Below are 54,677 nucleotides of genomic sequence, written 5' to 3'. Positions count from 1 at the left end.
ACCCACCCCACCCTGGAGACCAAGGCCGACACGCGCGGGGCGGCCGACGCCTTCGGCGAGTTCATCGAAGCCTTCGAGAGCTTCCGCGAGGCCAATGACGAGCGCATGGCGCAGATCGAGAAGCGCATGGGCGCCGACCCCGTGACCGACGACAAGGTGGAGCGCCTTTCCCAGGCGCTGGAGGAGCACGAGAAGCGCCTGGAGCGGCTGGCTCTGAAACAGGCGCGGCCGGCGCTGGGCGGCCTCGAGACCGGCGAGGCGCGGCCGAGCGAACACCGGCAGGCCTTCGAGGCCTATGTGCGCGGCGGCGACGAGAACCGCCTGCGGCGGCTGGAAGAGAAGGCGATGAGCGGCCTGACCGGCGCCGATGGCGGCTTCCTCGTGCCGCCGGAGACGGAAAGCGAGATCGGCCGGCGGCTGGCGAGCGTTTCGCCCATCCGCTCCATCGCCAGCGTGCGGCAGGTTTCCAGCGCCGTGTTGAAGAAGCCCTTCGCCGTTTCCGGCGCGCAGACCGGCTGGGTGGGCGAGGCCGATGCGCGGCCGAAAACCGAAGCGCCGCAACTGGCCGAGCTGGCCTTCCCCACCATGGAGCTCTACGCCATGCCGGCGGCGACCGCCGCGCTTCTCGACGACGCGGCGGTGGATATCGACCGCTGGATCGGCGAGGAGGTGGAGCAGGCCTTCGCCACGCAGGAGGGCGCGGCCTTCGTGACGGGCGACGGCATCGCCAAGCCGCGCGGCTTCATGACCTACCCGACCGTTTCGGAAGCGGACTGGAGCTGGGGCAGCGTGGGTACCGTCTCGACGGGGGCGGATGGTGCGTTCATGCCCGGCATGGCGGCCGACGCGCTGATCGACCTCGTCTATGCGCTGAAGGGCGGCTACCGGCAGAACGCCAGCTTCGTGATGAACCGGCGCACGCAGAGCGCTGTGCGCAAGCTGAAGGACGCGGACGGCAATTATCTGTGGGCGCCGCCGGCCAGCGCCGGCGCCCGCGCGACGCTGATGGGCTTTCCCGTGGTGGAGGCCGAGGCGATGCCCGACATCGCGCCCGGCGCCAACGCCATCGCCTTCGGCGACTTCGCGCGCTTCTACCTCGTCGTCGACCGGCAGGGCGTGCGCGTGCTGCGCGACCCGTATTCCGCCAAGCCCTACGTCCTCTTCTACACCACCAAGCGCGTGGGCGGCGGCATCCAGGACTTCGACGCGGCGAAGCTGCTGACCTTTGCCGCCTGACGGAAGGGACGCGAAGGGCGGGCCGGGCGGCGACGCCCGGCCTTTTTCGAAAGGACGCAAGGGGGCGCACGGATGACGCTGATCGACCTGCGGGACGGCGGGGCCGAGCCGGTGACGGTGGCCGAGGCCAAGGACTGGTGCCGGATCGAGCGCGGCGACGAGGACGCGCTGGTGGGCGCCCTGATCCGTGGCGCGCGCGAGACGGTGGAGAACGAGACCGGCCTCGCGCTCGGGGCGCGCAGCTTCCGGCTCTGCGCCGACGTGCCGCGGGACGGGCGGATTGCGCCGCGCCGGGGGCCGGTGCGCGAGGTGACGAAAGTGACGGCCTACGGGCCCAGAGGGGAGGCGCGGGAGCTGGAGCCGGCAACTGTCGCGGTGGTGAAGCTGGGCGCGCGCGAATGGCTGGTGCCGGAGCCTGCCGCTCGGCGCGCGGCGGCGAACGGGCTGGAGGTGGAGTTCCGCGCCGGACTTTCGGCCGCCGAGGTGCCGGACGCGTTGCGCCAGGCGCTGCTGCGCATCGTCGCGGCTTCCTATGAGACGCGCGGAATCGTGCCGCAGGCGATGCAGCCGGCCATCGTGCCGGCCTTCGCCAGGGCGCTGATCGCGCCCTTCCGCCAGGTGCGGCTGTGACGTTCCTCGACGCGGGGATGCTGGACCGGCGCGCGGCGCTGGAGGTGAACGAGACGGTGCGCGACGCGCTGGGCGGGGCGCGCGACGACTGGCGGGAGGTGGCGGAGATTTCCGTGCGGCTGGAGCCGCTGGGTCCGGCGGTGGCCGAGCGCTTCGACCAGCGGATCGGTACGCTGACGCATCGGGTGATCCTGCGGCACCGGGAGGATGTGGCGCGTGGCATGGCCTTCCGCCTGCGCGGCCGACGGATGCTGATCCGCTCCGTTCACGACCCGGACGAGACGCGGCGCTTCCTGGTGTGCCGCTGCGAGGAGGAGGCGTGAAGGCGGCGGTGCGCGTGGTGTTTGCTCCGGAAGACCTCGCCCGGCGCGTCCGCGAGGCGGCGCTGCGGCAGGCCGAGGCGGCGCGGGAGGCGGAAAGGGAGTGGCCTCAGGCCTTCCGCCGGCCGTTGCCGGCGAGCGAGATCGAAGAAACGTGATCCAACGGCTGGACATGAGCCGTCGTTCACGCCACATTTCAATATCATTAAGGTCGTGATGACCAACGCGAAAGGACAGCAGATGAGCCATCCAAGCGCGGAATTGCAGGCCACGATCGTCAGCACGCTGTCGAGCGACCCGGCCGTGACCGGCCTTCTGGGAGGGCCGAAGATCTTCGACCACGTGCCGGAACGGGCGCGTTTTCCGTATCTGACGCTCGGCCGCACGGCGGTGATGGACTGGTCCACAGGCACGGAGGACGGGCACGAGCACCTCCTGACGCTGCATGTCTGGGCGCGCGGCGGCTCCAAGGGCGAGACCTACGAGATCATGGACAAGGTCTCGACCAAGCTGCACGACGCATCGCTGCCGCTGGACGGGCACCGGCTGGTGAACCTCCAGCTCCAGTTCGCCGAGGCGCGGCAGGAGCCGGAATCGCCCACCTATCACGGCATATTGAGATTCCGGGCGGTGACGGAGCCGATTGCCTGACAGGCTTCCAGATAGTCCAAATGAGCGAAAGGGCGGCCCGGTGGCCGCCCTTTTCTTTTGAGCCATGAAAGGAGCGGCCATGGGGGCGCAAAGGGGCAAGGACCTTCTGTTGAGGGTCGATCCGGACGGCGGGGCGAGCTTTGCGACGGTGGCGGGGCTGCGCTCGCGGCGCATCGCCTTCAACGCCGAGACGGTGGATGTGACGGACGCCGAAAGCGCCGGGCGCTGGCGCGAGCTTCTGGGCGGGGCGGGCGTGCAGCGAGCCTCGCTCTCGGGCTCGGGCATCTTCAAGGACGCGGAGTCCGACGCGGCGGTGCGCCGGCTGTTCTTCGAGGGCCGGATCGCGCCCTTCCAGGCGGTGATCCCGGATTTCGGGCGCGTGACGGGGCCGTTCCAGGTGACGGCGCTGGAATATTCGGGCGAGCACAATGGCGAGGTCGCCTTCGAGCTGACGCTGGAATCGGCCGGCGCGCTCTCCTTCGAGGCGCTTTAGGCCGTGGCGGCGAACCGCAGGCGCGGCGAGGTGGCCGCGATCATCGACGGGCGGCAGGAGGTGCTTTGCCTGACGCTCGGCGCGCTGGCCGAGCTGGAGGATGCCTTCGCCGCCGAGAGCATCACGGCGCTGGCGGCGCGGTTCGGCTCCGGGCGCCTTTCGGCGCGGGACCTGATGCGCATCCTGGGCGCCGGGTTGCGCGGCGCGGGCAGGAGCGTGGAGGACGAGGCGGTGGCGGCGCTGCGCTTCGAGGGTGGCGCGGCGGGCGCGGCGCGCGTGGCGGCCGAGCTTCTGGAGGCCGCCTTCGGGGGCGCGGAGCCGGCGCCAAACCCTTGAGCGCCGCCGCGCCGGTGGAGACCGGGGCGGCGGCGTTTCCCTGGGACGAGGCGATGGCGCTGGGGCTGGGACGCCTGCGCCTTGCCCCCCGCGATTTCTGGACCATGACCCCGCGCGAGCTGGCCCGCGCCATGGCGCCCTTCACGGGCCCCGTTGCCGCGCCGCCGACGCGCGAGGCGCTGCACGCGCTGATGCGCCGATTTCCCGACGAGAGGAGATGAGCCGTGGAGGCCGACGAAACCATGCGCGTGGCGGTGGAGGCGGACATCTCCGCCTTCGAGCGCTCGCTCTCAGACCTCACGAACCGGGCCAACGCCTTCGGCTCGGCCATGACGGGCGCGCTGAAGGCGGCCGCGCTCGGGGGCAAGGGCTTCGACGACGTGCTGCGCCAGCTCGCCCAGCGCCTCTCCTTCATCGCGCTGGACGCGGCGCTGAAGCCGTTGGGCAACTTCGCCGGCGGCCTGGCGGGGCAGCTCCTCTCCGGGCTCGGCGGGGGCGGGCAGGGCGCGCAGGCGACGGGCGTGGTGCCCTTCGCCAAGGGCGGCGTGGTGCGCAGCCCCACCTTCTTTCCCGCCGGGCGGCAGATGGGGCTGATGGGCGAGGCGGGGGCGGAGGCGATCCTGCCGCTGAAGAGGGGCGCGGACGGCACGCTGGGCGTGGCGGCGCCGGGCGGGGGCCGGGGCGGCGGGCCCTCCATCGTGTTCAACGTGACGAGCCCGGACGCGGCGAGCTTCCGCCGGTCCGAAGTGCAGATTCAGGCGATGCTGGCGCGGGCTGCCGCGCGCGGCCAAAGGGGGCTCTAGATGACGCTGCCGAGCTTTTGCGAGGAGCGCTTTCCGCTGCGCGTTGCCTTCGGCACCAGCGGCGGGCCGGAGCGCGTGACCGAGATCGTGCGCCTTTCCACCGGCTTCGAGACGCGCAACCAGCGCCATCGCCACTCGGCCCGGCGCTACGACGCGGGCTCCGGGCTCCGCAGCCTGGAAGACCTTGCGGCCGTGCTCGCCTTCTTCGAGGCGCGGCGGGGCCGGCTGATCGGCTTCCGCTTCCGCGACCCGCTGGACTGGTGCTCCGGCGCGCCGGGGCGGGCGGTCTCGGCGCTGGACCAGGCGATCGGGATCGGGGACGGGCAGGCGCGCGCCTTTGCGCTGCTGAAGCGCTATGGCACTGGCGAGGACGCCTATCTGCGGCCGGTGCAAAAACCCGTGGCGGGCACGGTGCGCGTGGCGGCAGGGGGCGTGGAGGTGCCGTTCGCGCTGGACACGGCGACGGGCGTGGTGACCCTGGACGAGGCGCCGGCGGAGGGCGTGGGCGTGACGGCGGGCTTCGAGTTCGACGTGCCTGTGCGCTTCGATATCGACCATCTCGCGGTGAATATCGCGGCCTTCGAGGCCGGGGACATTCCATCCATCCCGCTCGTGGAGGTGCGCCCGTGAGGGAGATACCCGATGCCCTGAAGGGCCGGCTCGCCGCGCCCGTGACGACGATGGCGCGCGCCTGGCGGCTGACGCGTGTGGACGGGCGCTCCTTCGGCTTCACCGACCATGACGAGGCCCTGACCTTCGCCGGCACGACATTCGAGGCGGCGAGCGGGCTTTCGGCCGGCGAGGCGGAGGCGGCGCTGGGACTTTCCGCCGGCACGCAGGAGGTGGAAGGCGCGCTCTCCTCGGCCGCCATCTCCGAGGAGGACATCGAAGCCGGGCTCTATGACGGCGCGCGGGTGGAATGCTTCGCGGTGGACTGGAGCGCGCCGCAGGCGCACATGCTGCTGGAAGTGGCGACGCTCGGCGAGCTGCGCCGGCGCGACGGCGCCTTCACGGCGGAGCTGCGCGGGCCCGAGGCGGCGCTCGACAGCCCGCGCGGGCGGCTCTACCGCCGCCGCTGCGACGCGGTTCTGGGCGATGCGCGCTGCAAGGTGGACCTCGGCGGCGAAGGGCGCACGCGTCGGGGCGTGGTGTCCGGCGCGGGGGCCGCGCGGTTCGAGGCAAGCGGGCTCGGCGCCATCGCCTTCGACGACTTCGCCCATGGCCTGCTCAGGATGACGAGCGGGCGTGCGGCGGGGTTCGCGCGCGAGGTGGCGGGGCTGGGAGAGGCGCCGGGCGAGGGCGAGGTGGCGATCTCGCTGGTCGAGCCGCTGCCCTTCGCCGCCGAGGCGGGCGACGCGTTCACCCTGAGCGTGGGGTGCGACAAGAGCTTCTCCACCTGCCGGACGCGCTTTGCCAACCATCTCAATTTCCGCGGCTTTCCGCATCTGCCGGGGCTCGATACCGCCCTCGGCATCGCCAAGCGCGACGGGCTGCACGATGGCGGGCCGGTGGTGCTATGAGCGGGCGGCGGATGCAGGCGCTGGCGGCGGCGCGCTTGTGGATCGGCACGCCCTATCGCCACCAGGGCAGCCGCCGGGGCGTGGGCGCGGACTGCGTCGGCCTCGTGCGCGGCGTGTGGCGCGAACTCTACGGCAGCGAGCCCGAGCGCCTGCCGGCCTATTCCCCGGACTGGGCGGAAGCGGGCGGCGAGGACCGCCTCTACGAGGCGAGCCTGCGCCATTTCTCGCCGCTGGGCGGGCGCGACGGCGAGGCGGGCGACCTCGTGCTCTTCCGCTGGCGCGAGGGGCGGCCGGCCAAGCACTGCGGCATTCTCGACGAGGGCGGCCGGCTGATCCACGCTTATGAGGGCGCCTGCGTCCTCTCCTCGCCGCTGACGCCGGGCTGGAAAAGCCGGATCTGCGGCACCTTCCGTTTTCCCGACTAGAGGCTGTCATGGCGACGATTCTACTACAGGCGGCGGGCGGGGCGCTCGGCGGGCTGATCGGCGGGCCGCTGGGGGCGATGGTGGGGCGCGCGGCCGGCGGGCTGGCCGGCGCGGCCGTGGACCAGCGGCTGTTCTCGCGGCGGCAATCTGTGGAGGGCGCGCGGCTGGCCGCCTCGCGCGTGATGGAGGCGGACGAGGGCACGGGCATCGCCCGCCTCTACGGCACGGCGCGCCTGACGGGGCAGGTGATCTGGACGACGCGCTTCGAGGAAACGCGCACCTCCGAGCGGCAGGGCGGCAAGGGAGGCGGCCGTTCGGGCGGCACGGAGGTAATCAGCTACTCCTATTTCGGCAATGTGGCGATCGGCCTGTGCGAGGGGCCTGTCGCGCATGTGCGGCGCATCTGGGCCGATGGCGAGGAGATGGACCTGGCGGGCGTGACCGTGCGCCTCCACAAGGGCGGCGAGGAGCAGATGCCCGACCCGCTGATCGAGGCGAAGCAGGGGCAGGGCCGTGCGCCGGCCTATCGGGGCCTTGCCTATCTCGTCTTCGAGCGCCTGCCGCTGGAGCGCTGGGGCAACCGCATCCCGCAGATCGCCTGCGAGGTGGTGCGGCCCATCGGCGAGCTGGAAGAGAGCATCCGCGCCGTCACGATCATTCCCGGCGCGAGCGAGCACGGGCTCGACACGCTGACGGTGCGCGAGACGCTGCGACCGGGCGAGGACCGGCTGGCCAACCGCAATATCCTGTTTGCCGGCAACGATTTCTCGGCCTCGCTGGAGGAACTGACGGCGCTGTGCCCGAGGATAGAACGGGCGGCCCTGATCGTCTCCTGGTTCGCGGACGATTTGCGGGTGGGCCGCGCGCGGGTGCGGCCGGGCGTGGAGGTGCGGGCGCGAAACGAAACCGTGCCGTGGCGCGTGCAGGGGCTTTCGCGCGCGCAGGCCCATCTCGTAAGCCGGGACGGCGGCGGGCCGGCCTATGGCGGGACGCCATCGGATGCGGGCGTCGTGCGCGCGATCCGCGCCCTGAAGGCGCGCGGGCTGAAGGTGACGCACTACCCCTTCCTGATGATGGACGTGCCGGGCGGCAACGTGCTGCCCGACCCCTATGGCGGGGAGCGGCAGGCGCCCTATCCGTGGCGGGGCCGCATGACGCTGGACATCGCTGAGGGCCGCGCGGGCTCGGCCGACGGCACGGCGGCGGCACGGATGGAGATCGCCGCCTTCACGGGCACGGCGGTGTCGGGCCATTTCTCCACCGCCGGCGGGAGGGTGAGCTATTTCGGCCCGGCCGAATGGTCCTATCGCCGGATGGTGCTGCATCAAGCCTTCCTCGCGCAGATGGCAGGGGGCGTGGACGCTTTCGTCATAGGCTCCGAAATGCGCGGCCTGACGCGGCTGCGCGACGAGGCCGGACGGTTTCCGTTCGTGGAGGCGCTGATCCAGCTCGCGCGCGACGTGAAGGCGATCCTGCCGGGCGCGAAGATCACCTATGCCGCCGACTGGAGCGAGTATTTCGGCTACCAGCCCGCCGATGGATCGGGCGACGTGTTCTTCAACCTCGATCCGCTCTGGGCCGATGCCGCCATCGACATGGTGGGAATCGACAGCTACCTGCCGCTCGCCGACTGGCGCGCCGGGGACTGGGACGAAGGGGGGCCGGACGCGGCGCGCAGCCCCTATGACCGCGACGCGCTGATGCGCGGAATCGAGGGCGGCGAGTATTTCGACTGGTATTACGCCAGCGAGGCGGACCGCCGCGAGCGGCGGCGAACGCCGATCACCGATGGCGCGGGCAAGCCTTGGGTCTACCGCGCCAAGGACCTGCGCGCCTGGTGGGCGAACCCGCATGTGGAGCGGCGCGGCGGCGTGGAGACGGGCGAGGCGAGCGCCTGGGTGCCGTGCTCCAAGCCCATCTGGCTGACGGAGCTGGGGTGCCCGGCCATCGACAAGGGCGCCAACCAGCCGAACGTCTTCGTGGACCCGAAATCCTCCGAGAGCCTGACGCCGCATTTCTCCACCGGGGCGCGGGACGACCACCAGCAGCGCCGCTTCCTGGAAGCGCATCTGCGCCATTGGGAAAGCGAGGCGAACCCTGTTTCGCCGCTCTATGGCGGGCGGATGGTGGAGACGGGCGCGATCCACCTCTGGACCTGGGACGCGCGGCCTTACCCTGCCTTTCCCGAGCGCCGGGACGTGTGGAGCGACGGCAGCAACTGGGAGCGCGGGCACTGGCTGACCGGGCGCCTGGGCAAGGCCCCGCTCGACAGGCTGGTCGCCGCGATCCTGCGCGACCACGGTATCGAGGACGCGGACGTGCGGGCCGTGGACGGCGAGATCGGCGGCTATGTGCTGATGGGAGCCGGCTCCGTGCGCGGCGAACTGGAGGAACTGATGCGGCTGGGCGGGCTGCATGCCGTTTCCCGCGCCGGGAGGCTGAGTTTCGCCGCCGACCGCGATGCGCGGCCGCCGCTGGCGCTGGACGTGCTGGCGCAGGAGGAGGACACGCCGCTGATGGAGCTGCGGCGCACGCAGGAGAGCGAGAGCGCGCAGGAGGTGATCCTCGGCTTCGCCGACCCGGCGCGGGCCTATCAGCGCGGCACGGCCTCGGCGGCGCTGCGCGAGGCGGGGCGCACGCGGCTCCTCCAGATCGACCTGCCGGTGACGCTGCACGAGAGCGAGGCGCGCCGCTTCGCGCGCTCGATGCTGATGGACGGGGCCGGCGGGCGGGAAAGGGCCGCCTTCGCGCTGCCGCCCGGAGAACTGGCGCCGGAGCCGGGCGACGTGGCGACGCTGCCCGGGCGGCCGGGCCGCTGGCGAATCGAGAGGATCGAGGACGGCGCGGTGCGGCGCATCAAGGCGAGGCGACTGCCGGACCCGGCGCTCGAGGCGCGCGACGACAGAGGCGAAGCGCCCCCGCCGGTGACGCCCGGCCCTGTCCTGCCCTCCCGCCCGCTGGTTCACCTCATGGACCTGCCGCTGCTCGGCGCGAATGGCGGGGGCCCGCGCGCGGCGGTCTTCGCGCGGCCCTGGATGCCCTATGCGGTGCTGGCGTCGGCGGCGGGCGACGGCTTCACGCTTCGCGGGCTGGCGCAGGCCCCGGCCATCCTCGGGGAACTGGCCGAGGCGCTGGCTCCGGGGCCGCCGGGGCGCCTCGACCGGGGCAATGCGATCCTCGTCGATCTGGCGGCGGGCGCGGCTTATTCGACGAGCCCCGAGGGCCTGCTCTCGGGGCGCAACGCGGCTGCGATCCTGAGCGCCTCGGGCGCCTGGGAGGTGGTGCAGTTCGAGACCGCGCAGGAGGTGGCGCCGGGCCGCTTTCGCCTGGAGGGCCTCCTGCGGGCGCAGGGCGGGACGGATGATGCCATGGAGGCGGGCGCCCCGGCCGGCAGCACCTTCGTGCTTCTGGACGAGGCTGCGCCGGCGCTGGAGCTGGGGGCTGCGGAATCCGGCGCGGCCATCGACTGGCGCGTGGTGCCGGCCGGGCGCGCGCTGGACGACGAGGCGGCGCTGGCGAGCCGGGCGGCTCTCGGGCAGAGGCGCGAGCGCGCCCTCTCGCCCGTGCATCTGCGCGGCGCCTTCCTTCGGGACGGGGCGCTCCAGCTCGGCTGGGTGCGCCGCTCGCGGATCGACGCGGACCGGTGGGAGGCGCCGGACGTGCCGCTGGGGGAGGAGAGCGAAGCCTATGTCGCGACCCTTTCGAGTGGGGGCATGTTCGTGGAAGTGGAGACCGACGTTCCCCGCCTGACCCTTGGCGCACAGGAGCAGGTCGCCGCCTTTGGCGGGCTGCCGGCGATGCTCGATGTCGAAATCTGCCAGATCGGCGCGGCGGGCAGGGGCGTGGGGCGCCGCGCCGCCTTCCGGCGCGCCGTGTGACGAGCCTTCAACCAAGGAGAGCGAGAATGACGAAGAACTGGTACCGGTCCAAGACGATCTGGGGCGCCGGCATCGCGTTTGCCGGCGCGGTGGCGAGCCTCTTCGGCGTGGAGGCGAGCACGGAGGCCAACGAGGCCCTGTCGCAGGCGCTGACCAACGCCGTTTCGGCCGTGGGGGCGCTGCTGGCGATCTTCGGACGCTTTGCCGCGCACGAGCCGCTGAAGTAGAAGGAGGGTTGCGCCGCGCCGCCTGCTTGTGCGGCGCAACCCATTCATTCGACATTCAGCAGGCGGGCGCTAGAAAGAGAACGTGTTCCCGATCAGGCTGGCCATGACGATCTTCACGCCCCTCGATATCCTGCGCATACCGGTTCTGGCGTCCTGTCTGGCGCTGGCCACGGCCGCCCAGGGCGCGCCGCTGGAGCCGGGGCCGCGGCCCGCCCTGGAAGCGCCGGAGGCGCGAGCCGAGACGCCGCTCCTGTTCGCACAGGCGAACTGCGCAGGCGCGGCGGCCCAGGCGGCGGCGCAGACGGGCGGGCAGGTGCTCTCCGTCAGCGCGCAGCAGCAGAACGGGCGCGTCGTCTGCGTCGTGACCGTGCTCGTGCCCGGGCAGGACGGAGGACGACCGCGCCGCACGACCATCACCATTCCCGGCTGACCGACACGAACCCATGCGCATTCTGATCGTCGAGGACGAACTCAACCTCAACCGCCAACTGGACGAAGCGCTGACCGGCGCGGGCTATGTCGTGGACAAGTCGTTCGACGGCGAGGACGGGCATTTCCTTGGCGACACCGAGCCTTACGACGCGGTGATCCTGGATGTGGGCCTGCCGAAGATGGACGGCATCAGCGTTCTGGAGCGCTGGCGGCGCGACGGGCGCACCATGCCGGTGCTCCTCCTGACCGCGCGCGACCGCTGGAGCGACAAGGTGGCGGGCATCGACGCGGGCGCCGACGATTATGTCGCCAAGCCCTTCCATATCGAGGAGGTGCTGGCGCGCGTGCGCGCGCTCATCCGCCGCGCGGCCGGCCATGCCTCGTCCGAGATCATGTGCGGGCCGCTGAGGCTCGACACGCGCGCATCCCGCGCGAGCCTCGACGGCGCGCCGCTGAAGCTCACCTCGCACGAGTTCCGCCTCCTGTCCTACCTGATGCACCATCAGGGCGAGATCGTTTCGCGCACGGAGCTGATCGAGCACATGTACGACCAGGATTTCGACCGTGATTCCAACACGATCGAGGTCTTCGTCGGTCGGCTGCGGCGCAAGATCGGGAGCGAGCTGATCGAGACGGTGCGCGGCCTCGGCTACCGTATGGGGCCGGGCGCGTGACGGACTGAGCGCGATGGCCCTGCGCAGGGCGGCCGACAGCCTCGCGGTTCGCGTCGTCTTCTTCTCCAGCCTCTGGGTGGTGGCCGCCTTCCTGGTGATTGGCGGGCTCGTTTCCAGCATCTACGAGGCCACCGCCGTCTCCGGCCTTCGCAGTGTCGTGCGGGCGCATCTTTACAGCCTGGTGAACAGCGTGAGCGTGGACGAGGACGGGCGCCTGGCCGGCGCGCCCGACCTCGGCGATCTCGACTACTCCCGGCCGCTGTCGGGTTGGTACTGGGAGGTGATCCCTGTGGGCGAGGGCACCTCCGGGCGGCTCAGCTCCTTCTCGCTGGGGCCGGCGCAGGTGGAGGCCGTCTCGCCCGAGGACGTGCCCTTCGATATCCAGTATCAGCGCAGCTACGCGGCCGAGGGGCTGGATGGCGAGCGGCTGCATGTGGAGGAGGCCGAGATCGTGCTCGACCCGGGCGACCACGTGGCGCGTTTCCGGGTGATGGGCAACGCCAGCCTGGTGGATGCCGACGTGGCGAGCTTCAACCGGCGGCTGGCGCTGTATTTCGGCCTTTTCGGCCTCGGCTCGATCTTCGTCAACGCCATGGCCATTCTCTACGGCCTGCGCCCGCTGAAGCGGGTGCGGCGGGCGCTGGGCGAGGTGCGGGCCGGGCGGGCGGAGCGGCTGGTGGGGCCGTTCCCGACCGAAATCCGGCCGCTTGCCACCGAGATGAACGCGCTGATCGACAACAACAGGCGCGTCGTGGAGCGCGCGCGCACGCAGGTGGGAAACCTCGCCCACTCGCTGAAGACGCCCATCGCGGTCCTGACCAACGAGGCCGGCGCCATCGGCGGCGACAAGGGCAGGCTCGTAGGCGCGGAGGCCGAGCGGATGCGGGTGCAGGTGCAGCATTATCTCGACCGGGCACGGTTGGCCGCGCTCGGCGAGGGCTCCATCGCCCGCACCCCCGTTTCCCCCTCGCTGGAACGGCTGGCCAAGGTGATCGGCCGGCTCAATCCCGGTCTCGATCTCGAGGTGAAGATGGTGGCCGCCGATCTCGTCTTCGCGGGCGAGCGGGAGGATTTCGAGGAACTGGCCGGCAACCTCCTGGACAACGCCGCCAAGTGGGGGCGGGGCCGAATCATGGTAAGTGCCGCGCCGCTGGGCGAGGGCCGCCTGCGCCTGACGGTGGAGGATGACGGGCCCGGATTGTCGCAGGAGCAGATCGCGGAGGCCACCCAGCGCGGACGGCGGCTGGACGAGGCCAAGCCGGGCAGCGGCCTCGGCCTTTCGATCGTAAGCGATACGATCGCGCAATATCGCGGCGAATTTCGGCTGGCACGCTCGGTGCTCGGCGGGCTAAAGGCAGAAGCGGACTTGCCACGGGCGGGGGACGAGAACATCTCGTGAAAGCGCCCTGCCGCTGCCGGATAGACGGACCTGCCATGCGAACGCCATCCACGCTTCTCTTCCTGTGCCTTGCGACGGCCGCTCTCGGCGGTTGCCTCTCGGGTGGTCCGGGACGCTCGCTCGCGCCCGCCTCCACCAGCGTGGCGGCGTTGCAGGGCGGGCTGATCGGCCAGAGCACGGCCCTCTCCCTGCCGGCCGACGCGCAGCGCAAGGCGCTGGAGGCGGAATATCAGGCTCTTCAGTTCGGCCGCGTGGGGATGCCCGTGACCTGGGAGGAGGACGGGCTTCGCGGCGAGGTGGTGCCCACGCAGCTCTACCGCGTCGGCTCGCAGGACTGCCGGGGCTATACGCACACGGTGCAGCGGAACGGGGCCAGCGTGCGGCAGGTGGGCACCGCCTGCCGAAGCGGCGAGCTGTGGACGCCCGTCGCCTGAAACGCTCTCTCGCCTTCTCCGGGGCCGCCCATCGAGGATTTGAATGGGCGCGGCGGCTGACCTTTGATAGGACGGTGCCGGAGCGGGAACACAAGCAGGGAGGTTACGGCCGCGCGCGCGGCCGGCATCCGACGTGACGATCTTCTGGACCATCGCCGCCGTGCTGACGGCGGCCGTGACATTTTCCACGGCCTGGCCGCTCCTGCGCCGGGCCGATCCGGCGCGCGCCCATGCCGGGGAGGGCGCGCACGATGTGGAGGTCTATCGCGCGCAGATGGCCGAGCTGGAGGCCGACCGACGGCGCGGGCTGCTGGCCGAGGGAGAGGCGGCCACCGCGCGCGCCGAAATCGGGCGGCGCCTCCTGAAGGCCGCCGCCGCCGCGCGCTCCACCTCCGCGCCGCCGGCCGCCCGGGGCCTGCCGCTGGCTGGCCTTGCCGTCGTTCTCGCGCTGCCTCTGGGCAGCTTCCTTCTCTACGGGCAGCTTGGAATGCCGCGTCTGCCCGACCTGCCGCTGGCGCAGCGCATGGAGGGGGAGGCGCAGGGCCTTGCCGCCATGATCGAGGCCGCCGAGGCGCGGCTTGCGCAGGACCCGCAGGACGGGCGCGGCTGGGACGTGCTCGCGCCGATCTACCTTCGCATCGGCGAAGCCGGCAGGGCGGCGGAAGCCTTCTCGCGCGCCTCGGCGCTGCTGGGCGAGAGCGCGCCGCGCCTGACCGGCCTCGGCGAAGCGCTGGTGCAGGCCTCGGGCGGGCGCGTGACGCCGCAGGCCCGGCAGGCTTTCGAGGGCGCGCTGCGCCTTGAGCCCGGCGCGCTTTCGCCCCGCTTCTTCCTGGCGCTCGCCCTTTCGCAGGAGGGCCGCCATGCACAGGCCGCGCCGGCCTGGGAGGGCCTGATCGCCGACAGCCCGGATGACGCCCCATGGCGCGCCGTGGCCGAAAGCGCGCTGGCCGAGGCGCGCGCGGTGCCGGCCGGCCCGAGCGCCGCCGAGATCGCGGCCGCGAGCGAGATGGACGAGGAAGCGCGGGGCGACATGATCGAGGGCATGGTCTCGGGCCTCGCCGCGCGGCTGGAGACGGAGCCGCAGGATTTCGAGGGCTGGGCGCGGCTGATCCGGGCCTATCGCGTTCTCGGCCGCGAGGCCGATGGGCGGGCCGCCGCCGAACGGGCGGCGGAGGCGTTCGGCCCCGCCTCCCGCGAGGCCGCCGATCTTCGCGCCCTCGCCGCGAACGGGGAGGGGCGGCCATGACGCGCAAGCAGAAGCGCCTTGCCGGCATCGGGGGCATGGTGACTGTGGTCGCGCTGGCCATGGGCCTCGTGCTGACGGCCTTGTCGGACAGCGTCGCCTTCTTCAATTCGCCCACCGACCTCATGGCCGAGACGGCGACGCCCGGCCAGCGCGTGCGGCTGGGCGGCATCGTGGAAGCGGGCTCGGTGGAGCGCGGGGCGGGCGAGATCGTCCGCTTTCGCGTGACCGATTCGGTCACGAGCGTACCGGTGGTCTATGCCGGGCTGCTGCCGGACCTGTTCCGGGAGGGGCAGGGCGTCGTCACCGAGGGCGCGCTGGGGCAGGATCGCGTCTTTGCCGCCGACACCGTGCTGGCCAAGCATGACGAGACCTACATGCCCCGCGAGGTGGTGGACGATCTGAAGGCCCGCGGCCTGTGGCAGGACGGCGCGCTGGTGGAGGCCAGCGCCCAATGACGGTGGAACTCGGCCATTTCGCCCTCATCCTCGCCTTCTGCCTTTCGCTGGTGCAGTCCACCCTGCCGGTGGTGGGCGCGCGGCGGGGCGACATGCGCCTGATGGAGGCGGGAAGCACCACGGCCGTCGGCACGCTGGCGCTTCTCAGCCTGTCCTTCGCGGTGCTGGCGGCGGCCTATGTGGCGTCCGACTTCTCGGTGCTGAACGTCGTCCAAAATTCGCATTCGGCCAAGCCCCTTCTCTACCGGATCACCGGCGTGTGGGGGAACCATGAGGGGTCGATGCTCCTCTGGGTGCTGATCCTCAGCCTGTTCTCCACGCTCGTCGTCTTCTTCGGCCGCGACCTTCCGCCGAGCCTGCGGGCCAATGTGCTGGGCGTGCAGGCCTGGATCACCAGCGCCTTCCTCGCCTTCATCCTCTTCACCTCCAACCCCTTCGAGCGCATCGTGCCGGCGCCGATCGAGGGGCAGGACCTCAACCCGATCCTCCAGGACATCGGGCTCGCGATCCATCCGCCGCTGCTCTATCTCGGCTATGTCGGATTCTCGATCTCCTTCTCCTTCGCGGTGGCCGCGCTGATCGACGGGCGCATCGACGCGGCCTGGGCGCGCTGGGTGCGGCCCTGGACGCTGGCGGCCTGGGTGTTCCTCACCGCCGGCATCTCCATGGGCTCCTACTGGGCCTATTACGAGCTGGGCTGGGGCGGCTGGTGGTTCTGGGACCCGGTGGAGAATGCCAGCTTCATGCCCTGGCTCTCGGGCACCGCGCTGCTCCATTCGGCGCTGGTGATGGAAAAGCGCGCGGCGCTGAAGATATGGACCGTGCTTCTGGCGATCCTGACCTTCTCGCTCTCGCTGCTCGGCACCTTTCTCGTGCGCTCGGGCGTCTTGACCTCGGTTCATTCCTTCGCGGTCGATCCGGAGCGCGGCGTCTTCATCCTCGCCATTTTGTGCGTCTTCGTGGGTGGCTCGCTGGCGCTGTTCGCCTGGCGTTCGAGCGAGCTGGAGCCGGGCGGGCTCTTCGCGCCCATCTCGCGCGAGGGGGCGCTGGTCCTCAACAACCTCTTCCTCACCACCGCCACCGCGACGATCCTGATCGGAACGCTTTATCCGCTGGTGCTGGAAACGATCACCGGCACCAAGATCTCGGTCGGCCCGCCTTTCTTCAACATGACCTTCGGCCCGCTGATGGTGCCGCTTCTGCTGGCCGTGCCCTTCGGGCCGCTGCTGGCGTGGAAGCGGGGCGATCTGGCGGCGGCGGCGCAGCGGCTCTACTTCGCGGCCGGCCTCGCCATGGCGGCGGGCCTCGTGGCGCTGGCGTTAGTGGAGGGCGTGCGCGTGCTGGCCGCCTTCGGCTTCGGCGTGGCGGTGTGGCTCATGGCGGGCAGCCTCGTGGACCTTCTCGGCCGCGCGAACTTCGCCAAGGCCGGTTTCGCCACGGGCCTGCGGCGGCTCAAGGGCCTGCCTCGCTCGGCTTTCGGCACGGCGCTCGCCCATTTCGGGCTGGGCGTGACGGTGCTCGGCATCGTGGCCGTGAGCGCGCTGGAAACCGAGACGGTGACGGTGATGGAGCCGGGACAGGTCGTGGAAGCGGGCGGCTACGGCCTGCGGTTCGAGGGCGTGGCCCCACGCGAGGGGCCGAACTATACGGAGGAGGCCGGCGGCTTCGTCGTTCTGAAGGACGGCGCCGAGCGAGGGCGGATCGAGAGCGCGCGCCGCTTCTACCCGGCCCGCCAGATGCCGACGACGGAAGCGGGCATCCACACGGAACTCTTTACCCAGGTCTATGTCTCGCTGGGCGATCCGCTCTCCAACGGCGGGCAGACGGTGGTGCGGATCTGGACCAAGCCGCTGGTGACGCTGATCTGGTACGGCACGGTCTTCATGGCCTTCGGGGGCATTGTGTCTCTGGCCGACCGGCGCTTGCGGATCGGCGCGCCCAGCCGGCGCGCGACGCGCGCGGTGCCGCTGGAGGGCGCGGCTTGAGGGCGGGGCTGGCGCTTCTCGCGCTCCTTGCGCTTCTCTGCCTCCCGGTGCCGGCCGCCCTGGCCGTGCAGCCGGACGAGGTGCTGGCGGATCCCGCGCTGGAGGCGCGGGCGCGCCAGCTTTCGGCGGAGTTGCGTTGCATGGTCTGCCAGAACCAGTCCATCGACGATTCCGATGCCCCGCTGGCCCGCGATCTGCGCCTGCTGGTGCGAGAGCGCCTCGTGGCCGGGGACAGCGACGAGGACGTGGTGGACTATCTGGTGGCGCGCTATGGCGAGTTCGTGCTGCTGCGCCCGCGCTTCGGCCCGCAGACGCTGGCGCTCTGGGGCCTTCCGGTGCTGATCCTCATCGGCGGCGGGGCGTATCTTCTCCTGCGCAGCCGCAACGCGCCGCCGCGCCCGCCCGCCGTGCTGACCGCCGAGGAGGAAAGGGCCGTCGATGCGCTGCTTCGCAAGGGGCCGCCCGAGCGCGAGAGTCTTTAGAGCAATTCCTGCCATCAGGTGGCAAAAGCCACCGATATTCACGGTGACGGCGCGGAAGCCGGGTTGCATGTGAAGCTGTAATTTATGGTCATTTCGCAGAATGATCATAACTCATCTGGTCGCACTTGCTGCCTAATGCCGGAAATTCCAGCAAAAGTGCGAACCGGTTTTGCGTTCGGATTTGCGTGAAAACAAAGAGATAGGGCATTGGAGGTGATCGCGGTGTTCACCGGAAATGCTCTATCCCGCGCTGGCGAGCATGTCGCCCGGCTGGGCGGCGAGGGCTTCGCCGAACACGTTTCCGACGCCGATGAGGATGGGGTTGTCGAGGCCGATGGCCTCGACGATGGCGGCAAGGTCGCGCAGCCGGCCGGTGGCCCGCGTCTCGTCATGGCGCGAGAGGTTGGCGGCCACCGCGACGGGGGTGGCGGGGTCCACGCCCACCGCCACGAGGCGCGCGGCGATGGTGCCGGCCATGCGCCCGCCCATGTAGAAGATGGTGGTGGCATGAGGGCCCGCCAGCGCCGCCCAGTCGAGGTCCTGCGGCAGGGAGCCCGTGCGGGAATGGCCGGTGACGAGGCGCAGCTCCTGCGCATGATCACGATGGGTGAGCGAAACGCCGAAGGCGGCCGCCATGGCCGAGGCGGCGGTGATGCCCGGCACGAGCGAGACGGGGATGGCGTGGCGCTTCAGCTCGGCGATCTCCTCCCCGGCGCGGCCGAAGACGGAGACGTCGCCCGATTTCAGCCGCACGACGTTCTTGCCCGCTTTGGCGAGCTTCACCATCATGGCGTTGATGTCCTCCTGCCGGCAGCTTTCCCGGCCGCCGCGCTTGCCCACCAGCATCCGCCTGGCCTCGCGCCGGGCCAGTTCCAGCACCTCGCCCGAGACGAGGTCGTCGAACAGGATGACGTCGGCCGCCTGAAGCGCGCGCACGGCCTTCAGGGTGAGAAGCTCCGCCTCGCCGGGGCCCGCGCCGACGAGGGTGACGCGTCCGCCGGCCGGCGCGTTCGCCTCCACGCCGTTCAGCAGCGCTTCGGCCTCGCCCCCGGCGGGGCGGCGTCCCGAAAGGGCGGCGTCGGAGAAGCGCTCCCAGAAGGCGCGGCGGGGCGCGCCGGGGGCAAGGCGCGCCAGCACGGAAGCGCGAATGCCGGCGGCAAGGCGGGCCCATTCGCTCAGCGAGGGCGGCAGCAGCGTCTCGATGCGCCGGCGCACCGCCTGGCCGAGAATGGGCGCCGCGCCGTCCGTCGCTATGCCGATGACCAGCGGGGACCGGTTGACGAGCGTCCCGAAGCGGAACTGGCAGAAGGCCGGCTTGTCGATGACGTTGAAGGGCACGCCGGCGGCGCGCGCTGCGTGGGCGAAGGCGCTGGCCTCGCCCTCGCTTTCGCAATCGGCCACCGCGAGCGCGGCGCCCGCCAGGGCGCCTTCATCCCATGTCCCGTCGCGATGGGTCAGCGAGCCCACGGCGCGCGGGGCGGCGAGAAGCGCGGCCATCTCGGGGGAAAGGTCGGCCGCCGGAGCGTGGATTTCGACGTGGGCGCCGCTCGCGGCCAGAAGCTCGGCCTTCCACGCCGCCGCCTCCGACCCGCCGGCCAGAACCGCGCGGTGGCCCGACAGGTCGAGGAACACCGGCAGGGTCGATAGGGGCTCGATGCGGGCCTCTCCCCCCTTAACCCCTGCGGTGCGATCTTCCACGGCTTCACTCATACGGCTGCGGCTTTCCCATCGGCCCCTTGCGGCGCCGGTTCGGCGACATCTCTAAAGCGTGGCGGGCAGATCGCAAGGCATGGCGTTGCGCGCCGGGCGGCATGATGGAAACGCGCTTTCGCGCCATGGCGGCCGGCCCGAGCGCGTAATCTTACGAACATTTCATGCGGGGGAAAACGTCCTGTAATTTTGCGCTCCCTATGTTCCGCTCACACGACGCGCCGTTTCGGCCGTCCGGACATTCTCTTCCCAAGAGGCGTGAGATGCGAAACATTCTTCAGACCAAGACCCGGCGGCGCTTCACGGCCGCGGCTCTGGCGGCCGGTGTCGCTGGCCTGGCCTTCAGCGGCGGCGTGATGACCAACATCGCGCCCAGCCTTGCCGAGCCCGTGCGGGTCGAAGCACCCCAGCAGAGCTTCGGCTTTGCCGATGTGGTGGAGCGCGTGTCGCCCGCCGTGGTCTCGGTGCGCGTGCGCGGCGAGGAGGCGACCGCGACCTTCTCGCGCAACGAGCAGTTCTCCAGCCCCTTCGACAACCTTCCGGAAGACCACCCGCTGCGCCGCTTCTTCGACTTCGGCAACCCCGGCGCGCCGGGCGGGCAGGGGGTCATGCCGCGCGGTCCGCGCCGGGGCGAGGGGCCGCGTCCCTCCATGTCGCAGGGCTCGGGCTTCTTCGTCTCCGAGGACGGCTACCTCGTGACCAACAACCACGTGGTGGAAGGCGGCAGCGCCTACACCGTCATCCTGGACGACGGCACGGAGCTTTCGGCCGAGCTGGTGGGCACGGATGCGCGCACCGACCTCGCGGTGCTGAAGGTCGAGGCGGAGAACCGCAGGTTCACTTATGTCGAGTTCGCGGACGACACCTCGGTGCGCGTCGGCGAGTGGGTGGTCGCGGTCGGCAACCCGTTCGGCCTCGGCGGCTCGGTGACGGCGGGCATCGTCTCGGCGCGGGGCCGCGACATCGGCGCCGGCCCCTATGACGACTTCCTCCAGATCGACGCGGCGGTGAATCGGGGCAATTCCGGCGGCCCGGCCTTCAATCTCGAGGGCCAGGTGATCGGCGTCAACACGGCCATCTTCTCGCCCTCGGGCGGCAATGTGGGCATTGCCTTCGCCATTCCGTCCTCCACCGCGCAAAGCGTCGTGCAGTCGCTGCGTGAGGGCGGCACGGTGCAGCGCGGCTGGCTGGGCGTGCAGATCGCGCCCGTGACCGAGGACATCGCGGAGGCCGTGGGCCTCGACACCGACCGGGGCGCCATCGTGACGCTGCCCGAGACCGATACCCCGGCGGCGGCGGCCGGCATCCAGACCGGAGACGTCATCACGCGCGTCAACGGCGTAGATGTCGCCACACCCCGCGAACTCTCGCGCACCATCGCCGGCTTCCGGCCCGGCAGCGAGATCGAGATCGGGCTGTGGCGCGACGGGGCCGAGCAGACCGTGACCGTGACGCTCGGCGACCTCTCCTCGCTCGACGATACGGTGGCCGGTGGCCGCGGCCCCGGCACGAGCGTGCCGACCGACCCGTCCTCGCTCTCGGGCTACGGGCTCACGCTGACGCCCTCCGAGGACGGCGAGGGCGTGGTGGTGACGGATGTGGACCCCGAATCGGAGGCTGCCACGCGCGGCGTCAATCCGGGCGATGTGATCGTGGCGATCAACGGCACGGAGGTCGCTTCGCAGGCCGAGGTGGAGGAGGCGCTGAAGGGCGCGGCCGACACCGGCCGGCGGGCCGCCCTCTTCCAGCTCCGCACGGGCGACCAGAACCGCTTCGTCGCCCTGCCGATCGCCGGTAGCTGAGCCCTTCGCGCCGCGCGCGCGAACGATGGGAGGGGCGGCGGGCCGGAAGGCCGGCCGCCCCTTTTCGCTTTCTCGCACAGGAAAGGCACCGCCATGCCCGGCTGGACCGAAACGGGCTTCGCCCCGCAAGCTTTAAGCGCTACATCCGCGCCCATGAAGATCCTGCTCATCGAGGACGACCGGGAAGCGGCGTCCTACCTCCTGAAGGCGCTGAAGGAAGCGGGCCACGTCGCGGACCACGCGGCGGACGGCGCGAGCGGCTTCCACATGGCCGACAGCCGCGACTACGACGTGCTGGTGGTGGACCGGATGCTGCCGGAACGAGACGGGCTCTCGGTGATCTCGGGCCTGCGGGAAAAGGGCAATGGAACCCCCGTGCTCATCCTCTCCGCCCTCGGGCAGGTGGACGACCGCGTGACGGGCCTGCGGGCGGGCGGTGACGACTATCTCACCAAGCCCTTCGCCTTCTCCGAGCTTCTGGCGCGGGTGGAGGTGCTGGGCCGGCGCCGCGGCGCCAAGGAGGTGGAAACCCATTACCGCGTGGGCGACCTCGAGCTGGACCGCCTCTCGCACGAGGTGCGCCGCGCCGGGCGAGCCATCGTCCTGCAACCGCGCGAGTTCCGCCTGCTCGAATATCTGATGAAGCACGCGGGGCAGGTGGTGACGCGCACCATGCTTCTGGAAAATGTCTGGGACTATCACTTCGACCCGCAGACCAACGTCATCGACGTTCACATCTCGCGCCTGCGCGCCAAGATCGAGCGCGATTTCGGCACGCCGCTGCTCCACACGGTGCGCGGCTCGGGCTACATCATGCGTGCCGGAGAATAGATGAGGCGGCTGCGCGCGCTGATGCGCATGACGGCCGTTCGCCTCTCGGCCGTCTATCTCGCCCTCTTCGCCATCTTCGCGCTGGTGCTGGTGATCTACGTCACCGCGACGGCCTCCAACATTCTCCAGAGCCAGAGCCGCACGGCCATCGCGGAGGAGACGGCCGAGCTCGGCCTGATCTACCAGCGCGCCGGCATCGTCGGTCTCGTGCGCTCCATCGACCGACGCTCGCGCCAGCCGGGCGCCTCGCTCTATCTGATGACGGACCCGGCCGGGCGCATTCTGGCCGGCAACGTGCAGAGCCTCGATATCGGCGTTCTCGACGATCCGGGCTTCACCTCCCGGATATTCGCCTATCAGCGCTACGAGGACGGCGGCGAGCCGGACGTGCATCTGGCCGTGGCGGAGGTGGTGCAGCTTCCGAACGGGATGCGCATCCTGGTGGGGCGCGACCAGACGGACCAGGAACGCTTCCGCCTCATCGTGCGCAACGCGCTGATCGCCGCGCTCGGGCTGATGGGGATCGGGGCGCTGGCGGCGTGGCTCTTCGTCGGGCGCTCCGCGCTCCAGCGCATCGACCGGCTTTCCGCTTCCAGCGCGCGAATCCTGGCCGGCGACCTGAACGAGCGCCTGCCCGTGACAGGCGCGGGCGACGAGTTCGACCGCCTGTCGGAGAATCTCAACACGCTGCTGTCGCGCGTGGCGCTTCTCCAGTCCGGCCTGCGGCAGGTGTCCGACAACATCGCCCACGATTTGAAGACGCCGCTGACGCGCCTTCGCAACCGGGCCGAGGCGGCGATGGCCGACCGCTCGCCCGATGCCGACCCGCGCGCCGCGCTGGAGGCGGCCGTCGCGGAGGCCGACGGCATGATCCGCACCTTCGACGCGCTCTTGATGATCGGGCGGGTGGAGGCGGGCTCCCATCCGGTGGAGAAGGTGGAGACCGACCTTTCGGCCATCGTGGCCGATGTCGCGGAGCTTTACGAGCCGCTGGCGGAAGAGGCCGGGGCGACGATCCGCACCCACACGCCTTCCGCCGCGCCCGCCCTTGTCAGCCGCGAGCTGATCGCGCAGGCGCTATCCAACCTCATCGACAACGCGCTGAAATATGCCGGCGGGCAGGACCGGCCCGTGGAGATCGACGTGCGGCTGGCTATGGAGGGGGAGCGCTGCCGCCTGACGGTGAGCGACAACGGGCCCGGCATTCCGGCGGACCGGCGCGAGCGCGTGCTGGAGCGCTTCTACCGGCTGGACGAGAGCCGCACCAAGCCCGGCTCGGGGCTCGGCCTCTCGCTCGTCCAGGCGATCGCGCTCGTGCATGACGGAGCGATTCTCCTGGAGGATGCGGGCCCGGGCCTCTCCGTCACGCTCGACTTTCCGGCCGGAACGGGAAAACCTTCGGCAAACGCGTGAGAGGAGGCACGGGGATGGCGGCACCGGCATGGAGGATCGGCGGGAGCGCGCGCCTGCGGCCGCTGGACGAGGCGCGCGCCGGCCTGTGGCTGAACGACCTGGCCGAGGCGGCCCGCGCCGCCGAATGCCCGCGCCTTGCCGCCCTGGCGCAGGCCCCTTCGCGGGAGCGCGACAACCTCGCCGCGATCCTCGACCTTTCGCCCTTTCTGGGCGGGGCGATGCTGCGCTGGCCGCAATGGCTGGAACGGCTGTTCGACGTGGACGCCGGCGAGCGCATCCGCGCCATCGTAAGGGCGCTCGACGCGCTTCCGGGGGAGGAGACGGGGGAGGGGCGCATGATGACGCTCCTGCGCGAGGCCAAGGCCGAGGCCGCGCTCCTGATCGCGCTTCGCGACCTTTTCGGCGCGGCGGACGGGCAGAGGACCACGGCCGACCTCTCCGACCTCGCGGAGGGCGCCGTGCGCGCCGCGCTGCGGTTCTGCCTCCTCGACCTCGACCGGCGCGGGCAGCTCGACCTGCCGGACAAGGCGCGGCCGGAAACGGGCTGCGGGCTGTTCGTCCTGGGCATGGGCAAGCTCGGCGGGCGGGAGCTGAACTATTCCAGCGATATCGACCTCATCCTCCTCTTCGACCCGCAGGTGCCCGCGGTTCTCGACAAGGGCGAGAGCGTGGAGACCTTCTCGCGCCTCGCGCGGCGGCTGGTGCGCCTTATCGGCGAGCGCTCGCGGGACGGCTACGTCTTCCGCACCGACCTGCGGCTGCGGCCGGACCCCTCCGCCATGCCTCTCGCCATCCCGCTGCCCACCGCCCTCGTCTATTACGAGAGCGCGGGGCGCGACTGGGAGCGCGCGGCGATGATCAAGGCGCGGGTGATCGCGGGCGACCGGCAGGCCGGCGAGGAGTTCACCCGCGCCATGGCCTCCTTCGTATGGCGGCGCTATCTCGACTTCGCGGCGCTGCGCGACATCCAGTCCATGAAGGACCGGATCGACCGCCATCGCGGCTTCTCGGCCATCGCGGTGGCGGGGCACAACGTCAAGCTCGGTCGCGGCGGCATTCGCGAGGTGGAGTTCTTCGCGCAGACCCAGCAGCTCATCGCGGGCGGGCGGGCGCCCGAGCTGCGCCTTCGCCGCACGCAGGAAACCCTCTTCGCGCTGGCCGAGGGCGGCTGGATCGACCGGTCGGCGGCCGAGGAGCTGACGGAGGCCTACTGGTTCCTGCGGCATGTGGAGCACGTGCTGCAAATGCTGGCGGACGAGCAGACGCATACGCTGCCGGAGGAGCCGGCGGAGCTTACCCGTGTGGCGCTGCTGGCGGGGTTCGAGAGCCTCGATGCCTTCTCCGAGGCGCTCCTGGCGCGGCTTCGCACGGTGGAGCGGCGCTTTGCCGGGCTGTTCGCGGGCCACAGCTCGACGGTGGCGGAAGCGCCCATCCTCGGCGCGCTCGCCGATGCTGAGGATGGCGATGCGCTGCAATGGCTGGAGGCCAAGGGCTTCCACCGCCCGCAGGATGTGGCGCGCATCCTGGCCGGCTGGGGCGCGGGCCGCTATCGCGCGCTGCGCTCGGACGCGGCGCGCGAGCGCATGTCGCTGGTGCTGCCCTCGCTCGTCTCGGCCTTTGCCGGCGCGCGCGATCCCGATGCCGCCTTCGCCAGTTTCGACCGCTTCCTGGCGGGCCTGCCCTCGGGCCTGCAATTCTTCGCGCTCATCGCCTCCAACCCCAAGCTTCTGGACCTTCTGGCCCGCGTCATCACCTCCGCGCCCGGCCTGACGGAGATCATCGCCCGACGCCCGCATGTTTTCGACGCGCTGCTGGACCCCGCCTTCTACGGCGAGATGCCGAAGAAGGCGGCGATGGAGGAATGGCTCGGCGCCTTTCTGGGGCTCGCCTCCACGCATGAGGAGCGGCTGGTGCGGCTGCGCATCTTCGCCGCCGAGCAGAAATTCCTGATCGGCGTGCGGCTTCTCTCGGGCGTGGTGGAGGGGGAGGAGGCCGGCCTTGCCTTCACCGACCTTGCCGAAGTGGTGATCGCCGCCCTCCTGCACACCGTGGAGGGCGAGTTCGCGCGCGCCCACGGGCGCGTTCCCGGCGGCCGGATCGCGTTGCAGGGGCTGGGCCGGCTCGGCAGCCGCGAACTGACCGCGACCTCGGATGTCGATCTCATCCTGTTCTTCGACCATGACGGGGCGGCCGAGGAATCGGACGGCGAGCGGCCGCTGCCGGTCTCCACCTACTATGCCCGTCTCACGCAGCGGCTGATCGCCGGGCTCACCGCGCCGATGGCCGAGGGGCTTCTCTACGAGGTGGACTTCCGCCTGCGCCCCTCCGGCAACAAGGGGCCGCTCGCCACCCATATCGAGGCGTTCCGCCGCTATCAGGAACACGAGGCCTGGACCTGGGAGCACATGGCGCTCACCCGCTCGCGCCCCATCGCGGGCGACCCGGCTCTCATGGACGAGGCGGCGCGCATCGTGCGCGAGACGGTGGCGCGCGAGCGCGACCCGCAGGCGCTGGCGCGCGACGTAGCGTCGATGCGCGCGCGAATCGAGCGCGACAAGCCGGGCCGGGGGCCGCTGGATGTGAAGCTCAATCCCGGCGGCCTCGTGGACCTGGAATTCGTGGCCCAGTGGGCGCTTCTGGCCCACCACGTGCCGCTGCGCCTCATCGGCGCGCCCACGGCCGACATACTGGAGGTGCTGGGCGAAACCCTTCCGCAGACGCAGGGCCTCGCGCCCGCCATGCGGTGCCTCACCCGGCTCGTGCAGCTCCTGCGCCTTGGCGGGGACGGTGCGAGGCGCGCGGAGGATCTGCCGCGCGGCCTTGCCGAGCGCATCGCCGAGGCGATGGGCGAGCCGGTGGCGGGCATCGAGGCGCGGCTGGAGAGCGAGGGCGCCATCGTACGGCAGCGTTTCGCCGCGCTGCTGCCCCTGCCGGAAGTAGACGAGTAAGGGCCTGCTCAGGCGGCGCTTCGCTGCTGCTCCTGCGCGGGCGCCGTCAGCGGCAGGCGGAAGGACACCGCCGTGCCTTCGCCCACGCGGCTGGAAATGCGCATGGCGCCGCCTTGCAGCTCGATGAGCGAGCGCGCGATGGCAAGGCCGAGGCCCGTGCCCTTGTTGGTGCGCGTCAGCTCGTTCTCCACCTGCTCGAACGGCCGGCCCAGCTTGGACAGCGCGGCGCGGGGAATGCCGATGCCGTTGTCGACGATGGTGACGACGGCCTTGTCTCCGACGCGCCGCGCGCGCACGCTGACCTGCCCCTCCGGGCCGGTGAACTTCATCGCATTGGCCAGAAGGTTGAGCAGGATCTGCTTGGTGGCGCGCCGGTCCGCCACGAGATGCAGGTCGCTGCAGATATCGGCGGAAAGGGCGAGGCGCTTGTCGGCCGCCTGCACCTGCGTGATCCGTAGCGCCTCGGCCACCATCTCCCCGATGTCGATCTCCTCGGCCACGAGCGCCATGCGCCCCGCCTCGATCTTGGACATGTCCAAGATATCGTTGATCAGCTTCAGCAGCCAGTGGCCGCTCTGGTGGATATCGGCGGCGTATTCGCAGTATTTCTCCGAGCCGATGGGGCCGAAGCTCTGCTCGCGCATGATCTCCGAAAAGCCGATGATGGCATTGAGCGGCGTGCGAAGCTCGTGGCTCATATTGGCGAGGAAGGTCGTCTTGGCGCGGTTGGCGCTTTCGGCGCGTTCCTTCTCGATCACGTAGCTTGCGTTCAGCTCCGCGAGCTGGCGGGCCTTGGCCTCGGCGTCCCGGCGCGAGGCGGAGAGATCGTTGATCGTGGCCATCAGCCGGCGCTCCGAATCGCTCAGCCGCTCCTGATGGACCTTGAGCTGCGTGATGTCGGTGCCGATGGAGACATGGCCGCCATCGCTGGTGAGCCGCTCGGAGACCTGGAGCCAGCGCCCGTCGGCCAGGAGCGCCTCCATGGCGCGCTCTCCCGCCACGAAGCTCGGGCTCGTGAGCTTGCGCTCCTCGATGGGCTTGCGAGAGGCCGCGCGCACCGCCTCCATGGAGGAGCCGGGCCGCACCAGCGCGTCGGACAGGCCGAAGACCTCCTGGTATTTCGAGTTGCACAGGACGAGGCGGTTCTCCGCGTCCCAGAGCACGAACGTCTCGGAGATGTTCTCCACCGCGTTCTGGAGCCGGGCGTTGGCCTCGCTGGTCAGCCGCGCCAGCGCGTGGTTCTCGCTCACATCCACGGCCACGCCGATGAGGTGGATGTCGTTCTCCGGGCTGCGCACCACCTCGGCCCGCGCGCGCAGCCAGATGAACTGCCCGTCGCAGCGGCGCATGCGGAAGGTGCGGTCGATGTTGGATATGCGGCCCGAGGCGATCTGGCGGGCGATCTCGAAGAAGCTGCCGTCGTCCGGATGCATCAGCTTGGCGATCTCGCCGAAGGACAAGATGTCCTCCTGCGGCGGCATCCCGAGGATTTCGTACATGGAGCGCGACCAGTACATGCGCCCGCGCGCCAGGTCCCAGTCCCACAGGCCGCAGCGCCCGCGCGACAGGGCGGTCTCCACGCGCTGGTGCGCCTCGAGGAAGGCGCTGTCGGCGGCTGAGGTAAGGGTCGCCTGCCGGAAATAGGCGAGCAGGATGGTGAGGAGCACGATGCTGGTCAGTGCGAAGAGCGTGACGTTGACCGAGGCCGTGCGCCGCCATTCGGCCAGCAGCGTGCGCTGGTCCTGCACGAGGATCGCCGCGCCGAGCGGAGAGGCGAGGACGGCGGCGGAGGCAAGGGCCGGCTGCCCGGCGAACTCGGCCTCCATGACCCCGGCCCGCTCGCCGAACACGAGAAGCGGCGGCGCGCCGGACAGGAGCCCCGCGACCTCGCGGCCGATCAGATGCTCATGGCCGGGCGTGACCGCCACCACGACCCCGTCCGTGTCGCTGATCAGCGCCACGGAGCCGGCCGGGCGCAGGGCCTCCGGCAGGACGCTGGTCAGCAAGGTCCGGGCGCGTGTCGCCCCGTCGGCCACCCGCTCGGCCAGGATGGCATCCTCGGCGCGCAGGAGGCTCGCCCCGATGCTCAGGCTGTCGCGCGCCGCGGTCTCGATGTCGGTGCGATGCTCCATCAGCGAGACGAAGCGCGCGAAGGCCAGGACGATGAGGAAGATGACGGTGACGAGCGGCACGCCGCGCCGAAGCGCGGGTTCCAGCGTGTGCAGCGGGGGCAGGCCCAGCGGCGGCATGGGAAGGCGGGAGATCTTTTCCCGCACAGCGTTCAGAAAGGTCGCCGGACGCCCGGAATCCGTTCTCGCCGGTACGCTGGAAGCGTCCGCACTCATTCAACGACCCCTCGAATTGTCGCCTCGAACGATCCGGCACGCCGCACATCCGAATCTGCCCTAATGAATCAGAGGGGGTGATTCCTGTCTAGGACTTGACACTGCTTGGAAGTAAGAAATCGTTAACCATAATCGTCTTGGTTGCATTTTGCCCGTTTTCATCGGGTGGCGAAATTGAGGCCACTGGACGAAGCTGGAATTATTGCAGGGAGCGATCGACGATGTCCTTCAGGTCGCGCGAAATCTGCTTGCCCTGCGCGATCGCCCGCAGCGTCTGCGCCGCCAGCTCCCGCCGGCCCGGTTCCAGCGAGCGCCAGGAGCGGAAGGCGGTGGCCAGGCGCGCGGCGGTCTGCGGGTTGAGGCGGTCCAGCTCCGTCAGCATCCGGGCGACGAAGCGGTAGCCCGCGCCGTCCGGCCGATGGAAGGCGAGGGGGTTGGCGCTGGCGAAGCCGCCGATCAGCGCCCGTGCCCGGTTGGGGTTGGCCAGCTTGAAGGCGGGGTGGGCCGCCAGCCGCTCCACGTCTGCCAGCGCGTCCTCATGCGCCGCGCTGGCCTGGAGCATGAACCATTTGTCGAGCACGAGATCGTCGCCCGCATAGGTGTCGTGGAAGCGCTCGAGGGCCTTGCGCGTGGCCGCCTCGCGCGGGAAGTGATGCGCCAGGACGGCGAGGGCCGCGAGGCGGTCGGTCATGTTCGTCGCGCCCGCGAACTGGCGCTCCGCCCGCGAGGCGTCACCGGCCGCCAGCGAAACGAAGGCGAGGATCGTGTTGCGCAGCGCGCGCCGGCCGACACTGTCGGGCGCGGGCGAGAAGGGCTCTCCGGCCCCCTCGGCCAGCAGGCGCGCGAAGCTTTCGCCGCCGATGCGCCCCAGCTCCGCCATGGCCGCGATGCGCGCGCGGTGGACACGGCCGGGATCGACATCCTGCCCCACGAGGCGGGCGATCTCGCCCTCTCCCGGCAGGGCCGCCATTTGCGCGCGCAGCGAGGGCTCCAGCGCCTCGTCGGCCGCGCCGGCCGCCACGGCCTGGAGCACCGGCGCGGCATCGGCGGGCGAGAAGCCCGTGCGCCCGGCATCGGCCAGCGTCTCGCCCACGAGGTCGGCCAGCGCCCGCCAGCGCCCGAAGGCGTCGGGATCGAGCCGGGCCAGCGCCAGCCGGTCCTCCCGGCTCTGGGGGAAGTCGAGCGTGACGGGCGCGGAGAAGTCTCGCAGGATGGAGACGAGGGGCCGCTCGGGCAGGCCCTCGAAGACGACCTCGCCCTTCTCCTCCAGGAGGTGGATGATGCCGTCCTCCGCCTTTGCGCCCTCCGCCCGTGGCACGGCCTCCATGTCCGCGCCATTGGAGCCGACGAGGCCGAAGCGGACGGGCATGTGCATGGGCTCGGTGCCCGTGCCCGCCGCGCCCCGCGCCAGGCGCTGGGAGAGGCTGAGCGTGAGGCGGCCGTCCGCATAGGTCTCGCGCACCGAAAGGGTCGGCGTGCCGGCCTGCGCATACCAGAGGCGGAAGCGCTCCAGGCTCCGCCCGCCCGCCTCCTCGAAGCAGAGGAGGAAATCCTCGATGGTGGCCGCCTCGCCGTCGTGGCGCTCGAAATACAGGTCCATCCCGGCGCGGAAGCGTTCCGGCCCGAGGATGGTGGCGATCATGCGCACCAGCTCCGCGCCCTTGTCGTAGACCGTGGCGGTGTAGAAGTTGTTGATCTCCCGGTAGCGGGTGGGGCGCACGGGGTGCTGGAGCGGCCCCTGGTCCTCGGGGAATTGCTGCGACTTCAGAAGCTGCACGCTGGCGATGCGCTTGACCGCGCGCGAGCGCTCGTCCGCCGTGAACTCCTGGTCCCGATAGACGGTGAGCCCTTCCTTCAGGCAGAGCTGGAACCAGTCCCGGCAGGTGATGCGGTTGCCCGTCCAGTTGTGGAAGTATTCGTGCGCGATCACGGTCTCGACGCCGGCGTAATCGCCGTCCGTCGCGGTGTCGGGGTCGAGCAGGACGTATTTGTGGTTGAAGACGTTGAGGCCCTTGTTCTCCATCGCCCCCATGTTGAAGTCCGAGACGGCGACGATGTTGAAGACATCGAGGTCGTATTCTCGGCCGAAGCGCCGCTCGTCCCACGCCATGGAGCGCTTGAGCGCGTCCATCGCGTAGACGGAGCGGGCGCTGAGGCCCTTCTCGGTATAGATCGCCAGGTCGACCTTGCGGCCGCCGGCGGTGGTGAAATCGTCCTTCAAGACGTCCAGATCGCCCGCCACCAGCGCGAAGAGGTAGGAGGGCTTGGGGTGCGGGTCGTGCCAGAGGGCGAAGTGCCGGCCGCCTTCGAGCGGGCCGCTCTCCACCGGGTTGCCGTTGGCCAGAAGCACGGGCGCGGCCGCGCGCGGCGCCTCGATCCGCACCCGGTAGGTGGCCAGCACGTCCGGCCTGTCGAGGAAGTAGGTGATGCGGCGGAAGCCCTCGGCCTCGCACTGCGTGCACCAGACGCCGCGCGTGCGATAGAGCCCCATCAGCTTGGTGTTCTTCTCCGGCTCCAGCGTGGTGCCGATCGAAAGGGTGAAGCGGCCGGACGCGGGAAGGCCATGCAGCGTCAGCGCCTCGGGCGAGACCTCGTAGGAGCCTTCCGGCAGTCGCTCACCGTCGAGCGCGAGCGAGGTCAGCGTCAGCTCGTCGCCATCCAGCGAGAGGCTGGCCGCCTCGGGCGAGCCCGGCCGGCGCTCCACGGTCAGCGCGGCGCGGACTTCGGCCCGGCCCTCGAACAGGCAGACGAGGAGGTCGACCTCATGGATGAGGAAATCGGTCGGCCGGTAATCCTCCAGCCGGATGACCTGCTCGTCGTCGTCGTGCATCGAAGCCGTCTCCTGTTCCGCGCGCGTGGGATACCCCACCTGCGGCCTCGTGCCTAATCGCGAAGGCGCTAAGGAGGCAATACTATTTTACCGCCCGGCGTCTCGACCCGGCCGGCCGTTCCATCCTAGAAGCGGTCATCCCCCCGGCCCCCGCTGGACGCCCGCCCCATGCCCACGCCCCCCATGCCTGTCCCCACGGGCGCCAATCCCCTTCTCGGCATCGGCCTGAAGGTCTTGTCGGTCATCGTCTTCGTCGCGATGCAGTCGAGCCTGAAGGCGGGAGGGGAGGGTGTGCCGCCGGGGCAGCTCGTCTTCTTCCGCTCGTTCTTCGCGCTCATTCCGGTGGTGATCTACCTGGCGTGGCTGGGCGAGCTGCGCACGGCGCTGCGCACCGACGACCTGCCGGGCCACGTGCTGCGCGGCGTCGTGGGCGTCGTCTCCATGGGGCTCGGCTTCTACGCGCTCACGCGCCTGCCCTATCCCGAATGGGTGACGATCTCCTACGCGGCCCCGCTTCTCACGGTGGTCTTCGCCGTGATCTTCCTCAAGGAGGTGGTGCGTGCCTACCGCTGGGCGGCGGTCGCCATCGGCCTCGTGGGCATCGTCATCGTATCGGCGCCGAACTTCACGGCGCTCGGCGACCCGTCCGGCTCGGCCCACGCCACGGGCGCGCTGGCGGCGCTGGCGGGCGCGGCGGTGGCGGCCGTGGCGATGATCCAGATCCGGCGGCTGGTGCGCAAGGAGAAGACGGCCACCATCGTGGTCTATTTCTCGCTCACATCCTCGCTCGTGGCGCTCGTCACGCTGCCCTTCGGCTGGGTGTGGCTGACGCCCTGGCAGGCGCTGCTCCTGATCGTCGCCGGGTTCTGCGGGGGCGTGGGGCAGTTGCTGCTGACGGCCTGCTACCGCCACGCGGACACCTCCACCATCGCGCCCTTCGAATACACCTCGCTCGTCTTCGCCGTGGCGATCGGCGCGCTGGTCTTCGACGAGCCGGTCGGCGCGTCGACGCTGGTCGGTGGCGCCATCGTGGTCATGGCCGGCATCTTCATCATCCTGCGCGAGCGCCAGCTCGGCATCGAGCGCGCCAGGGCGCGCAAGGTCTCGCCGCCTCAGGGTTGAGGCGTTTCCATGCCCCAGGGCAGCGGCTCGCCGGCGGCGGGCTCCACCGCCTCCGCGCGCGGGTCCAGCACCAGCGTGGCGGGCGTCTGCGTGCGCGCCAGCGGCAGGGTGCGGAAGTCCTCGCGCTCCTCGGCCGGCAGCGCCTCGCGCCGGAAGGTGCGGTAGATGGCGTAGGCCGCGAAGGCGGTGTGCGCCAGGCCCGTGGCCATGAAGATGCCCGTCGGCCCGCGCGCCTCCATCAGCCATGCGGCAAAGAGCGGGCCGCCCATCGTGCCGAAGCCGTAGACGATGAGGAGCCCGCCGGAGATCTTCACGAAATCGGCCGCGTCCGCGTGGTCGTTGGCATGGGCGACGGCCAGCGAGTAGGCCGGATAGATCACCCCGCCCAGCATGAAGGCCACGGCGAAGAGGAAGCCCGCGCTCTGGCTGCCCACGCCCATGGCGAGCGCGGCCACCGAGACGCCGAAGACCCCCGCGCCCGCCATGACGAGGCGCCGGTCGATCAGGTCCGAGAGGCGTCCGAGCGGGTACTGGAAGGCGATGCCGCCCGCCATGGTGGCCACCAGCAGCGTGGCGATCTGCGTGGTGGAGAAGCCGATCTGGTTGCCGAAGAGGGGGGCCATGTTCGTCCACGCCCCGGCCATGACGCCGCCCATGAACACGCCCACCACGGCGGCGGGGGAGTTGCGGTAGATGGCGGGCAGGTCGAGCTTGACCTGCGTCAGGGGCTTGGGGTGCTGCTGGCGCGAGAGCGCGTTGGGGATGACGGCGGCGGCGAAGAAGATGGCGCACAGCATGAAGGACACCGTCAGGCGCGGGTCGCTCAGCGGCATGAGATACTGCCCCGTCATCATCGCCCCCATGGAGACGATCATGTAGGTGGAGAAGATGCGCCCGCGCGTCTCGTTGGTCACGCGCTCGTTCAGCCAGCTTTCGATGACCATGTAGCCGCCGGCCAGCGCGAAGCCCGAGAGGCCGCGAATGGCCACCCAGGCCAGCGGGTGGACGATCAGCGCGTGCAGCAGCGCGGCGATGGCCAGAAGCGCGGCGAGGCTGCAGAAGGTGCGCACATGCCCCGCCCGGCGCACCACGCGCGGCGCGATGAGGCCGCCCAGCGTGAAGGCGATGGCGTATCCCGTGCCCACCAGGCCGATCTCGTAGGGCGACCAGCCCTCGATCGAGCCGCGAACGGGGAGAAGGATGCCGATCAGCCCCGCGCCGACCATCATGAAGAAGGTGGAGGTCAGGAGCGAAACGATCGGCAGTAGCTGCGCCTGCATGGGAAAGCTCGAATTGACTGTGAGGCCGGGCGGACGGGCCGGGAAGGAGCGGACGATCCTGGCCGCTTGCTACTCTTTCGAGGCGCGCGAAGCGAGCCGAAAAATCCGTCCCCGAGCGGCCCCCGGCAGGCCTTGCGGCCCAGCCTGCCCTATCGTGCGAAAGTGACGTCTTTCGGACGGGCCGGGCCTTATTGCGAGAGCCGTTCCCTGATGGAAAGAAGGTCGCGCCATGTCAGCCGCTTGTGGGAGGGCTGGCGCAGGAGATAGGCGGGGTGAAGGATGGCCGTGGCCGGGATTTCCTGTCCCGAGGGCAGCGTCACGCTCGTCCAGCGCCCGCGCAGGCGCATGATGCCGTCCTGCGTGCCGAGAACCGCCTTCGCCGCCGAGGAGCCGACGCAGACCAGCACCCTGGGCTGCACCAGCTCCACCTGCCGCATCACGAAGGGCAGGCACATCTCGGTCTCGGCCGGGGTAGGGGTGCGGTTGCCGGGTGGGCGCCAGGGCACCGCGTTGGTCACGCGCACGGCGGCGCGCTCGATGCCGATGGCGGCCAGCATCCTGTCGAGCAGGCGCCCCGAGCGGCCGACGAAGGGCTCGCCGGCCATGTCCTCCTCGCGGCCCGGCGCCTCGCCGATGAGCATCAGCTCGGCATTGGGATCGCCATTGCCGAAGACCAGCGACTTGGCGGTGACGCGCAGGGCGCATCCCTCGAAGGCGGCGAGCGCCTTTTCCAGCTCCTCCAGCGTCGCGGCCGATCCGGCGCGGGCGCGCGCGTCCTCCACCGCCTCGCCCTCCGGCACGGCGACGGGGAAGGCGGGAAACTGCGCGGCGGCGGAAGGCTGTGCGGCGGGGGGCGCGGCGCTGGCGGAGGGCGCGCGGCTGAGGGGCGACGCGGCCGGCCCCTCGCCGTCGGGGCGTCCTGCCTCCGCGCGGGCGGTGGCCTGCGTTCGCACGCCGCGCCGCGCCGCCTCGCTTGCCGTTTCGGCAAAGCGGTCGCGCGCCTCCTCCTGCAACACCACGTCCACGCCGGCATCCGCATACCAGCGCAGGAGGGCTGCCGCCGCGCCCGGCAGGAGGCCGTGCGTCTGTGCCGTGTTATCGCTCATGGCGCCATGATAGCGCGGGCGGCGGCGAAGGGCACGTCCTCAATGCCCGGCCGGACGGGAGAAAGGCCCACCGCCGCGCGGGGTCAAGGGGACGCGGCCGCCAACTCGGCCGCCAGGCGCGCCACGAGGTCGGCCGCCGGCAGGGCGCGGGCGCGGTGCGCCTGCGCTCCCGCCCACATGGCGCTCAGGGAATGGTCGCCCTTGCCTGCCGCTGCGGCGGCGAGCTGCCTGGCGGCGTCGTAGGGGTAGGGATAGGCCGGTGCCTGCTCCTCGAACGGATGCAGCGCCTCGATCAGCGGCGTGACGAGCCCGCGCGCCCGGCGGCCCGAGATGGCCCGCGTCATGCGCGTCTCGCCGGGCACGGCACGGCTCAGGCGCGCGCGGTAGAAGGCCCCCGCCGCGCTTTCCGGGCAGCCCACGAAGGCGGTGCCCAGTTGCGCGGCCGCCGCGCCGGCGGCGAGCACGCGGGCGATGTCCGCGCCGTCCATCAGCCCGCCGGCCGCCACCACCGGCACGCGGACGGCGCCGACGATCCTGGCCAGAAGCGAATCGAGCGGCAGGTCCGCATCGGCGTCGGCGCCATCGAACGTGCCGCGATGGCCGCCCGCCTCGAAGCCCTGCGCGACGAGGGCATCCATCCCCGCCGCTTCCAGCTTCAAAGCCTCGTCCAGCGAGGTGGCGCTCGCCATCAGGACGATCCCGGCCTCTTTCAGCCGACGCACCGCCTGCGGCGCGGGGCAGCCGAAATGGAAGCTCACCACGGCGGGCCGCGTCGCGCACAGCATGGCAAGCAGCGGCTCATGCCCCTGAAAGGAGGGATAGAGCGGGCGAAGCGCACGCGGCGCCGCAATTCCGAAACGCTCGAACTGCGGCGCGAGGCGGGCCAGCCACGCCGCTTCGGCCGCCGGGTCCAGCGCCTGTTCCTCATGGGCGAAGACATTGACGTTGAACGGCTTGTCCGTGAGCGTCGCCGTTCGCGCGATCATCGCCTCGGCCGCCTCCACGTCGGAGGCGCCGATCCCCAGGGAGCCAAGAGCGCCGGCATTGGAAACGGCCGCCGCCAGCTCCGGGGTCGCGACGCCCGCCATCGGCGCCTGCACGACCGGCAACCGCAAGCCGAGAAGCCGGGAGAACGCGCTGGAGCTCAATTTTCTGCCCTTTACGTCAACGTCAATGTCGTATTGATCCGATCGTTTGCTATATGGCAGGGAAGCTGTGCGAGTGGAACGGTTCCAGACCGTGACGGGGCTGGACGGGCAGGGTGGAGATCGCAGGATGAGCGAAGTTGAGGTCGAACGCGAGTCGATGGAGTTCGACGTCGTCATCGTGGGGGCCGGGCCGGCCGGCCTCGCGGCCGCGATCCGGCTCAAGCAACTCGACCCCGACCGCTCCGTGGTGGTGCTGGAAAAGGGCGCCGAGGTCGGGGCGCACATCCTCTCCGGCTGCGTTCTCGATCCCTCCTCGCTGGATGAGCTGCTGCCCGAATGGCGGGAGGAGGAAACGCCGATCCGCCAGAAGGTGACGGAGGATCGCTTCTATCTCTACGGTCCGCACGGGCGGCTGCGCCTGCCGAATTTCGCCATGCCGAAGCTCATGGACAATCACGAGAACTTCGTGGTCTCGCTGGGCCTGGTGACGAAATGGCTGGCGGAGCAGGCCGAGGGCCTCGGCGTGGAAATCTATCCCGGCTTCGCCGCGCAGGAACTGCTCTTCGACGAGGAGGACAGGCTCGTGGGCGTGGCGACGGGCGACATGGGCGTCGGGCGCGACGGCCAGCCCACCGCCAATTACCAGCGCGGCATGGCGCTTCTGGGCAAGTACACATTTATCGGGGAGGGCGTGCGCGGCTCGCTCGCGAAACAGGTGACGGCGAAATACGGGCTTTCGGAAGGGCGCGACCATCCGAAATTCGGCCTCGGCGTGAAGGAGCTGTGGGAGATCGACCCGGCGCGGCACAAGCCGGGCCTGATCCAGCATTCCTTCGGCTGGCCGCTCGATGCCAGGACCGGCGGCGGCTCCTTCGTCTACCATCTGCCCGACAACCAGGTGTATGTCGGCTTCGTCGTCCATCTGAACTACAAGAACCCCTATCTCTCGCCCTTCGGCGAGTTCCAGAGGTTCAAGACGCATCCCGACATCGCCGAGCTTCTGGAGGGCGGCAAGCGGCTGGCCTATGGGGCGCGGGCGATCACCGAGGGCGGCTGGCAATCGGTGCCAAGGCTCGCCTTCCCCGGCGGGGCGCTGATCGGCTGCTCGGCGGGCCTCGTCAACGTGCCGCGCATCAAGGGCGTGCACAACGCCATCGCCTCGGGAATGCAGGCCGCCGAGGCGGCCGCGGCGGCTCTTGGCGAAGAGCGCGCGCACGACGTGCTCCAGTCCTACGAGGACGGCTGGCGCGCATCCTCCATCGGGCGGGACCTCAAGCCGGTGCGCAACGTCAAGCCGCTCTGGTCGAAGTTCGGCACCATCCTGGGCGTGGGCCTCGGCGGCCTCGACATGTGGCTGAACGCGCTGACGGGCTGGTCGCCCTTCGGCACGATGGGCCATGGCAAGACGGATGCGGCCTCCACCGAGCCGGCGGCGCGCCACAAGCCCATCGAGTACCCCAAGCCCGATGGGACGCTCACCTTCGACAAGACGGCCTCGGTCTTCCTGTCCAACACCAATCACGAGGAGGACCAGCCGGTCCATCTCCAGGTGAAGGACATGGAACTCCAGAAGCGCTCGGAGCACGACGTCTATGCGGGGCTCTCGCAGCGCTACTGCCCGGCGGGCGTCTACGAATGGCTGGAGGAGGGCGGGGGCGAGCCGCGCTACCAGATCAACGCGCAGAACTGCGTGCACTGCAAGACGTGCGACATCAAGGACCCGAACGGCAACATCACCTGGGTCACGCCGCAAGGCGGCGAAGGGCCCGTCTACCAGACGATGTAATCGGCTGGCAGGCGGGGCCGCACGGACCGCCGGGGTGGAGAGTGCCGGCGAAGGGCCCGCCTGCCAGGCGATGTAATCGGTTGGCGGCGAGCTTTTCGCCCGGGCTCGGGCGCGCTAACCTGCCTGCGATCTGGGAGGAGACGGCCATGCCGGGAGCGATGAAATTCTACTACAATCCGCAAAGCCGCGCGGCCATCGTGCGGTGGATGCTGGAGGAGGTGGGCGCGGATTACGAGACCGTGCGGGTCGATTTCGAGGCGGGCGACAACCGCAAGTCCGAGTTCCTCAAGCTGAACCCGATGGGCAAGATCCCGATGCTGGTGCTGGAGGACGGCACCGTCCTGACGGAGTGCCCCGCCATCATCGCGTGGCTGGCCGATGCCTATCCGCAGGCGGGCCTTGCGCCCGAACCCGGTTCGCCCGAGCGCGGAGCCTATTATCGCTGGCTGTTCTTCGGCGGCTCCTGCTTCGAGCCCTCGATGACCGAGGCGATGATGCGCAAGGACCAGCCGCCGCTGCCGCGCTCCATGGTCGGGTGGGGCACCTATGAGGACGTGGTGCGTACGCTCGACACGGCCCTGTGCGAGCGGCGCTATCTCGTCTGCGAGCGTTTCACCGCCGCCGACCTTTATCTGGGCGCGCAGCTCGGCTGGGCCATGTCGTTCGGCGCGCCGAAGCTGAAGGAGACGGCCTCGATCCGCGATTATGTGGCCCGGCTTCAGGAACGCCCGGCCTACCGGCGCTCCATGCCGGGCTAGCGGCGCGCATCCACCATCCGCACCTCGTCCGCCGGAGGGCCGGGCGGCTGGAGGCGGAATGTCAGCAGCACCGGCAGGTGGTCGGACCCCGTGGCGGCGAGCCGGCGGATGCCGGCGGGGGCGATCTCGGGCGAGGCGAGGAGGTTGTTGAGGGGAAGGCCGATCCAGCGCCCCCATTCCATCGGCAGCGCCTCCGTGAGCCATGTCGGCCCGACGCCCGGCAGCACGCGCGCGCCGGTCGTTTCGGCATAGGCCGCCAGCAGCGCGCTCCACGGGGCGGCGTTGAAGTCGCCGGCCGCCAGAAGCGGGGCGGGCAGGGACGCCAGCGTCTCGCGCAGCCGGCCGAACCGGCTCCACTGGCCGGCGGGCCACGGCCAGAGCTGGTGGTGGGAAATAACGGTGACGCCGACGCCGTTGAAGTCGATCCGCGCCATGGCCAGCGAGTTCTCGCTGTCGCACAGGGTGGGCGCGTCCTCCACGAAGGGCCGGCGGGAGTAGATGGCGGAATCGCCGGAAAACCCGTCCGCATCCTCGCAGTGCAACTGGTGCGGATAGGCGGCATCCAGCGGCGCCAGGCGCGCGCGCCATTGCGGCGTGATCTCCTGCACCGTGATCACGTCCGGCTGCGCCTCGCCGATCCGTTGCAGCGCGGCGGCCATGTCGGTCGAGCGGTAGAGAAGGTTCATCTGGAGCAGGGAGTAGACCGGCCCGTTGCCCGGCGCCTGCGACGCCGGCAGCAGCCAGGGGAGGCTGAAGGCCAATGCCAGCGCCGCGCCCAGCCCGCCGGCCGCGGCGCTCTTGCGCCTGCGCAGGGCGAGAAGCGCGAGGGCCAGGACGAGCAGCGCCACGCCCAGATGCGCCCGGAAGTGGACAAGGCTGTCCAGCGGGGCGGCCCACGGCCCGGCGAAGCCCGCCACCACCATGGCGACGAGCGCGAGCGTTCCGGCGCAGAGCAGCCTCGCGCGCATGGCGGGCCTACTGGAAAGCGGTTTCGAAGAAGGAGCGCAGCTTGCGCGAGTGCAGCCTCTCCTCGGGCATCTCGGCGAGCTTGCGCATGGCCAGCATCCCGATCTCGAGGTGCTGCGACACCTGCCGCTTGTAGAATTCGGTCGCCATGCCCGGTAGCTTCAGCTCCCCGTGCAGCGGCTTGTCGGACACGCACAGCAGCGTGCCGTAGGGCACGCGGAAGCGGTAGCCGTTGGCCGCGATGGTGGCCGATTCCATGTCGAGCGCGATGGCGCGCGACTTCGACAGCCGCTCCACCGGCTCGCGCTGGTCGCGAAGCTCCCAGTTGCGGTTGTCGATGGTGGCGACGGTGCCGGTGCGCATGATGCGCTTGAGATCGTAGCCCGACAGGCCGGTGACATCCGCCACGGCCTGTTCCAGCGCCACCTGCACCTCGGCCAGGGGCGGAATGGGCACCCATACGGGCAGGTCCGCGTCCAGCACATGGTCCTCGCGCACATAGGCGTGGGCCAGCACGTAATCGCCCAGCGCCTGCGTGTTGCGCAGGCCGGCGCAGTGGCCGAGCATCAGCCAGGCGTGGGGGCGCAGCACGGCGATGTGGTCGGTGATCGTCTTGGCGTTGGAGGGGCCGACGCCGATATTGACCATGGTGATGCCGCTACGGTCGGGCCGCGTCAGGTGGTAGGCGGGCATCTGCGGCATTCGCGGGGGCGCAAGGCCCGCTTCCGGGCCGCTGCCGCCCGCGCGCGTCAGGAGGTTGCCCGGCTCCACGAAGGTCTCGTAGCCGTGGCCGCCCTCGGCCATCAGCGCCCGCGCCATGGCGCAGAACTCGTCCATGTAGAACTGGTAGTTGGTGAACAGGACGAAGTTCTGGAAATGCTGTGGGCTGGTGGCCGTGTAGTGCGCCAGCCGGTGCAGGGAATAGTCCACCCGCTGCGCCGTGAAGGGCGCGAGCGGCAGGGGCTCGCCGAGGCTCGGCTCGTAATTGCCGTTGACGATCCGGTCGTCGGTGGCCGTCAGGTCCGGCACGTCGAAAATGTCGCGCAGCGGCCGGTCGAGCCTTTCGGCCAGCGCCCCGTCCACATGCGAGCCTTCCGGGAAAGCGAAATGCAACGGGATGGGCGTCCCGGACAGTTCCACCGTCACCGGCTGGCCGTGATTGCGGATGAGGTGCGAGAGCTGGTGCGTGAGATAGGTATCGAACAGGTCCGGCCGGGTGATGGTGGTGGCGTATTCGCCCGGGCCGGGCACGAAGCCGTAGGAGAGGCGCGAATCGATGCGGGCGTGGCCGCGCGTGGCGAGCGAGATCTGCGGGTAGAAGGCGCGGAACCGCGCGTCGGACGCGCCGGAGCGCAGCACTGTCTCGAAGCGGGAGATCAGGAATTCGGTGGAGCCCCGATAGAGGCGCTCCAGCTCGGCGACGGCGGCCTGCGCGTCCTCGAAGGTCCGCGCGGTTCCAAGGTCCGGCGTCTCGAAGGGGGGCAGGCTGTGGGGCGAGGCGGTGTGTGTGACCATGGCCTTCCTTAGCGGCCCCGCCGCGCGCCGGGAAGACGCTGCCGCGCCCTCAGCCGCGCGAGGGCGGGCACACGGCGCCCTGGTCATAGCAGCCGGCGACGTTGCGGGGGGCGAAGTCGTCGGCGGAGCGGCTTTCGTGCCTGGCCAGCGTTCCGAACCCGATGGCGAACAGCGCAAGCAGGATCGTCACCGAAGCGAGCCTCAATATCATCGGGGAACTCCTCGTTTCGTCACGGGCATTCTTGGCGGCCGGGCCTGAACCCGGGCTGGTCGTGGCGTTCATCGAGCCTTCATTTGCGTTGACGAAGGGTTAACGGACCGTGTCCACCAGGCCAACCCCCGACCGGTGTTGTTGAGGGCGCGCGAGGTGCTAGATGATGGCACGAGCCCGGATCATCGGGGCTGCGAGGACACAGATGACGATACAATCCAAGCCCATCGAACTCCATTACTGGCCGACGCCGAACGGCTGGAAAATCAGCATCATGCTGGAAGAACTTGGTGTGCCGTATGAGGTGCGCACGGTGAATATCGGCGCCGGCGAACAATTTCGCCCCGAATTCCTGGCCATCGCGCCGAACAACCGAATGCCGGCCATCGTCGATCCCGAGGGGCCGGGCGGGGAACCGATCTCGGTCTTCGAATCGGGCGCCATCCTGCAATATCTCGGCCGCAAGTTCGGGCAGTTCTATCCCACCGAGGAGCGCGCCCGCGTGGCGACGGAGGAGTGGCTGTTCTGGCAGATGGGGGGCCTTGGGCCGATGGCGGGCCAGGCGCACCATTTCCGCCAGTATGCGCCCGAGAAGGTGGAATACGGCATCAACCGCTACACCAACGAGGTGAACCGCCTCTATGGCGTGATGAACCGCCGGCTGGAAGGGCGCGATTACCTGGCGGGGGAATACTCGATCGCCGACATGGCCTGCTATGGCTGGATCGTGCCGTACGAGAACCAGGGGCAGAATCTCGACGACTTCCCCAATCTCAAGCGCTGGTTCCAGACGATGGGCGCCCGGCCCGCCGTGCAGCGCGGCGTGAAGGTGGGCGAGGAACACCGCCGCAATCTGTCCGGCGACAAGCAGGCGCAGGCCGTGCTGTTCAACCAGAAGGCCCGCTGAGGGGCGGGCCCTTCGCGGACTCTGGGGCCGTCCGTCGCGGCGGCTCCGGCGGTCCTGCGTGGATTCCGGGTCAGGCCTGGGGTGTCTATCGGTAAGATCGGCCCTCGGCCGTTCAGGGCGCGGCTCCAACCCAGCTTCGGCGAGCCGCCCGCCGCCTCAGCGCGTCCAGGTCTGCGAGCGGCAGAAGATTTTCGCCACGCAGCCGGTCAGCGTCAGGACGTTGCCCTCCACGGTGGCGTGGCCTTCATAGGTCTTGCCGCTTTCGGGGTCCCGCACCGTGCCTTCGTAGCGCCCGTTCGCCGGGCGCATGGCGCCGACCGAGCCGCCGGCGAAGCTTCCGCTGTCGATGGTGGAGCAGAAGCCCTCCGCGCACTGCGCGTAGGTGACGGTCTCGCCATTGCCGACCTGCCATGTTCCCTCGATGGACTGCGCGAGGGCGGGGCCGGCCGCAAGGGCGAGGCAGAGGGCGAGACAGGCGCGGCGCATGGGCGGTCCTTCCAGTCGAAAACGGCCGGCGGGGCGGCCCGCCGACCGGCGATGCCCCATCTCAGCCGCGGGTCAGCTCCTGCGAGCGGCAGATCAGTCCGCCGAGAACACAGCCGGAGACCGAGAGCGAGTTGCCCGACAATGTGCCCTTGCCGGAGAACTCGCGCCCGCCGCGCGTGTAGTCGGTGACTGTGCCCTCATAGCGGCCGTTTCCGGTCGCTTTCATGCGGCCGAAGGTCTGGCCGGCATTGGGGCCGTTCACATAGGTGAGGCAGAACTCGGCGCCGCAGGCGGCGATGGTGGCGTTGTTGCCAGACGGCATCCGCCATGTGCCCTCGATCGGGTCGGCCCTCGCCGCGCCCGTCGAGGCGGCAAGGGCCAGAAGCGTCGCGGCCAATAGAGATCTCATGTCGATCCTCCCGTTATCGACAGGCGCGACGCCATATGGCGGCTCCCCGCGCCTGCCTTCCCTTAACGTAAGCTGCGCCGCAGCGTTCGCCAAGCGGATTTCCCAGGAGAGGGCCGGTGCTCAGTCCTCCAGCAGGATCGTGCCTTCGATCTCGATTCCGAAGCCGGTAAGGCCGACATAGGCGCGCTCATGGGTGGCCATGACGGCGATGGAGCGCACGCCCAGGTCGCGCAGGATCTGCGCGCCGACCCCCACCTCGCGCCAGCGCTGCTGGCGGATGCGGGCGCTGGCATGGCGCTCCCCGTCCTGCGGCGTGTCCGCGTTCTCGCCGGGCGTGTCGATCTGGTCGATGTCGGGCGTGCGCAGCAGCATGAGGATGCCGTTTCCCTCGGCCTTCATCCTCTCCACCGCCAGCTCGACCCAGGAGCGCTGGTCTCGCGCGCGCGCGAACAGGTCTTGCAGCGGCTGCTCGCGATGGATGCGGGTGGGCACCTTCGAGGCGTATTTCACTTCGCCGAACACCACCACGACATGCTGCATGGGGTCGAAGGGCGTCTCGTAGATGCGCACCTGGCCGCGCAGGCCGGCCACGACGATCTCCTCCTCGCGCACGCAGTTCACGAAGCTCTCGCGCCGGATGCGGTAGGAGATGAGGTCCTCGATGGAGACGATCTTCAGCCCGTGCTCGCGGGCGAAGGGAACGAGCTGGGGCAGGCGCTTGACGGTGCCGTCGTCATTGACGACCTCGGCCAGCACGCCGACGGGCCCCAGCCCCGCGAGGCGGGCGAGGTCCGTGCCCGCCTCCGTGTGGCCGGAGCGGGTGAGGACGCCGCCCTCGCGCGAGATGAGGGGGAACATGTGGCCGGGCCTCAGGAAGTCGCCGGCCCCCGCATTGTCGTTGGCCAGCGCGCGCGCGGTGTTGGCGCGCTCCTCGGAGGAGATGCCCGTCGTCATGCCGACGCGGTAGTCCACCGAGACGGTGAAGGCCGTGCGCATCGGGTCCAGATTGTTGGCGACCATGGGCGGCAGGTTCAGCGCCTGCGCCCGCTCGCCCGTCATCGGCACGCAGAGGATGCCGCTGGTGTGGCGGATCATGAAGGCGATCGTCTCGGGCGTCGCCTTGGAGGCGGCCATGATGAGGTCGCCCTCGTTCTCGCGGTCGGTGTCGTCCACCACCACCACCAGCTCGCCGGCGGCTATGGCCTCAATCGCGTCTTCGATCCTGTCGAGTTCCATGCCCCGTCCTTCCCCATGCGTGGCGCCGTCGTAAGCGCTCGCGCCCGCGCGATCAACATGGACAGGCCGTCACCCCCGGCCGCGATAGGGCGGAACGCCCTGGTCGGGCAGGAAGGCGCCCTCGGGCGGCGCGCCGGTCTGCCAGAACACGTCGATGGGAATGCCGCCGCGCGGATACCAGTAGCCGCCGATGCGCAGCCAGAGCGGGCGTGTCGCTTCCACGACGCGCCGGCCGACCATCACCGTGCAGTCCTCGTGGAAGGCGCCGTGGTTGCGGAAGCTCGTCAGGAACAGCTTCAGCGACTTCGATTCCACCAGCCGCTCGTCCGGCGCGTAGTCGATGACGAGATGGGCGAAGTCCGGCTGCCCGGTGACGGGGCAGAGCGAGGTGAATTCCGGGCAGGTGAAGCGCACGATGGCCGGCGGGCCTTCGCGCCGCGCGTAAGGAACGGTCTCCAGCACCGCTTCCTCGGGCGAGGCGGCGGGGCGGGCATCGGCGCCCAACTGGCTCAATGTCTCGGTCATGGCAAAGCCTCGTCTTGCGTCCGTCTTTCCCGCCGCCTACCTCTTGGCGCGTTGGAAGTCCAAGAGGAAAAAGTCCCGATGTCCGGAAGCGTAACGAGATTTCTCGGCGGATCGCCGCTTTCGGTGCTTATCAAGCTGGCGCTCCTCTCGCTGGCGGTCGGGCTCGTGCTCTCCTGGCTGAATCTCCATCCGCTGGACCTGGTGGAATGGGTGGTGGATCTCTTCCGCGACGCATGGGTGCTGGTCTTCGGCTCTCTGGGGCGCGCGGCGGAGTATTTCCTGCTCGGCGCGGTCATCGTCGTGCCGATCTTCCTGATCTCGCGGCTGGTGAAGAGCGGCCGGCGTTGATTGCGGGCGCCCGCCGGATGTAGCCTGGCTCCATCCGAGGCGAGGAGCCCGCAATGTCCATGATGGTCTTCGGCGCGGTGATTTTCGCCGCGCTTCTCCACGCGACATGGAACGCGCTCCTGAAGAGCGGCGCGGACAAGTTCGCATCCATGGCGGCGCTCACGCTCGGCGCCGTCCCCCTCGCGGCGCTGTCGCTGGCCCTTGCGGGCCTGCCGGCGCGGGAGGCCTGGCCGCTGGTGCTCGCCTCCGCCCTCATCCATGCGGCCTACTTCCTCTGCCTCGTGGCGGCCTATCGGGCGGCGGATTTCACGCAGGCCTACCCCATCGCGCGCGGCATCGCCCCCGTCCTCACCGCGCTGGCCGGCGCGGCCTTCCTCGGCGAGGTGCTGAGCGCGATGCAGTCGCTCGCGGTGCTGGTGATCGGAACCGGCGTGACCAGCCTCGTCTTCGCGGAGCGTGGGGAGAAGCGCATGGTCGGGGCGGGGCTCTTCTGGGCGCTGGCCACCGGCGTGCTGATCGCCACCTATTCGCTGGTGGACGGCGCGGGCGCGCGCCTTGCCGGCAACAGCTTCTCCTTCTACGCGGCGGCGGCGCTGGTGAAGGTGCCGGTCATGTGCCTCTACCTGCGCGTGGCGCGTCCCGGCGCGCTAGCGGGCGCGTTCACGCGGGCACGGCCGGTGCTGCTTCTCGGCGCGCCGATCTCCTTCGTCGCCTATTCGCTGGTGACGTGGGACTTCACGCAGGCGCCCATCGCCACCGTCTCGGCGCTGCGCGAGGTCTCCATCGTCTTCGCCGTCCTCATCGGCACCTTCATCCTGAAGGAGCGGATGAACCTGCGGCGCATCGCCTCCACCTTCGTCACGCTCATGGGCGCGATGATGATCCGCTTCGCCCGATGAACTCGGTTGCCACGCGGTGGAGGATGGTGTGGCGGCGCGACAGCGCCTCTATGTCGCGCGAATAGCCGCCGCCGATGACGCAGGCCACGGGCAGGCCGCGTTCGCGGAAGAAGCCGATGACGCGCCTGTCCCGCTCGGCCAGCCCCTCGTCCGAGAGGCAGAGGCGCCCGAGGCGGTCGTCGCGGTGCGGATCGACGCCCGCATTGTAGAAGACGATGCCGGGCGAGGCCTGCCGCCATGCCTCGTCCAGAAGGTCGGGCAGGATGTCGAGATAGGCCGCGTCGCCCGTGCCGTCCGGCAGCGCCACGTCCAGGTCCGAGCGCGCCTTGGTCATCGGGTAGTTCTTCTCCCCGTGGATGGAGAGGGTGAAGACGTTGCGCTCGCCCTCGAAGATGCGGGCCGTGCCGTCGCCCTGATGCACGTCGCAGTCGAAGACCAGCACGCGCCCCACCGCGTTCTCGGCCAGCAGCACCCTTGCCGCCACCGCCACGTCGTTGAAGACGGAGAAGCCCGCGCCGCCGCCGCGCGCGGCATGGTGGCTGCCGCCCGCCGTGTTGCAGGCAAGGCCGCCGGCCAGCGCCAGCCGCGCGGCCAGAACGGTGCCGCCGGTGGCGCAGCGCGAGCGCATGGCCACCTTGTCGTCCACCGCGAAGCCGATGGCCTTCTCCATCTCGCGCGGGACGCTCTGCGCCAGAACGGCGTGCACATAGGCGGGGTCGTGGGCCAGCGCCAGCCAGTCGGCCGGGCAGGGCTCGGGCACATGCCAGCCGCCGGGCGCCACGACGCCGTCCTCCACCAGGATCTGCGCCAGCCGCGTGAACTTCGACATCGGAAAGCGATGCGCCGCGTCGAATTGCGCGTCGAAGGCGGGATGATGGACGACGGGGAGCGACACTCAGGCCGCGTCGAGAAAGCCCGGCGGCGGGCCGGCCTTCAGGATATCCTCCACCCGCGTGTCGCGCAGGGAGCGGATGTCCGGCGCGCCGAGCTTGTCGAGATGCCGGCTCATGCCCTCCAATATGCGGATCGGCAGGTCCGGCCCGCCATAGACCATGGCGGTGTAGAACTGCACCAGATCGGCCCCCGCCTCGATCTTGGCGATGGCGGTGGCCGCGTCCTCCACGCCGCCCACGCCGATCAGCGGCAGGTTCGGCCCCACCGCCTTGCGGAAGGCGGCCAGCACGTAGGTGGAGCGCTCCATCAAAGGCCGGCCGGAAAGGCCGCCGGCCTCCGAGGCGTGCTTGCGGCCGCCCACGCCCCGGCGCGAGACGGTGGTGTTGGAAACGATGAGGCCGTCGATCCCGTGCTTCATCGCCGCGTCGGCGATATGGCCGATATCGGCCGGCGTCAGGTCTGGCGCCACCTTCACGAAGACGGGGCAGGGCCGGGCGGCGGCGATGGCCGCCGCGCCCTCGCGCGCGGCGATGACGGCCTCGAACAGCTTGTCCAGCTCGGCCCCCTCCTGCAATTTGCGCAGGCCCGGCGTGTTGGGGGAGGAGATGTTGACGGTGAGGTAGGTGGCCATGCACTCGAAGCGGTGAATGCCGGTCACGTAATCGGCGATCCGGTCGGGCGCATCCTTGTTCGCCCCCACATTGATGCCGACCAGCCCTGCCTTGCGGCGGCGCTTCTCCAACCGCGAGGCCGCGTCCGCGTGGCCCTCGTTGTTGAAGCCGAAGCGGTTGATGACGGCGCGTGCCTCGGGAATGCGGAAGAGGCGAGGGCGCGGGTTGCCCTTCTGCGGCAGCGGCGTGAGGGTGCCCACCTCCACGAAGCCGAAGCCCAGCCGCAAGGCGGCGTCGGGCACCTCGGCGTTCTTGTCGAACCCGGCGGCAAGGCCCAGCGGGTTGGGGAAGGCGATGCCGGCCACCTGCACGCGCAGGCGCGGGTCGATGGGAATGTTGCGGCGCGGCACCAGCCCGTGCTTGAGCGCCCGGATGGTCAGCCCGTGCGCCCGCTCGGCATCCATGCGGAAGAAGAGGGAACGGGCCAGATCCCAGCTACGGCTCATCGGATGTCCTGCGAGAAGAGATGCGTCCCGTCCTCGCCGAGCGGCAGCTCGTGCACGGCGGCGACGTCAGAGAGGTCGAGCGGGGCGTAGAGATGGGGAAAGAGCGCGCCCCCGCGCGACACTTCCCACTTGAGCGCATCGCCCAGACTTTCGGTCGGAACGCAAACGACGAGCAGGTCGGTCTGCCCGGCGAAATGCCGCGCCGCCGTCTCGCGCACCTGCGCGGCGGTGGAGAAATGGATGTAGCCGTCGGCGTGGTCCACCGGCGCGCCCTCGAAACGGCCCCTGGCCTGCGCCTCTTCCCAAAGCGCGCGCGGAACGATCTTGTAGACGAGACTGCTCAAGCCGCACGGTCCTCGCCCAGCGCGTCCATCAGGAAGCGCGTCGCTTCCGCGTTGGCCGATCGGCTGGCCGGCGCGTCGAAGAACTGGAAGACATGGCACCCGCCGGTCCAGACCGAGAGCGTCGCCGCGTTGCCCGCGCTCAGCCAGCGCGTGGCCATGAACAGCGTGTCGTCCAGCAACGGGTCGCGCGTGCCGACCGTGAAAAGCGCCGGCGGCAGGCCCTTCAGATCCGCGAAGAGCGGCGAGACCTTCGGGTCGTGAAGCCCGTAGCTTTCCGGCACGAAGCGCAGCACCAGCTCCTTCAAATCCTCGGTGTTGAGGACGAGGCGCTCCTCGCCCCAGTTGCGCGCGCTGGGGGTGAGGGAGAGATCGTAGCAGCCGGCAATGAGATTGGCCGCCCTGAAAGGGGCCAGCCCATGGCCGTCGCGCAGGCGAACGAGCGTGAGGACGGCCAGGTGCGCGCCGGCCGATTCGCCACCGATGAGCAGGCCCTCGGCGGGCACGCCCTCGATCCGGCCGCCCGCGAGCGCGAGCGCGGCGTCCTCGCAATCCTCGGGCGCCGCCGGGAAGGGGTGCTCGGGCGCCAGCCGGTAGCCCACGGAAACGACCGCAAGGCGTGCCTCCTCGCACAGGGCGCGCAGGCGTTCGTCGTTTTCCACCGGCTCGCCGAACACCCAGCCGCCGCCGTGAAAATGCAGGTAGGTGCCGCGCGCCGTGCCGCTCTGCGGCGTCAGGATGCGCAGGGGAATGGCGTGGCCGCCGCGCCCCTGCACGGACGCCTCGCGTGCCGCCGGGTCGGCCCTCGGCGCGGCAAACACGCCCGCGCCCTCGCGCCTTGCCTTGCGCACGCTCTCCAGCGGCAGCGACCAGAGGCTGGGGCGGGACTTGTGAAAGGCGGCGATCGATTCGTTGAGCTCGGCAAGGCCCGGCCCGGGAAAGCCCTCGTCGAAGGTTTGCCGGTTGATGATGATCGAATGGCCCGCCATCGTGTTCCTCTCGCGCCGCAACGGCTTCTATCTAAACGGTGGAGGCCTTCCGTCAAAGCGGTTAGAGGTGCGCCATGACACGACCGGACTTTCATTTCATCGCGCGCCTGACATTGCGCACCGCCGGGCGGGGCATGAGCGACTTCACCGGCGAGCTGCGCCGAATGCTGCGCGAGCACGGGGCGGGCGACGGGCTGGTGACGCTGTTCCTACGCCACACCTCGGCGTCGCTGACGATTCAGGAGAATGCCGACCCGGACGTGCGCGCCGACCTTCTGGATGCGCTGGACCGGCTGGCGCCGCAGGATGGACCTTATCGCCATACGGTGGAGGGGCCGGACGACATGCCCGCCCATATCAAGACCGTCCTGTCGGGGGTGAGCCTCGCGATCCCCGTGGAGGCGGGCGAGCCGCTGCTGGGAACCTGGCAGGGGGTCTACCTCGTGGAGCACCGCGCGCGCCCGCACCGGCGCGAGATCGTCGCCCATTTCATCGGCAGCGGACCGAAGCCCTAGCTTAGCCGGCCACCGATTGCTTTTCCGCCGGGTTGAGTCATCCTTCCGCCGTCCAGACTCACCGTCTGGTTGTCGCCATCAGCGAGGGCACGATGCTCAAGGAATTCCGGGAATTCGCCCTGAAGGGCAATATGGTCGATCTGGCGATCGGCATCATCATCGGCGCGGCGTTTTCCGGCCTCGTCAACTCCATCGTGTCCGACCTCATCATGCCGGTCGTGGGCCTTGCCACGGGCGGCGTGGACTTCTCCAACCAGTTCATCCCGCTTTCCTCAGAGGTGACGGCGACCGGTCTGGCGCAGGCGCGCGAGCAGGGCGCGGTGCTGGCCTACGGCAACTTCCTAACCCTCACGATCAACTTCGTCATCGTCGCCTTCGTGCTGTTCATGGTGGTGAAGGGCATGAATCGGCTGAAGCGCAAGGAGGAGGCCAAGCCCGCCGAGGTGGCCGCCGTGCCGCGCGAGCAGGAGCTTCTGCAGGAGATTCGCGATCTTCTGGCCGCGAACGCGCCGGGCCGCTCGCCGGATGCGCCGGATGCGGGCGTCGGACGGGTGCCGGGCGCCGGCTTCTAGGCCCGGCCGAAATCCCTCGCGTCTTTCGCCGCCCCCTCTTGACGGCGGGGAGGCGAAAGACGCACTCGCATCACCAGCGAGACGCGCGGGGGTCCGACGCGTCTTGCCCGGATGCGAGAGACCGCCATGAGCCTTCTGCCGAAACTTCACCCGCGCGCGCTCGCGGCTCCCGAGAGCGGCATCGTCGCCGTCATCAACTACGCGCGGGGGCATGAGGGGCTGATTCCGCTCTGGGCGGGCGAGGGCGACCTGCCGACGCCCGACTTCATCGGCCGCGCTGCGGCCAGGAGCCTGGCCGAGGGAGAGACCTTCTACACCTGGCAGCGCGGCATCCCCGAGTTGCGCCGGGCGCTGGCCGGCTACACCGCCCGCCTCTACGGCACCGCGCCCGACCCGGAGCGCTTCTTCGTCACCGGCTCGGGGATGCACGCCATCCAGCTTGCGATGACGGCGCTGGCGGGCCCGGGCGAGGAGGCGATCTTCACCGGCCCGCTCTGGCCGAACTTCTCGGCCGCCGCCGCCCTGGCCGGCGCGCAGCCGGTGGAGGTGCTTCTGGAAAGCCGCGATGGCGGGTGGCATCTCGACCCCGCGCGGCTGGAGGCGGCGGTGACGCCGAGGACGAAGGCGATCTTCGTCAACACGCCCAACAACCCCACCGGATGGACGGCGGACCACGCGACGCTGCGCGCCATGCTCGACATCGCCCGCCGCCACGGCCTCACCATCGTCGCGGACGAGATCTATTCGCGCTTCTTCTACGAGGGCGGGCGCGCGCCGTCCTTCCACGACGTGATGGAGGAGGGCGATGCGGTGGTGTTCGTCAACTCCTTCTCCAAGAACTGGGCCATGACCGGCTGGCGGATGGGCTGGATCGAGGCGCCGGCCGAGATGGGCGCGGTGATCGAGAACCTCGTGCAATATTCCAATTCCGGCGTGCCGGCCTTCCTGCAGAAAGGGGCCGTCGCGGCTCTGGAGGAGGGCGAGGACTTCGTGGCCTCGCAAATCGAGCGGGCGCACAAGGCGCGCGACCTGTTCTGCGACGCGCTGCTCGCCACCAACCGGGTGGAAATGGCCAAGCCGGCAGGCGCCTTCTACGCCTTCTTCGCCGTGGACGGGATGCAGGACACGCGCGCGGCCGCCTTCCGCATCGCCGACGAGGCGGGGGTCGGCCTTGCGCCCGGCACCGCCTTCGGCTCAGGCTGCGGCCGGTTCCTGCGCGCGTGCTTCCACCGGCGTCTCGACGAGGTGGAGGAGGCCGGCGCGCGCCTTGCGGGGTGGATCGGGCGGCAGGCTTGAAGTCTTTCGCCACGCTCGCGATATCGGCGGCCGGCGGGGCGGCGGCCTACGCGCTCGGCCTGCCGGTGGCATGGCTTCTCGGCGGCCTCGTGGCCGTGGTCCTGGCCATCCTTGCCGGATTGCCGGCCCGCGTGCCCGACAGGGTGAGGGACGTGGCCTTCTTCTTCCTCGGCATCCAGGCCGGCTCCGGGGTCACGCCCGAGGTGCTGGACCAGCTCGTCCTGTGGCCGCTCTCCTTCCTTGTGCAGATGGCGGGTGTGGCGGCCGTGGTGGCGGCCACCTTCCTGTTCCTGCGCCACGCCTTCGGCTGGGACCGGCAGACGGCGCTCTTCGCCTCCATTCCCGGCGCGCTCTCCTTCGTGGTGGCGGCGGCGAGCCAGACGCGCGCGGACATGACCCGCGTGGTCATCGTGCAATCGGTGCGCCTGCTCCTGCTGATCGGGTTTCTGGTGCCCGTCCTCGCCATGCTGGAGGGCGGCGAGGGTGTGGGCGGCGGCCACGCCGCGCCGCCCGGCCCGATCGCATGGGATCAATATGCGATCCTTTTCGGGGGGAGCTTGCTGGGCGCCTGGCTCGGCATCAAATCGCGCCTGCCCGGCGGGTTGATCCTCGGCTCGCTTCTGGCCAGCGCCATATTGCACGGAACGCAGATCGCGCCCGTTCCCCTGCCGCCCTTCCTCGCCGTCGCCTCGCTCATCGTGGTGGGCGCGCTGATCGGCGCGCGGCTGCGGCCGGGCGACCGGGGGATGCTGGTCCAGCTCGCGCCGGCCTCGCTGGGCGCCTTCGCCATCGGCCTTGCCGTCTCCGCGCTGGCCGCCGGGGTGGCGGTGGTCGCGCTCGGGCTGGAGCCGGGAAAGGTGGCACTGGCCTATGCGCCCGGCGCGCTGGAGGCGCTGACGGTGCTGGCCTACCAGTTCCAGCTCGACCCCGCCTATGTGGCGGCCCACCATGTGGTGCGTTTCGTGATTCTGGCGCTGCTGGTGCCGATATTCGCGCGCCGTATCGCGCGCCGCAGCGAGAAGGCGGCGCAGGAGATCGCGGCGCGCGATACGAGCGAGCCGCTCTGAAGGCCGACACCGCAAACGAAAAACCCCGCTTCAGGAGAAGCGGGGTCCGTTCAGTGCTTGCGGGGTGGGGCGGGTGTCAGCCGCCGGCCTTGGAGACGACCAGCGGAACCACGTTCTCGGCCTCTTCCTGCGCGTTCGGCATGTCGCCGGCGAAGGGAATGCCCAGCGCGGTCCACACTTCCACCAGCGCGTCGCGCAGCTCGTCGATCAGCGCGTCGTCGTGCAGGGGCGTGGGCGTGATGCGCAGGCGCTCCGTGCCGCGCGGCACGGTGGGGTAGTTGATCGGCTGGATGTAGATGCCATGCTCGGTCAGGAGGCGGTCGCTGGCGCGCTTGCACAGGTCCGGGTCGCCGACGAGCATGGGCACGATATGCGTCTGCGATTCCATCACGGGCAGGCCGGCGGCGGCGAAGACCTGCTTGGTGCGCGCGGCCTGGCGCTGCTGCGCCTCGCGCTCGGCCGAAGAGGCCTTCAGATGGCGGATGGAGGCCGTGGCGGCGGCTGCCAGGGCCGGCGGCAGGGCGGTGGTGAAGATGAAGCCCGGCGCGTAGGAGCGCACGGCGTCGATGATGGCCTTCGGCCCGGTGATGTAGCCGCCCAGAACGCCGAAGGCCTTAGCCAGCGTCCCCTCGATCACGTCGATACGGTGGGAGACGTCGTCGCGCTCGCAGATGCCGCCGCCGCGCGCGCCGTACATGCCCACCGCATGGACCTCGTCGATATAGGTCATGGCGTTGTAGGCGTCCGCGAGGTCGGCGATCGCCTCGATCGGCGCGATGTCCCCGTCCATGGAATAGACGCTTTCGAAGACGATGAGCTTGGGCTTGTCGCCCGCCGCCTTCAGGAGCTGCTCGAGATGGGCGAGATCGTTGTGCCGGAAAATCTGCTTGCGGGCGCCGGACTTCTTCACGCCCTCGATCATCGAGGCGTGGTTCAGCTCGTCCGACAGGATCACGCAGTCCGGCAGGAGGCGCGCGATGGTGGAGATCGACGCCTCGTTGGAGACGAAGCCGGAGGTGAAGACGAGGGCCGCTTCCTTGCCGTGCAGGTCGGCGAGCTCGCGCTCCAGCTCGACCAGCGGATGGTTGGTGCCCGAAATGTTGCGCGTGCCCCCGGCGCCCGAGCCCATCGAAAGCGCGGTGGAGGTCATGGCGTTCAGCACGCTCTCATGCTGGCCCATGCCCAGATAGTCGTTGGAGCACCAGACGGTGATCTCGCGCGCCGCGCCCGCCTCGCGCCACAGAGCCTTCGGAAAACGGCCCACGATCCGCTCCAGGTCCGCGAAAACCCGGTAGCGCTTCTCTGCGTGGAGAGCTTCGATGGCGGTCTCGAAGTGGCTCCGGTAGTCGATCATGGCGGTCTCCTTCGTGAGAAGGGTTCTAAAGTCGCTCAACGGCGAAGTCCATACGGCGAAGGGGTTTGCGGTGCGACATTGCGGCTCATCCGGGACATTCCGTAGCTAGCCCGCGTCGTCCTCGCCCTGCGGCGCGGGCGGCTCGTCGCGCGCGCCCTCGGCGGGCGCGGGGCGCGCCCGGGCCTGCGCCTTGCGGCGGCGCAGGTTCTCGCGCAGCCGCTCGGCGAGGCGCTCCTCGCGCTTGCGTTTGGCGATCTCGGCGGCGGTTTCCTTCGTCATCGTGCGGCCAGTGCCTCGCGGGTGGGCAGGGGGGGTCTCCAGCCAA

At 70.4% G+C, this 54,677-nt stretch carries 56 protein-coding genes (2 of these 56 cut by a window edge); 36 read left to right on the top strand and 20 right to left on the bottom strand.

All coding sequences use genetic code 11. The features are described from left to right. The 22 genes from J7654_RS15765 to J7654_RS15660 form a co-directional block, all read left to right on the top strand. Positions 1-1,236 carry the 3' portion of a phage major capsid protein gene (locus J7654_RS15765; protein ID WP_209736816.1) on the top strand. Its footprint begins 12 nt before the window's first position, so 1,236 of the gene's 1,248 nt are visible here — the last part of the coding sequence; the start codon falls outside the window, past its left edge; the stop codon is at positions 1,234-1,236. Positions 1,237-1,308: 72 nt separating this feature from the next. Beyond that, positions 1,309-1,866, top strand: a complete 558-nt coding sequence (locus J7654_RS15760) for a head-tail connector protein (RefSeq protein WP_209736815.1) — start codon at positions 1,309-1,311, stop codon at positions 1,864-1,866. Then, on the top strand, positions 1,863-2,189 hold the full coding sequence (locus J7654_RS15755; RefSeq protein WP_245195529.1) for a phage head closure protein: 327 nt from the start codon (positions 1,863-1,865) through the stop codon (positions 2,187-2,189). The genes J7654_RS15760 and J7654_RS15755 overlap by 4 nt, the downstream gene beginning before the upstream one ends. Beyond that, positions 2,186-2,344 (top strand): hypothetical protein, encoded by a 159-nt coding sequence (locus J7654_RS15750; RefSeq protein ID WP_209736814.1) that lies wholly within the window; start codon positions 2,186-2,188, stop codon positions 2,342-2,344. Before J7654_RS15755 ends, J7654_RS15750 begins: the two co-directional genes overlap by 4 nt. Positions 2,345-2,426: 82 nt before the next feature. After that, entirely contained in the window at positions 2,427-2,837 is a 411-nt protein-coding gene (locus J7654_RS15745) for a DUF3168 domain-containing protein (protein WP_209736813.1), read from the top strand. Positions 2,838-2,916: 79 nt separating this feature from the next. Beyond that, entirely contained in the window at positions 2,917-3,330 is a 414-nt protein-coding gene (locus tag J7654_RS15740) for a phage major tail protein, TP901-1 family (RefSeq protein WP_209736812.1), read from the top strand. Between the two features lie 3 nt (positions 3,331-3,333). Beyond that, positions 3,334-3,666: a gene transfer agent family protein gene (locus J7654_RS15735; RefSeq protein ID WP_209736811.1), complete on the top strand. Its 333-nt coding sequence runs from the start codon at positions 3,334-3,336 to the stop codon at positions 3,664-3,666. Then, positions 3,663-3,887, top strand: a complete 225-nt coding sequence (locus tag J7654_RS15730) for a rcc01693 family protein (RefSeq protein ID WP_209736810.1) — start codon at positions 3,663-3,665, stop codon at positions 3,885-3,887. Before J7654_RS15735 ends, J7654_RS15730 begins: the two co-directional genes overlap by 4 nt. Before the next feature lie 21 nt (positions 3,888-3,908). Further along, positions 3,909-4,469 carry a phage tail tape measure protein gene (locus J7654_RS15725; protein ID WP_209740610.1) on the top strand — a complete coding sequence of 187 codons (561 nt, stop codon included), beginning with the start codon at positions 3,909-3,911 and terminating at the stop codon, positions 4,467-4,469. Further along, positions 4,470-5,099, top strand: coding sequence for a DUF2460 domain-containing protein (locus tag J7654_RS15720; RefSeq protein ID WP_209736809.1), 630 nt, complete (start codon positions 4,470-4,472; stop codon positions 5,097-5,099). Next, a complete protein-coding gene (locus tag J7654_RS15715; RefSeq protein ID WP_209736808.1) occupies positions 5,096-5,989 on the top strand; it encodes a DUF2163 domain-containing protein in 894 nt (297 codons plus the stop codon). The genes J7654_RS15720 and J7654_RS15715 overlap by 4 nt, the downstream gene beginning before the upstream one ends. Next, entirely contained in the window at positions 5,986-6,414 is a 429-nt protein-coding gene (locus tag J7654_RS15710) for an NlpC/P60 family protein (RefSeq protein ID WP_209736807.1), read from the top strand. The genes J7654_RS15715 and J7654_RS15710 overlap by 4 nt, the downstream gene beginning before the upstream one ends. 8 nt (positions 6,415-6,422) lie before the next feature. Continuing rightward, positions 6,423-10,292, top strand: a complete 3,870-nt coding sequence (locus J7654_RS15705; RefSeq protein ID WP_209736806.1) for a baseplate multidomain protein megatron — start codon at positions 6,423-6,425, stop codon at positions 10,290-10,292. Positions 10,293-10,318: 26 nt separating this feature from the next. Continuing rightward, entirely contained in the window at positions 10,319-10,519 is a 201-nt protein-coding gene (locus tag J7654_RS15700; RefSeq protein WP_209736805.1) for a hypothetical protein, read from the top strand. Between the two features lie 82 nt (positions 10,520-10,601). Beyond that, complete coding sequence (locus J7654_RS15695) at positions 10,602-10,949, top strand: hypothetical protein (RefSeq protein WP_245195528.1); 348 nt, start codon at positions 10,602-10,604, stop codon at positions 10,947-10,949. A 13-nt stretch (positions 10,950-10,962) separates the two neighbouring features. Then, positions 10,963-11,625 (top strand): response regulator transcription factor, encoded by a 663-nt coding sequence (locus J7654_RS15690; RefSeq protein WP_209736804.1) that lies wholly within the window; start codon positions 10,963-10,965, stop codon positions 11,623-11,625. 13 nt (positions 11,626-11,638) lie between these two features. Continuing rightward, positions 11,639-13,024 (top strand): ATP-binding protein, encoded by a 1,386-nt coding sequence (locus J7654_RS15685; protein ID WP_209736803.1) that lies wholly within the window; start codon positions 11,639-11,641, stop codon positions 13,022-13,024. Between the two features lie 35 nt (positions 13,025-13,059). Beyond that, positions 13,060-13,458, top strand: coding sequence for a hypothetical protein (locus tag J7654_RS15680; RefSeq protein WP_209736802.1), 399 nt, complete (start codon positions 13,060-13,062; stop codon positions 13,456-13,458). Between the two features lie 133 nt (positions 13,459-13,591). Then, positions 13,592-14,704, top strand: coding sequence for a c-type cytochrome biogenesis protein CcmI (gene ccmI, locus J7654_RS15675; RefSeq protein WP_209736801.1), 1,113 nt, complete (start codon positions 13,592-13,594; stop codon positions 14,702-14,704). Beyond that, positions 14,701-15,159, top strand: coding sequence for a cytochrome c maturation protein CcmE (gene ccmE, locus J7654_RS15670; RefSeq protein ID WP_209736800.1), 459 nt, complete (start codon positions 14,701-14,703; stop codon positions 15,157-15,159). The genes ccmI and ccmE overlap by 4 nt, the downstream gene beginning before the upstream one ends. Then, on the top strand, positions 15,156-17,144 hold the full coding sequence (locus J7654_RS15665; protein ID WP_209736799.1) for a heme lyase CcmF/NrfE family subunit: 1,989 nt from the start codon (positions 15,156-15,158) through the stop codon (positions 17,142-17,144). Before ccmE ends, J7654_RS15665 begins: the two co-directional genes overlap by 4 nt. After that, on the top strand, positions 17,141-17,626 hold the full coding sequence (locus tag J7654_RS15660) for a cytochrome c-type biogenesis protein (RefSeq protein ID WP_209736798.1): 486 nt from the start codon (positions 17,141-17,143) through the stop codon (positions 17,624-17,626). Before J7654_RS15665 ends, J7654_RS15660 begins: the two co-directional genes overlap by 4 nt. Before the next feature lie 240 nt (positions 17,627-17,866). Here J7654_RS15660 and cysG read toward each other — a convergent pair whose 3' ends face one another. Continuing rightward, positions 17,867-19,336 (bottom strand): siroheme synthase CysG, encoded by a 1,470-nt coding sequence (cysG, locus tag J7654_RS15655; protein WP_209736797.1) that lies wholly within the window; start codon positions 19,334-19,336, stop codon positions 17,867-17,869. Between the two features lie 263 nt (positions 19,337-19,599). On the opposite strand from cysG, the gene J7654_RS15650 reads away from it, so the two are divergent. From J7654_RS15650 to J7654_RS15635, 4 genes are all read left to right on the top strand, one after another. Then, positions 19,600-21,138: a Do family serine endopeptidase gene (locus J7654_RS15650; protein ID WP_209736796.1), complete on the top strand. Its 1,539-nt coding sequence runs from the start codon at positions 19,600-19,602 to the stop codon at positions 21,136-21,138. A gap of 153 nt (positions 21,139-21,291) precedes the next feature. Next, complete coding sequence (locus J7654_RS15645; protein ID WP_209736795.1) at positions 21,292-21,969, top strand: response regulator transcription factor; 678 nt, start codon at positions 21,292-21,294, stop codon at positions 21,967-21,969. Then, entirely contained in the window at positions 21,970-23,382 is a 1,413-nt protein-coding gene (locus J7654_RS15640; RefSeq protein WP_209736794.1) for a sensor histidine kinase, read from the top strand. It begins immediately after the preceding gene. 14 nt (positions 23,383-23,396) lie between these two features. Beyond that, positions 23,397-26,330 carry a bifunctional [glutamine synthetase] adenylyltransferase/[glutamine synthetase]-adenylyl-L-tyrosine phosphorylase gene (locus J7654_RS15635; RefSeq protein WP_209736793.1) on the top strand — a complete coding sequence of 978 codons (2,934 nt, stop codon included), beginning with the start codon at positions 23,397-23,399 and terminating at the stop codon, positions 26,328-26,330. A gap of 8 nt (positions 26,331-26,338) precedes the next feature. On the opposite strand, the gene J7654_RS15630 is transcribed toward J7654_RS15635, so the two are convergent. Together J7654_RS15630 and pepN are read right to left on the bottom strand one after the other, a co-directional pair. Beyond that, the gene (locus J7654_RS15630) at positions 26,339-28,579 is read right to left on the bottom strand and encodes a sensor histidine kinase (RefSeq protein ID WP_209736792.1); all 2,241 of its coding nucleotides are present in this window, start codon (positions 28,577-28,579) and stop codon (positions 26,339-26,341) included. A 295-nt stretch (positions 28,580-28,874) separates the two neighbouring features. Beyond that, on the bottom strand, positions 28,875-31,505 hold the full coding sequence (pepN, locus tag J7654_RS15625) for an aminopeptidase N (RefSeq protein WP_209736791.1): 2,631 nt from the start codon (positions 31,503-31,505) through the stop codon (positions 28,875-28,877). Between the two features lie 168 nt (positions 31,506-31,673). Here pepN and J7654_RS15620 point away from each other — a divergent pair, with 168 nt between their 5' ends. Then, complete coding sequence (locus J7654_RS15620; RefSeq protein WP_209736790.1) at positions 31,674-32,627, top strand: DMT family transporter; 954 nt, start codon at positions 31,674-31,676, stop codon at positions 32,625-32,627. On the opposite strand, the gene J7654_RS15615 is transcribed toward J7654_RS15620, so the two are convergent. The 3 genes from J7654_RS15615 to J7654_RS15605 form a co-directional block, all read right to left on the bottom strand. Further along, on the bottom strand, positions 32,618-33,907 hold the full coding sequence (locus tag J7654_RS15615; protein WP_209736789.1) for an MFS transporter: 1,290 nt from the start codon (positions 33,905-33,907) through the stop codon (positions 32,618-32,620). The genes J7654_RS15620 and J7654_RS15615 overlap by 10 nt on opposite strands. Positions 33,908-34,095: 188 nt before the next feature. Continuing rightward, positions 34,096-35,013, bottom strand: coding sequence for a uracil-DNA glycosylase (locus J7654_RS15610; RefSeq protein WP_209736788.1), 918 nt, complete (start codon positions 35,011-35,013; stop codon positions 34,096-34,098). Between the two features lie 83 nt (positions 35,014-35,096). Then, positions 35,097-36,161: an NAD(P)H-dependent flavin oxidoreductase gene (locus J7654_RS15605; protein ID WP_245195527.1), complete on the bottom strand. Its 1,065-nt coding sequence runs from the start codon at positions 36,159-36,161 to the stop codon at positions 35,097-35,099. A gap of 127 nt (positions 36,162-36,288) precedes the next feature. On the opposite strand from J7654_RS15605, the gene J7654_RS15600 reads away from it, so the two are divergent. Both J7654_RS15600 and J7654_RS15595 read left to right on the top strand, forming a co-directional pair. After that, positions 36,289-37,947 (top strand): electron transfer flavoprotein-ubiquinone oxidoreductase, encoded by a 1,659-nt coding sequence (locus tag J7654_RS15600; protein WP_209736786.1) that lies wholly within the window; start codon positions 36,289-36,291, stop codon positions 37,945-37,947. A gap of 146 nt (positions 37,948-38,093) precedes the next feature. Continuing rightward, positions 38,094-38,705 carry a glutathione S-transferase family protein gene (locus J7654_RS15595; RefSeq protein ID WP_209736785.1) on the top strand — a complete coding sequence of 204 codons (612 nt, stop codon included), beginning with the start codon at positions 38,094-38,096 and terminating at the stop codon, positions 38,703-38,705. On the opposite strand, the gene J7654_RS15590 is transcribed toward J7654_RS15595, so the two are convergent. Genes J7654_RS15590 through J7654_RS15580 form a run of 3 tightly spaced genes read right to left on the bottom strand, consistent with a single transcriptional unit; the run spans position 38,702 to position 41,397 of the window. Then, a complete protein-coding gene (locus tag J7654_RS15590; protein WP_209736784.1) occupies positions 38,702-39,673 on the bottom strand; it encodes an endonuclease/exonuclease/phosphatase family protein in 972 nt (323 codons plus the stop codon). The two genes, J7654_RS15595 and J7654_RS15590, sit on opposite strands and share 4 nt — an antisense overlap. A gap of 7 nt (positions 39,674-39,680) precedes the next feature. After that, the gene (locus tag J7654_RS15585) at positions 39,681-41,186 is read right to left on the bottom strand and encodes an AMP nucleosidase (RefSeq protein ID WP_209736783.1); all 1,506 of its coding nucleotides are present in this window, start codon (positions 41,184-41,186) and stop codon (positions 39,681-39,683) included. A 49-nt stretch (positions 41,187-41,235) separates the two neighbouring features. Next, positions 41,236-41,397, bottom strand: coding sequence for a hypothetical protein (locus tag J7654_RS15580; RefSeq protein WP_209736782.1), 162 nt, complete (start codon positions 41,395-41,397; stop codon positions 41,236-41,238). 205 nt (positions 41,398-41,602) lie between these two features. On the opposite strand from J7654_RS15580, the gene J7654_RS15575 reads away from it, so the two are divergent. Further along, complete coding sequence (locus J7654_RS15575) at positions 41,603-42,304, top strand: glutathione S-transferase family protein (protein WP_209736781.1); 702 nt, start codon at positions 41,603-41,605, stop codon at positions 42,302-42,304. A 156-nt stretch (positions 42,305-42,460) separates the two neighbouring features. Here the strand turns inward: J7654_RS15575 and J7654_RS15570 are convergent, their stop codons facing one another. From J7654_RS15570 to queF, 4 genes are all read right to left on the bottom strand, one after another. Next, entirely contained in the window at positions 42,461-42,790 is a 330-nt protein-coding gene (locus J7654_RS15570; RefSeq protein WP_209736780.1) for a DUF2147 domain-containing protein, read from the bottom strand. A gap of 61 nt (positions 42,791-42,851) precedes the next feature. Beyond that, the gene (locus tag J7654_RS15565; protein ID WP_209736779.1) at positions 42,852-43,199 is read right to left on the bottom strand and encodes a DUF2147 domain-containing protein; all 348 of its coding nucleotides are present in this window, start codon (positions 43,197-43,199) and stop codon (positions 42,852-42,854) included. Positions 43,200-43,319: 120 nt separating this feature from the next. After that, positions 43,320-44,435, bottom strand: a complete 1,116-nt coding sequence (gene ribB, locus J7654_RS15560) for a 3,4-dihydroxy-2-butanone-4-phosphate synthase (RefSeq protein ID WP_209736778.1) — start codon at positions 44,433-44,435, stop codon at positions 43,320-43,322. Between the two features lie 69 nt (positions 44,436-44,504). Further along, a complete protein-coding gene (queF, locus tag J7654_RS15555; protein WP_209736777.1) occupies positions 44,505-44,960 on the bottom strand; it encodes a preQ(1) synthase in 456 nt (151 codons plus the stop codon). Positions 44,961-45,038: 78 nt separating this feature from the next. Here queF and J7654_RS15550 point away from each other — a divergent pair, with 78 nt between their 5' ends. Together J7654_RS15550 and J7654_RS15545 are read left to right on the top strand one after the other, a co-directional pair. Beyond that, positions 45,039-45,308 carry a DUF6460 domain-containing protein gene (locus tag J7654_RS15550; RefSeq protein WP_209736776.1) on the top strand — a complete coding sequence of 90 codons (270 nt, stop codon included), beginning with the start codon at positions 45,039-45,041 and terminating at the stop codon, positions 45,306-45,308. 53 nt (positions 45,309-45,361) lie between these two features. Then, positions 45,362-46,207 (top strand): EamA family transporter, encoded by an 846-nt coding sequence (locus J7654_RS15545; RefSeq protein WP_209736775.1) that lies wholly within the window; start codon positions 45,362-45,364, stop codon positions 46,205-46,207. On the opposite strand, the gene J7654_RS15540 is transcribed toward J7654_RS15545, so the two are convergent. The 4 genes from J7654_RS15540 to J7654_RS15525 are packed head-to-tail and all read right to left on the bottom strand — an operon-like array spanning position 46,173 to position 49,530. Further along, positions 46,173-47,102 carry a histone deacetylase family protein gene (locus tag J7654_RS15540; RefSeq protein ID WP_209736774.1) on the bottom strand — a complete coding sequence of 310 codons (930 nt, stop codon included), beginning with the start codon at positions 47,100-47,102 and terminating at the stop codon, positions 46,173-46,175. The genes J7654_RS15545 and J7654_RS15540 overlap by 35 nt on opposite strands. Then, positions 47,103-48,218, bottom strand: coding sequence for a quinone-dependent dihydroorotate dehydrogenase (locus J7654_RS15535; protein ID WP_209736773.1), 1,116 nt, complete (start codon positions 48,216-48,218; stop codon positions 47,103-47,105). After that, positions 48,215-48,562 carry a DUF952 domain-containing protein gene (locus tag J7654_RS15530; protein ID WP_209736772.1) on the bottom strand — a complete coding sequence of 116 codons (348 nt, stop codon included), beginning with the start codon at positions 48,560-48,562 and terminating at the stop codon, positions 48,215-48,217. Before J7654_RS15530 ends, J7654_RS15535 begins: the two co-directional genes overlap by 4 nt. Further along, on the bottom strand, positions 48,559-49,530 hold the full coding sequence (locus J7654_RS15525) for an alpha/beta hydrolase (RefSeq protein ID WP_377946377.1): 972 nt from the start codon (positions 49,528-49,530) through the stop codon (positions 48,559-48,561). The genes J7654_RS15530 and J7654_RS15525 overlap by 4 nt, the downstream gene beginning before the upstream one ends. A 92-nt stretch (positions 49,531-49,622) precedes the next feature. On the opposite strand from J7654_RS15525, the gene J7654_RS15520 reads away from it, so the two are divergent. From J7654_RS15520 to J7654_RS15505, 4 genes are all read left to right on the top strand, one after another. Then, entirely contained in the window at positions 49,623-50,063 is a 441-nt protein-coding gene (locus J7654_RS15520) for a secondary thiamine-phosphate synthase enzyme YjbQ (RefSeq protein WP_209736770.1), read from the top strand. A gap of 92 nt (positions 50,064-50,155) precedes the next feature. Next, complete coding sequence (mscL, locus tag J7654_RS15515) at positions 50,156-50,635, top strand: large conductance mechanosensitive channel protein MscL (protein ID WP_209736769.1); 480 nt, start codon at positions 50,156-50,158, stop codon at positions 50,633-50,635. A 126-nt stretch (positions 50,636-50,761) separates the two neighbouring features. Beyond that, positions 50,762-51,931 (top strand): pyridoxal phosphate-dependent aminotransferase, encoded by a 1,170-nt coding sequence (locus J7654_RS15510; protein ID WP_209736768.1) that lies wholly within the window; start codon positions 50,762-50,764, stop codon positions 51,929-51,931. Continuing rightward, complete coding sequence (locus J7654_RS15505; RefSeq protein WP_209736767.1) at positions 51,928-52,998, top strand: AbrB family transcriptional regulator; 1,071 nt, start codon at positions 51,928-51,930, stop codon at positions 52,996-52,998. The genes J7654_RS15510 and J7654_RS15505 overlap by 4 nt, the downstream gene beginning before the upstream one ends. Positions 52,999-53,074: 76 nt before the next feature. Here J7654_RS15505 and hemA read toward each other — a convergent pair whose 3' ends face one another. From hemA to J7654_RS15490, 3 genes are all read right to left on the bottom strand, one after another. Further along, positions 53,075-54,349, bottom strand: a complete 1,275-nt coding sequence (gene hemA, locus J7654_RS15500) for a 5-aminolevulinate synthase (RefSeq protein WP_209740606.1) — start codon at positions 54,347-54,349, stop codon at positions 53,075-53,077. A 108-nt stretch (positions 54,350-54,457) separates the two neighbouring features. Then, entirely contained in the window at positions 54,458-54,631 is a 174-nt protein-coding gene (locus J7654_RS15495) for a hypothetical protein (RefSeq protein WP_209736766.1), read from the bottom strand. Then, a protein-coding gene (locus J7654_RS15490) for an NAD-dependent epimerase/dehydratase family protein (protein ID WP_209736765.1) crosses the window boundary here: on the bottom strand, positions 54,628-54,677 show its final stretch. It continues 877 nt past the right edge of the window; only the last 50 of its 927 coding nucleotides appear in the window; its start codon lies beyond the right edge, outside the window; its stop codon occupies positions 54,628-54,630. The genes J7654_RS15495 and J7654_RS15490 overlap by 4 nt, the downstream gene beginning before the upstream one ends.

This window comes from Aureimonas populi (genome assembly GCF_017815515.1).
GTDB classification, from domain to species: Bacteria; Pseudomonadota; Alphaproteobacteria; order Rhizobiales; family Rhizobiaceae; genus Aureimonas; species Aureimonas populi.
Note: the sequence above shows the minus strand (reverse complement) of the source record. Positions and strands in the feature narration are given on the sequence as shown.

Excerpts from the sequence above, each read along its gene's own strand:
- J7654_RS15760 (WP_209736815.1), top strand. The coding sequence starts at position 1,309 with ATGACGCTGATCGACCTGCGGGACGGCGGGGCCGAGCCGGTGACGGTG.
- J7654_RS15745 (WP_209736813.1), top strand. The coding sequence starts at position 2,427 with ATGAGCCATCCAAGCGCGGAATTGCAGGCCACGATCGTCAGCACGCTG.
- J7654_RS15740 (WP_209736812.1), top strand. The coding sequence starts at position 2,917 with ATGGGGGCGCAAAGGGGCAAGGACCTTCTGTTGAGGGTCGATCCGGAC.
- J7654_RS15725 (WP_209740610.1), top strand. The coding sequence starts at position 3,909 with ATGCGCGTGGCGGTGGAGGCGGACATCTCCGCCTTCGAGCGCTCGCTC.
- J7654_RS15720 (WP_209736809.1), top strand. The coding sequence starts at position 4,470 with ATGACGCTGCCGAGCTTTTGCGAGGAGCGCTTTCCGCTGCGCGTTGCC.
- J7654_RS15710 (WP_209736807.1), top strand. The coding sequence starts at position 5,986 with ATGAGCGGGCGGCGGATGCAGGCGCTGGCGGCGGCGCGCTTGTGGATC.
- J7654_RS15705 (WP_209736806.1), top strand. The coding sequence starts at position 6,423 with ATGGCGACGATTCTACTACAGGCGGCGGGCGGGGCGCTCGGCGGGCTG.
- J7654_RS15700 (WP_209736805.1), top strand. The coding sequence starts at position 10,319 with ATGACGAAGAACTGGTACCGGTCCAAGACGATCTGGGGCGCCGGCATC.
- J7654_RS15690 (WP_209736804.1), top strand. The coding sequence starts at position 10,963 with ATGCGCATTCTGATCGTCGAGGACGAACTCAACCTCAACCGCCAACTG.
- J7654_RS15685 (WP_209736803.1), top strand. The coding sequence starts at position 11,639 with ATGGCCCTGCGCAGGGCGGCCGACAGCCTCGCGGTTCGCGTCGTCTTC.
- J7654_RS15680 (WP_209736802.1), top strand. The coding sequence starts at position 13,060 with ATGCGAACGCCATCCACGCTTCTCTTCCTGTGCCTTGCGACGGCCGCT.
- ccmE (WP_209736800.1), top strand. The coding sequence starts at position 14,701 with ATGACGCGCAAGCAGAAGCGCCTTGCCGGCATCGGGGGCATGGTGACT.
- J7654_RS15665 (WP_209736799.1), top strand. The coding sequence starts at position 15,156 with ATGACGGTGGAACTCGGCCATTTCGCCCTCATCCTCGCCTTCTGCCTT.
- cysG (WP_209736797.1), bottom strand. The coding sequence starts at position 19,336 with ATGAGTGAAGCCGTGGAAGATCGCACCGCAGGGGTTAAGGGGGGAGAG.
- J7654_RS15650 (WP_209736796.1), top strand. The coding sequence starts at position 19,600 with ATGCGAAACATTCTTCAGACCAAGACCCGGCGGCGCTTCACGGCCGCG.
- J7654_RS15645 (WP_209736795.1), top strand. The coding sequence starts at position 21,292 with ATGAAGATCCTGCTCATCGAGGACGACCGGGAAGCGGCGTCCTACCTC.
- J7654_RS15640 (WP_209736794.1), top strand. The coding sequence starts at position 21,970 with ATGAGGCGGCTGCGCGCGCTGATGCGCATGACGGCCGTTCGCCTCTCG.
- J7654_RS15635 (WP_209736793.1), top strand. The coding sequence starts at position 23,397 with ATGGCGGCACCGGCATGGAGGATCGGCGGGAGCGCGCGCCTGCGGCCG.
- J7654_RS15630 (WP_209736792.1), bottom strand. The coding sequence starts at position 28,579 with ATGCCGCCGCTGGGCCTGCCCCCGCTGCACACGCTGGAACCCGCGCTT.
- pepN (WP_209736791.1), bottom strand. The coding sequence starts at position 31,505 with ATGCACGACGACGACGAGCAGGTCATCCGGCTGGAGGATTACCGGCCG.
- J7654_RS15620 (WP_209736790.1), top strand. The coding sequence starts at position 31,674 with ATGCCCACGCCCCCCATGCCTGTCCCCACGGGCGCCAATCCCCTTCTC.
- J7654_RS15615 (WP_209736789.1), bottom strand. The coding sequence starts at position 33,907 with ATGCAGGCGCAGCTACTGCCGATCGTTTCGCTCCTGACCTCCACCTTC.
- J7654_RS15610 (WP_209736788.1), bottom strand. The coding sequence starts at position 35,013 with ATGAGCGATAACACGGCACAGACGCACGGCCTCCTGCCGGGCGCGGCG.
- J7654_RS15600 (WP_209736786.1), top strand. The coding sequence starts at position 36,289 with ATGAGCGAAGTTGAGGTCGAACGCGAGTCGATGGAGTTCGACGTCGTC.
- J7654_RS15595 (WP_209736785.1), top strand. The coding sequence starts at position 38,094 with ATGCCGGGAGCGATGAAATTCTACTACAATCCGCAAAGCCGCGCGGCC.
- J7654_RS15590 (WP_209736784.1), bottom strand. The coding sequence starts at position 39,673 with ATGCGCGCGAGGCTGCTCTGCGCCGGAACGCTCGCGCTCGTCGCCATG.
- J7654_RS15585 (WP_209736783.1), bottom strand. The coding sequence starts at position 41,186 with ATGGTCACACACACCGCCTCGCCCCACAGCCTGCCCCCCTTCGAGACG.
- J7654_RS15580 (WP_209736782.1), bottom strand. The coding sequence starts at position 41,397 with ATGATATTGAGGCTCGCTTCGGTGACGATCCTGCTTGCGCTGTTCGCC.
- J7654_RS15575 (WP_209736781.1), top strand. The coding sequence starts at position 41,603 with ATGACGATACAATCCAAGCCCATCGAACTCCATTACTGGCCGACGCCG.
- J7654_RS15570 (WP_209736780.1), bottom strand. The coding sequence starts at position 42,790 with ATGCGCCGCGCCTGTCTCGCCCTCTGCCTCGCCCTTGCGGCCGGCCCC.
- J7654_RS15565 (WP_209736779.1), bottom strand. The coding sequence starts at position 43,199 with ATGAGATCTCTATTGGCCGCGACGCTTCTGGCCCTTGCCGCCTCGACG.
- ribB (WP_209736778.1), bottom strand. The coding sequence starts at position 44,435 with ATGGAACTCGACAGGATCGAAGACGCGATTGAGGCCATAGCCGCCGGC.
- queF (WP_209736777.1), bottom strand. The coding sequence starts at position 44,960 with ATGACCGAGACATTGAGCCAGTTGGGCGCCGATGCCCGCCCCGCCGCC.
- J7654_RS15550 (WP_209736776.1), top strand. The coding sequence starts at position 45,039 with ATGTCCGGAAGCGTAACGAGATTTCTCGGCGGATCGCCGCTTTCGGTG.
- J7654_RS15545 (WP_209736775.1), top strand. The coding sequence starts at position 45,362 with ATGTCCATGATGGTCTTCGGCGCGGTGATTTTCGCCGCGCTTCTCCAC.
- J7654_RS15535 (WP_209736773.1), bottom strand. The coding sequence starts at position 48,218 with ATGAGCCGTAGCTGGGATCTGGCCCGTTCCCTCTTCTTCCGCATGGAT.
- J7654_RS15520 (WP_209736770.1), top strand. The coding sequence starts at position 49,623 with ATGACACGACCGGACTTTCATTTCATCGCGCGCCTGACATTGCGCACC.
- mscL (WP_209736769.1), top strand. The coding sequence starts at position 50,156 with ATGCTCAAGGAATTCCGGGAATTCGCCCTGAAGGGCAATATGGTCGAT.
- J7654_RS15510 (WP_209736768.1), top strand. The coding sequence starts at position 50,762 with ATGAGCCTTCTGCCGAAACTTCACCCGCGCGCGCTCGCGGCTCCCGAG.
- J7654_RS15495 (WP_209736766.1), bottom strand. The coding sequence starts at position 54,631 with ATGACGAAGGAAACCGCCGCCGAGATCGCCAAACGCAAGCGCGAGGAG.